61 protein-coding genes (2 of these 61 cut by a window edge) are annotated in these 54,168 nt (G+C 58.3%); 32 read left to right on the forward strand and 29 right to left on the reverse strand.

The window, feature by feature from the left end; translation table 11 throughout:
* Both AC2FPW_RS14785 and AC2FPW_RS14790 read left to right on the forward strand, forming a co-directional pair.
* Nucleotides 1-347: the 3' portion of a GNAT family N-acetyltransferase gene (locus tag AC2FPW_RS14785; protein WP_496814305.1), read on the forward strand. 193 nt of this gene lie to the left of the window's left edge; the window shows 347 of its 540 coding nt (coding positions 194-540); the start codon falls outside the window, past its left edge; the stop codon is at nt 345-347.
* Nucleotides 348-487: 140 nt separating this feature from the next.
* Nucleotides 488-652, forward strand: coding sequence for a hypothetical protein (locus tag AC2FPW_RS14790; protein WP_209596625.1), 165 nt, complete (start codon nt 488-490; stop codon nt 650-652).
* On the opposite strand, the gene AC2FPW_RS14795 is transcribed toward AC2FPW_RS14790, so the two are convergent.
* From AC2FPW_RS14795 to mazG, 3 genes are read right to left on the reverse strand one after another with little or no spacing between them, the layout of a single operon-like run.
* Complete coding sequence (locus tag AC2FPW_RS14795) at nt 649-1,098, reverse strand: GNAT family N-acetyltransferase (RefSeq protein WP_480480566.1); 450 nt, start codon at nt 1,096-1,098, stop codon at nt 649-651. The two genes, AC2FPW_RS14790 and AC2FPW_RS14795, sit on opposite strands and share 4 nt — an antisense overlap.
* On the reverse strand, nt 1,095-2,036 hold the full coding sequence (locus AC2FPW_RS14800; RefSeq protein ID WP_496814306.1) for a nucleoside hydrolase: 942 nt from the start codon (nt 2,034-2,036) through the stop codon (nt 1,095-1,097). Before AC2FPW_RS14800 ends, AC2FPW_RS14795 begins: the two co-directional genes overlap by 4 nt.
* Nucleotides 2,037-2,090: 54 nt before the next feature.
* On the reverse strand, nt 2,091-2,957 hold the full coding sequence (mazG, locus tag AC2FPW_RS14805; RefSeq protein ID WP_496814349.1) for a nucleoside triphosphate pyrophosphohydrolase: 867 nt from the start codon (nt 2,955-2,957) through the stop codon (nt 2,091-2,093).
* Nucleotides 2,958-3,023: 66 nt separating this feature from the next.
* Here mazG and AC2FPW_RS14810 point away from each other — a divergent pair, with 66 nt between their 5' ends.
* The 5 genes from AC2FPW_RS14810 to AC2FPW_RS14830 all read left to right on the forward strand — a co-directional run bounded on the left by AC2FPW_RS14810 (nt 3,024) and on the right by AC2FPW_RS14830 (nt 7,088).
* A complete protein-coding gene (locus AC2FPW_RS14810; RefSeq protein ID WP_496814307.1) occupies nt 3,024-4,187 on the forward strand; it encodes a M20 aminoacylase family protein in 1,164 nt (387 codons plus the stop codon).
* 30 nt (nt 4,188-4,217) lie between these two features.
* Nucleotides 4,218-5,192 (forward strand): agmatinase, encoded by a 975-nt coding sequence (gene speB, locus AC2FPW_RS14815; RefSeq protein ID WP_496814308.1) that lies wholly within the window; start codon nt 4,218-4,220, stop codon nt 5,190-5,192.
* A gap of 89 nt (nt 5,193-5,281) precedes the next feature.
* Complete coding sequence (speB, locus tag AC2FPW_RS14820) at nt 5,282-6,229, forward strand: agmatinase (RefSeq protein ID WP_496814309.1); 948 nt, start codon at nt 5,282-5,284, stop codon at nt 6,227-6,229.
* Nucleotides 6,230-6,294: 65 nt separating this feature from the next.
* Entirely contained in the window at nt 6,295-6,699 is a 405-nt protein-coding gene (locus AC2FPW_RS14825; protein WP_496814310.1) for a DUF1499 domain-containing protein, read from the forward strand.
* Between the two features lie 35 nt (nt 6,700-6,734).
* The gene (locus AC2FPW_RS14830) at nt 6,735-7,088 is read left to right on the forward strand and encodes a DUF6404 family protein (protein WP_480919679.1); all 354 of its coding nucleotides are present in this window, start codon (nt 6,735-6,737) and stop codon (nt 7,086-7,088) included.
* 3 nt (nt 7,089-7,091) lie between these two features.
* Here the strand turns inward: AC2FPW_RS14830 and AC2FPW_RS14835 are convergent, their stop codons facing one another.
* Nucleotides 7,092-7,382 carry a hypothetical protein gene (locus tag AC2FPW_RS14835; protein WP_496814312.1) on the reverse strand — a complete coding sequence of 97 codons (291 nt, stop codon included), beginning with the start codon at nt 7,380-7,382 and terminating at the stop codon, nt 7,092-7,094.
* A 62-nt stretch (nt 7,383-7,444) separates the two neighbouring features.
* Between AC2FPW_RS14835 and prfA the strand changes: the two genes are divergently transcribed.
* From prfA to AC2FPW_RS14850, 3 genes are all read left to right on the forward strand, one after another.
* Nucleotides 7,445-8,500 (forward strand): peptide chain release factor 1, encoded by a 1,056-nt coding sequence (prfA, locus tag AC2FPW_RS14840; protein WP_480481653.1) that lies wholly within the window; start codon nt 7,445-7,447, stop codon nt 8,498-8,500.
* Nucleotides 8,497-9,342, forward strand: coding sequence for a peptide chain release factor N(5)-glutamine methyltransferase (gene prmC / locus AC2FPW_RS14845; RefSeq protein ID WP_496814314.1), 846 nt, complete (start codon nt 8,497-8,499; stop codon nt 9,340-9,342). The genes prfA and prmC overlap by 4 nt, the downstream gene beginning before the upstream one ends.
* Before the next feature lie 239 nt (nt 9,343-9,581).
* Nucleotides 9,582-10,175 carry a DUF4167 domain-containing protein gene (locus AC2FPW_RS14850; protein ID WP_267364566.1) on the forward strand — a complete coding sequence of 198 codons (594 nt, stop codon included), beginning with the start codon at nt 9,582-9,584 and terminating at the stop codon, nt 10,173-10,175.
* A gap of 55 nt (nt 10,176-10,230) precedes the next feature.
* Here the strand turns inward: AC2FPW_RS14850 and rsmA are convergent, their stop codons facing one another.
* The 5 genes from rsmA to lptG form a co-directional block, all read right to left on the reverse strand.
* Entirely contained in the window at nt 10,231-11,073 is an 843-nt protein-coding gene (gene rsmA, locus AC2FPW_RS14855; protein WP_496814315.1) for a 16S rRNA (adenine(1518)-N(6)/adenine(1519)-N(6))-dimethyltransferase RsmA, read from the reverse strand.
* Between the two features lie 85 nt (nt 11,074-11,158).
* A complete protein-coding gene (gene pdxA, locus AC2FPW_RS14860) occupies nt 11,159-12,124 on the reverse strand; it encodes a 4-hydroxythreonine-4-phosphate dehydrogenase PdxA (protein WP_496814316.1) in 966 nt (321 codons plus the stop codon).
* On the reverse strand, nt 12,121-13,374 hold the full coding sequence (locus AC2FPW_RS14865) for a peptidylprolyl isomerase (RefSeq protein WP_496814318.1): 1,254 nt from the start codon (nt 13,372-13,374) through the stop codon (nt 12,121-12,123). Before AC2FPW_RS14865 ends, pdxA begins: the two co-directional genes overlap by 4 nt.
* Nucleotides 13,365-15,527: an LPS-assembly protein LptD gene (locus AC2FPW_RS14870; protein WP_496814319.1), complete on the reverse strand. Its 2,163-nt coding sequence runs from the start codon at nt 15,525-15,527 to the stop codon at nt 13,365-13,367. The genes AC2FPW_RS14865 and AC2FPW_RS14870 overlap by 10 nt, the downstream gene beginning before the upstream one ends.
* The gene (gene lptG, locus AC2FPW_RS14875; protein ID WP_480480588.1) at nt 15,527-16,627 is read right to left on the reverse strand and encodes an LPS export ABC transporter permease LptG; all 1,101 of its coding nucleotides are present in this window, start codon (nt 16,625-16,627) and stop codon (nt 15,527-15,529) included. The genes AC2FPW_RS14870 and lptG overlap by 1 nt, the downstream gene beginning before the upstream one ends.
* A 229-nt stretch (nt 16,628-16,856) precedes the next feature.
* Here lptG and AC2FPW_RS14880 point away from each other — a divergent pair, with 229 nt between their 5' ends.
* The 3 genes from AC2FPW_RS14880 to AC2FPW_RS14890 are packed head-to-tail and all read left to right on the forward strand — an operon-like array spanning nt 16,857 to nt 19,862.
* Entirely contained in the window at nt 16,857-18,323 is a 1,467-nt protein-coding gene (locus AC2FPW_RS14880) for a leucyl aminopeptidase (RefSeq protein WP_496814320.1), read from the forward strand.
* A 4-nt stretch (nt 18,324-18,327) separates the two neighbouring features.
* Nucleotides 18,328-18,786 carry a DNA polymerase III subunit chi gene (locus AC2FPW_RS14885; protein WP_496814321.1) on the forward strand — a complete coding sequence of 153 codons (459 nt, stop codon included), beginning with the start codon at nt 18,328-18,330 and terminating at the stop codon, nt 18,784-18,786.
* Nucleotides 18,787-18,815: 29 nt separating this feature from the next.
* Entirely contained in the window at nt 18,816-19,862 is a 1,047-nt protein-coding gene (locus AC2FPW_RS14890; RefSeq protein ID WP_496814322.1) for an aldo/keto reductase, read from the forward strand.
* A gap of 67 nt (nt 19,863-19,929) precedes the next feature.
* Here the strand turns inward: AC2FPW_RS14890 and AC2FPW_RS14895 are convergent, their stop codons facing one another.
* Entirely contained in the window at nt 19,930-20,916 is a 987-nt protein-coding gene (locus AC2FPW_RS14895; RefSeq protein WP_480584639.1) for a GlxA family transcriptional regulator, read from the reverse strand.
* 133 nt (nt 20,917-21,049) lie between these two features.
* Between AC2FPW_RS14895 and bcoG the strand changes: the two genes are divergently transcribed.
* The 3 genes from bcoG (at nt 21,050) to AC2FPW_RS14910 (ending at nt 24,270) form a co-directional block, all read left to right on the forward strand.
* Nucleotides 21,050-21,964 carry a 3-dehydrocarnitine:acetyl-CoA trimethylamine transferase BcoG gene (gene bcoG, locus AC2FPW_RS14900; protein WP_267365216.1) on the forward strand — a complete coding sequence of 305 codons (915 nt, stop codon included), beginning with the start codon at nt 21,050-21,052 and terminating at the stop codon, nt 21,962-21,964.
* A gap of 84 nt (nt 21,965-22,048) precedes the next feature.
* Nucleotides 22,049-23,515: a carnitine 3-dehydrogenase gene (locus tag AC2FPW_RS14905; RefSeq protein WP_496814350.1), complete on the forward strand. Its 1,467-nt coding sequence runs from the start codon at nt 22,049-22,051 to the stop codon at nt 23,513-23,515.
* Nucleotides 23,512-24,270, forward strand: a complete 759-nt coding sequence (locus AC2FPW_RS14910; protein WP_496814323.1) for an SDR family oxidoreductase — start codon at nt 23,512-23,514, stop codon at nt 24,268-24,270. Before AC2FPW_RS14905 ends, AC2FPW_RS14910 begins: the two co-directional genes overlap by 4 nt.
* A 1-nt stretch (nt 24,271) precedes the next feature.
* Here the strand turns inward: AC2FPW_RS14910 and AC2FPW_RS14915 are convergent, their stop codons facing one another.
* On the reverse strand, nt 24,272-24,454 hold the full coding sequence (locus AC2FPW_RS14915; RefSeq protein WP_480584630.1) for a hypothetical protein: 183 nt from the start codon (nt 24,452-24,454) through the stop codon (nt 24,272-24,274).
* Nucleotides 24,455-24,533: 79 nt separating this feature from the next.
* Nucleotides 24,534-25,403: a helix-turn-helix domain-containing protein gene (locus AC2FPW_RS14920; RefSeq protein WP_496814324.1), complete on the reverse strand. Its 870-nt coding sequence runs from the start codon at nt 25,401-25,403 to the stop codon at nt 24,534-24,536.
* Between the two features lie 105 nt (nt 25,404-25,508).
* On the opposite strand from AC2FPW_RS14920, the gene AC2FPW_RS14925 reads away from it, so the two are divergent.
* The 3 genes from AC2FPW_RS14925 to AC2FPW_RS14935 are packed head-to-tail and all read left to right on the forward strand — an operon-like array spanning nt 25,509 to nt 27,531.
* Nucleotides 25,509-25,712, forward strand: coding sequence for a DUF2061 domain-containing protein (locus AC2FPW_RS14925; protein ID WP_496814351.1), 204 nt, complete (start codon nt 25,509-25,511; stop codon nt 25,710-25,712).
* Nucleotides 25,705-26,607, forward strand: coding sequence for a fatty acid desaturase (locus tag AC2FPW_RS14930; protein ID WP_496814325.1), 903 nt, complete (start codon nt 25,705-25,707; stop codon nt 26,605-26,607). The genes AC2FPW_RS14925 and AC2FPW_RS14930 overlap by 8 nt, the downstream gene beginning before the upstream one ends.
* Before the next feature lie 21 nt (nt 26,608-26,628).
* A complete protein-coding gene (locus tag AC2FPW_RS14935) occupies nt 26,629-27,531 on the forward strand; it encodes an EamA family transporter (protein ID WP_480504901.1) in 903 nt (300 codons plus the stop codon).
* Here AC2FPW_RS14935 and AC2FPW_RS14940 read toward each other — a convergent pair.
* The 4 genes from AC2FPW_RS14940 to AC2FPW_RS14955 form a co-directional block, all read right to left on the reverse strand.
* Entirely contained in the window at nt 27,528-28,874 is a 1,347-nt protein-coding gene (locus AC2FPW_RS14940; RefSeq protein ID WP_267366133.1) for a DEAD/DEAH box helicase, read from the reverse strand. The two genes, AC2FPW_RS14935 and AC2FPW_RS14940, sit on opposite strands and share 4 nt — an antisense overlap.
* A gap of 186 nt (nt 28,875-29,060) precedes the next feature.
* Nucleotides 29,061-29,990: a glycosyltransferase family 2 protein gene (locus AC2FPW_RS14945; RefSeq protein WP_496814327.1), complete on the reverse strand. Its 930-nt coding sequence runs from the start codon at nt 29,988-29,990 to the stop codon at nt 29,061-29,063.
* Nucleotides 29,987-30,730 carry a hypothetical protein gene (locus AC2FPW_RS14950; protein WP_496814329.1) on the reverse strand — a complete coding sequence of 248 codons (744 nt, stop codon included), beginning with the start codon at nt 30,728-30,730 and terminating at the stop codon, nt 29,987-29,989. The genes AC2FPW_RS14945 and AC2FPW_RS14950 overlap by 4 nt, the downstream gene beginning before the upstream one ends.
* A 49-nt stretch (nt 30,731-30,779) precedes the next feature.
* On the reverse strand, nt 30,780-32,384 hold the full coding sequence (locus AC2FPW_RS14955) for a peptide chain release factor 3 (protein ID WP_496814331.1): 1,605 nt from the start codon (nt 32,382-32,384) through the stop codon (nt 30,780-30,782).
* Nucleotides 32,385-32,493: 109 nt separating this feature from the next.
* On the opposite strand from AC2FPW_RS14955, the gene AC2FPW_RS14960 reads away from it, so the two are divergent.
* The 8 genes from AC2FPW_RS14960 (at nt 32,494) to AC2FPW_RS14995 (ending at nt 39,933) form a co-directional block, all read left to right on the forward strand.
* Nucleotides 32,494-32,856 (forward strand): SnoaL-like domain-containing protein, encoded by a 363-nt coding sequence (locus AC2FPW_RS14960; RefSeq protein ID WP_496814332.1) that lies wholly within the window; start codon nt 32,494-32,496, stop codon nt 32,854-32,856.
* A gap of 72 nt (nt 32,857-32,928) precedes the next feature.
* Nucleotides 32,929-33,708, forward strand: a complete 780-nt coding sequence (locus AC2FPW_RS14965) for an SDR family oxidoreductase (protein WP_496814333.1) — start codon at nt 32,929-32,931, stop codon at nt 33,706-33,708.
* Between the two features lie 2 nt (nt 33,709-33,710).
* Nucleotides 33,711-34,823 carry a YhaZ family DNA alkylation repair protein gene (locus tag AC2FPW_RS14970; protein WP_496814334.1) on the forward strand — a complete coding sequence of 371 codons (1,113 nt, stop codon included), beginning with the start codon at nt 33,711-33,713 and terminating at the stop codon, nt 34,821-34,823.
* 106 nt (nt 34,824-34,929) lie between these two features.
* Nucleotides 34,930-35,979 carry a methyltransferase domain-containing protein gene (locus tag AC2FPW_RS14975; protein ID WP_496814335.1) on the forward strand — a complete coding sequence of 350 codons (1,050 nt, stop codon included), beginning with the start codon at nt 34,930-34,932 and terminating at the stop codon, nt 35,977-35,979.
* Nucleotides 35,980-36,086: 107 nt separating this feature from the next.
* Nucleotides 36,087-37,154, forward strand: a complete 1,068-nt coding sequence (locus AC2FPW_RS14980; protein ID WP_480486463.1) for an ABC transporter ATP-binding protein — start codon at nt 36,087-36,089, stop codon at nt 37,152-37,154.
* 114 nt (nt 37,155-37,268) lie between these two features.
* Nucleotides 37,269-38,051 carry a 5'/3'-nucleotidase SurE gene (surE, locus tag AC2FPW_RS14985; RefSeq protein WP_267364192.1) on the forward strand — a complete coding sequence of 261 codons (783 nt, stop codon included), beginning with the start codon at nt 37,269-37,271 and terminating at the stop codon, nt 38,049-38,051.
* Nucleotides 38,048-38,698 carry a protein-L-isoaspartate(D-aspartate) O-methyltransferase gene (locus AC2FPW_RS14990; protein ID WP_209503723.1) on the forward strand — a complete coding sequence of 217 codons (651 nt, stop codon included), beginning with the start codon at nt 38,048-38,050 and terminating at the stop codon, nt 38,696-38,698. Before surE ends, AC2FPW_RS14990 begins: the two co-directional genes overlap by 4 nt.
* A gap of 62 nt (nt 38,699-38,760) precedes the next feature.
* Nucleotides 38,761-39,933: a peptidoglycan DD-metalloendopeptidase family protein gene (locus tag AC2FPW_RS14995; RefSeq protein WP_496814336.1), complete on the forward strand. Its 1,173-nt coding sequence runs from the start codon at nt 38,761-38,763 to the stop codon at nt 39,931-39,933.
* A 62-nt stretch (nt 39,934-39,995) separates the two neighbouring features.
* Here AC2FPW_RS14995 and AC2FPW_RS15000 read toward each other — a convergent pair whose 3' ends face one another.
* Entirely contained in the window at nt 39,996-40,667 is a 672-nt protein-coding gene (locus AC2FPW_RS15000; protein ID WP_267364189.1) for a helix-turn-helix transcriptional regulator, read from the reverse strand.
* Nucleotides 40,668-40,688: 21 nt separating this feature from the next.
* Nucleotides 40,689-40,994, reverse strand: a complete 306-nt coding sequence (locus tag AC2FPW_RS15005) for a hypothetical protein (RefSeq protein WP_267364188.1) — start codon at nt 40,992-40,994, stop codon at nt 40,689-40,691.
* Nucleotides 40,995-41,216: 222 nt separating this feature from the next.
* Here AC2FPW_RS15005 and AC2FPW_RS15010 point away from each other — a divergent pair, with 222 nt between their 5' ends.
* The 4 genes from AC2FPW_RS15010 (at nt 41,217) to AC2FPW_RS15025 (ending at nt 43,732) form a co-directional block, all read left to right on the forward strand.
* On the forward strand, nt 41,217-41,432 hold the full coding sequence (locus AC2FPW_RS15010) for a twin-arginine translocase TatA/TatE family subunit (protein ID WP_209503727.1): 216 nt from the start codon (nt 41,217-41,219) through the stop codon (nt 41,430-41,432).
* Nucleotides 41,433-41,438: 6 nt separating this feature from the next.
* Nucleotides 41,439-41,897, forward strand: a complete 459-nt coding sequence (tatB, locus tag AC2FPW_RS15015) for a Sec-independent protein translocase protein TatB (protein ID WP_209503728.1) — start codon at nt 41,439-41,441, stop codon at nt 41,895-41,897.
* Nucleotides 41,894-42,772, forward strand: a complete 879-nt coding sequence (gene tatC / locus AC2FPW_RS15020) for a twin-arginine translocase subunit TatC (RefSeq protein WP_267364186.1) — start codon at nt 41,894-41,896, stop codon at nt 42,770-42,772. Before tatB ends, tatC begins: the two co-directional genes overlap by 4 nt.
* A 117-nt stretch (nt 42,773-42,889) precedes the next feature.
* On the forward strand, nt 42,890-43,732 hold the full coding sequence (locus AC2FPW_RS15025; protein ID WP_496814337.1) for an ATP-binding protein: 843 nt from the start codon (nt 42,890-42,892) through the stop codon (nt 43,730-43,732).
* 60 nt (nt 43,733-43,792) lie between these two features.
* On the opposite strand, the gene AC2FPW_RS15030 is transcribed toward AC2FPW_RS15025, so the two are convergent.
* From AC2FPW_RS15030 to alr, 10 genes are all read right to left on the reverse strand, one after another.
* Nucleotides 43,793-44,437 carry an SDR family NAD(P)-dependent oxidoreductase gene (locus tag AC2FPW_RS15030; RefSeq protein ID WP_267364183.1) on the reverse strand — a complete coding sequence of 215 codons (645 nt, stop codon included), beginning with the start codon at nt 44,435-44,437 and terminating at the stop codon, nt 43,793-43,795.
* Between the two features lie 42 nt (nt 44,438-44,479).
* Nucleotides 44,480-44,728 (reverse strand): hypothetical protein, encoded by a 249-nt coding sequence (locus AC2FPW_RS15035; RefSeq protein WP_209503732.1) that lies wholly within the window; start codon nt 44,726-44,728, stop codon nt 44,480-44,482.
* 298 nt (nt 44,729-45,026) lie between these two features.
* The gene (gene purF / locus AC2FPW_RS15040; protein WP_480480629.1) at nt 45,027-46,550 is read right to left on the reverse strand and encodes an amidophosphoribosyltransferase; all 1,524 of its coding nucleotides are present in this window, start codon (nt 46,548-46,550) and stop codon (nt 45,027-45,029) included.
* 653 nt (nt 46,551-47,203) lie between these two features.
* Complete coding sequence (locus AC2FPW_RS15045; RefSeq protein ID WP_496814338.1) at nt 47,204-47,797, reverse strand: CvpA family protein; 594 nt, start codon at nt 47,795-47,797, stop codon at nt 47,204-47,206.
* Nucleotides 47,798-47,837: 40 nt separating this feature from the next.
* On the reverse strand, nt 47,838-49,199 hold the full coding sequence (gene radA / locus AC2FPW_RS15050) for a DNA repair protein RadA (protein ID WP_496814339.1): 1,362 nt from the start codon (nt 49,197-49,199) through the stop codon (nt 47,838-47,840).
* A gap of 67 nt (nt 49,200-49,266) precedes the next feature.
* Nucleotides 49,267-49,716 (reverse strand): paraquat-inducible protein A, encoded by a 450-nt coding sequence (locus AC2FPW_RS15055; RefSeq protein WP_496814340.1) that lies wholly within the window; start codon nt 49,714-49,716, stop codon nt 49,267-49,269.
* Between the two features lie 77 nt (nt 49,717-49,793).
* Complete coding sequence (locus AC2FPW_RS15060) at nt 49,794-50,276, reverse strand: cytochrome b (RefSeq protein ID WP_267364177.1); 483 nt, start codon at nt 50,274-50,276, stop codon at nt 49,794-49,796.
* Between the two features lie 98 nt (nt 50,277-50,374).
* Nucleotides 50,375-51,121 carry an ABC transporter ATP-binding protein gene (locus tag AC2FPW_RS15065; RefSeq protein WP_480485443.1) on the reverse strand — a complete coding sequence of 249 codons (747 nt, stop codon included), beginning with the start codon at nt 51,119-51,121 and terminating at the stop codon, nt 50,375-50,377.
* Entirely contained in the window at nt 51,118-51,900 is a 783-nt protein-coding gene (locus AC2FPW_RS15070; RefSeq protein WP_209503739.1) for an MlaE family ABC transporter permease, read from the reverse strand. The genes AC2FPW_RS15065 and AC2FPW_RS15070 overlap by 4 nt, the downstream gene beginning before the upstream one ends.
* Nucleotides 51,897-52,931, reverse strand: coding sequence for an alanine racemase (gene alr / locus AC2FPW_RS15075; RefSeq protein ID WP_496814341.1), 1,035 nt, complete (start codon nt 52,929-52,931; stop codon nt 51,897-51,899). Before alr ends, AC2FPW_RS15070 begins: the two co-directional genes overlap by 4 nt.
* Nucleotides 52,932-53,171: 240 nt before the next feature.
* On the opposite strand from alr, the gene AC2FPW_RS15080 reads away from it, so the two are divergent.
* On the forward strand, nt 53,172-53,711 hold the full coding sequence (locus AC2FPW_RS15080; protein ID WP_480558013.1) for a GNAT family N-acetyltransferase: 540 nt from the start codon (nt 53,172-53,174) through the stop codon (nt 53,709-53,711).
* 155 nt (nt 53,712-53,866) lie between these two features.
* On the opposite strand, the gene AC2FPW_RS15085 is transcribed toward AC2FPW_RS15080, so the two are convergent.
* A protein-coding gene (locus AC2FPW_RS15085) for a replicative DNA helicase (RefSeq protein ID WP_267366870.1) crosses the window boundary here: on the reverse strand, nt 53,867-54,168 show its 3' end. 1,189 nt of this gene lie beyond the right edge of the window; only the last 302 of its 1,491 coding nucleotides appear in the window; its start codon lies off the right edge, out of view — the gene reads right to left on this strand; the stop codon is at nt 53,867-53,869.

Genomic DNA, 54,168 nt, shown 5'->3' on the forward strand with positions numbered 1-54,168 from the left:
TCAAACTGGCATTGCTGCATGGGAAACCGGTTGGCTGTGGCATGTTTCACACGTACGATCCTGGTGTGGCTGAAATCAAACGCGTATTTGTAACTGACGCAGCAAGAGGGACAGGCGCAGGCTGTGCCATCATGCTTTCGCTGATCGAAATGTGTCGAGACCTTGGGTTCGACTATATTCGAATGGACACCGGCAAACCCCTGGAAGCGGCGACTCGGTTATACCTGTCTTTGGGCTTTCACCTGCGCGACGCCTATTACCAAACTCCTGAAATCGCACGCGACCACCTGCTTTTTTTCGAGATGCCGCTATTTGAGAAAGACACACGCGGGCCTGAGAAAAGTTAGAGTTTTCAGGGATATATCCGTCTGTTTTGGAGGTGTTTGACAATAAAAATGTGGCTTATCTATTCTTATGTGTGAACTTGTTACTTATCACGTCCACACCGAATGCCGTAGTTTGTCTTCATTGCAGAAAGGAGACTACGATGTCTGTATCCAAATTCCTTCTGATAATCGCCACAGCGTCCATCACAGTATTGTCCGCCTGCGCGGGTCCGGGAACGTATCCGATAACCGGAGAACAGGTTTCGTCGAATGACCCGGTTCAGGACATGAATCCGGCAAATATCTTCCGCGGCGAGTCGCGCTAAAGTACCTTGCTCATCAGCATATACCTGTCACGTTGTCTGAACCCGGTGCGCAGATAGAGCTTTTGGGCAGATTCATTGTTTCGGTCGACTTCCAGATGAAGAGCCATCAGGCCTGCCCCGGCAAGAGCTTTGGGCAGGTCCAAAAGAACCTCGGTGGCAATGCCGCGGCCCCGAACGGCGGGGCGTATATAGATCTCGTCCACGAAACCGTCCATGCCGCCGAACTCGACTGACCAGCCAAAGGTCAGGATGATATATCCCAACGGCGCGCGTCCGGGCCCGATCAGATAGACACAGCCATGAGGGATGCCATCCAGCATGGGGGCGAGGGCATTGCGTGTCTTGTCGGCGTCCTGTGTCAGCCCGGCCTCGGTATGAAAGGCGGTGACCAGCGTCATAAGGCGATCCAGATCTTCGGGGCGCGCAAGGCGGAGGGCGGCGCTCATAATCTGGCCAGCCTTTCTGTCAGCAAGGTGAAAAAGCCGTCAGCGTCGATTTCCCCCATGAACAACGCATTTGGTGCGCGGTTGGTGACACCCCACCAATCCGCAACGGTCATGCCCAGGGTCAGGTCGGACCCTGTTTCAATCTCGACATTCACGTGGCGACCCGAAAACAGCTCGGGGCGGATCAGATAGGCAGTGACGCAAGGGTCGTGCAGGGGGGCGCCTGCGCTGCCGTATTTCTCTTTGTCGAAGCGTTCAAAGAAATCCGTCATCTCGGCCACGGCATGTCCAACCTTGCTGTCCAATGCGCGGAACGCGTCGTTTCGTGATTTGGTCACCAGCGCTTTGTGTGTGACATCCAATGGCATGACAACGATTGGCCTTTCGGATTTAAAAACGATATCAGCAGCTTCTGGGTCGACATAGATGTTGAATTCAGCGGTGGGGGTGATGTTACCGACTTCGAAATATGCCCCGCCCATCAAGACGATTTCCTGCACGCGGTCGATAATATCGGGGGCTTTGCGAAATGCAGTCGCGATGTTTGTCAGCGGCCCCAGTGGACACAGGGTCACCGTCCCAGATTCTTCAGAGCGCAGGGTGTCGATGATGAAGTCCACAGCGTGACCTTCAGCCAAGGGCATCTGCGGATCCGGCAGGACCGGGCCATCCAGCCCGGTTTTCCCGTGCACGTGTTCCGCGGTGACAAGTGGGCGGTTCAGCGGTTTGTCGCAGCCCGCATAAACCGGCACATCCGTACGTCCGGCCAATTCACAAACGATTCGGGCGTTCTTGGCCGTGAGGGCGAGCGGGACGTTGCCCGCGACGGCCGTAATACCCAGAACCTCGATCTCGTCCGGGCTGGCCAGCGCCAGCAGGATGGCGACGGCGTCATCCTGTCCGGGATCGGTGTCGATGATGATCTTGCGAGGGGGCATGGGCGTCTCCGGGGGTCGTGAAGGTGGGACACTCGCAAGTGTCGGATCGCTTGTCTACCCGTTTCTGGTCGCCGCCAGTGCATCCACCGGCGGGAGTTTGCCATTGGCGCGATGCTCTTCCGTTTTGACCTCGTCCCACAGCGCATCCATCTCGGCCAGATCGCTTTGCGTGGGGGTCTTGCCGCGCTCGGCCAGCCGGGCTTCGACCTTTTCAAAGCGACGGGTGAACTTGGCATTGGTGCGACGCAGGGCGGCTTCGGGTTCGATGCCAAGATGACGGCCCAGATTGACCATCACGAACAGCAGATCGCCGAACTCATCTTCCAGCGCGTCGGCATCCATTTTTTCGCGCGCCTCTTCCAGTTCGGCGGCTTCTTCGGTGATCTTGGCCAGCACATGGCCGGCGTCAGGCCAGTCGAACCCCACCCGAGCGGCTCGTTTTTGCAGCTTATGGGCCCGCAGCAGGGCGGGCAGGTTTGGGGCCACACCGTCCAGCGCACCTTTTTGTTCTTTGCCCGCCCGCTCGGCGGCTTTGATGGCTTCCCAATCTTTGGTTTGCTGGTCGGCCGACTTGTCGCGGGATTCATCGCCAAACACATGCGGATGGCGGCTAACCATCTTGTCGGACATGGTGCGCACCACGTCCTGAAAGGTGAAATGTCCTGCTTCTTCTGCCATTTGGGCGTGAAACACGGATTGAAACAGCAAATCCCCCAGCTCTCCCTTAAGCTCGTCATAGGCTTCGCGTTCGATGGCGTCGGCAACCTCATAGGCCTCTTCGATCGTATAGGGGGCGATGGTCGCGAAATCCTGTTCGATGTCCCACGGGCAGCCAGATTGCGGATCGCGCAGGCGGCGCATGATTTCCAGCAGCCGTTCGATACCTGCATCGCTGTCATGGATCAGAGGATTTTCAGCCATTGCGAACCCTTTCATTCCGGTGTCAGATGCATCCATTCCGCAGTCCCGATCAGGAGTCCACCCCAGATGCCCGTCGTCAACCGAATTGCCGATTTCTCTGCCGACATGACCAGATGGCGCCAGTATCTGCATACCATCCCCGAGTTGGAATTCGAATGCCATGAAACGGCAGCCTTTGTGGCCGAACGTCTGCGTGAGTTCGGGGTCGATGAACTGCATGAGGGGATCGCAAAGACCGGGATGGTCGCGATCATCAACGGGCAGGGTGACGGGCCGACGATTGGCCTGCGCGCCGATATGGATGCGTTGCCAATTACCGAGGAAACAGGCGTTGAATATGCCTCTCAGAACCCCGGAAAGATGCACGCCTGCGGTCATGACGGGCATACTACGATGTTGCTGGGCGCGGCACGTTATTTGGCCGAGACGCGAAATTTCAGCGGTCGCGTGGCGCTGATATTTCAACCCGCCGAGGAAGATGGCGGCGGTGCTGGTGTGATGGTCGAAGAAGGCATCATGGACAGGTTCGACATCTCGCAGGTCTACGCGCTGCACAACGCGCCGGGATTTGCCGAAGGGACATTCTATACAACGCCGGGGCCGATCATGGCGGCTGTCGATACGTTCGAAGTGCATATTCAGGGTGTCGGCGGCCACGGTGCCATGCCGCATGAAACCCGTGATCCGGTTATGGCGGCCTGTGGGATTGCGCAGGCCATTCAGACCATTGTCAGCCGCAACCATTATGCGCTGGATGATCTTGTCGTTTCGGTCACGCAAATCCACACCGGCACGGTCAACAACGTGATCCCGGATACGGCCTATATCAACGGCACCGTTCGAACGTTTGATCCGAACGTCCAGCAGATGGTGATGCGGCGCATGGCCGAGATTGTCGAGGGGCAGGCCAAATCCTATGGGGTCGAGGCGCGATTGGAATACAATGTCGATTACCCAGCCACCATCAATGATGCCGAAAAGGCGGGATTTGCGACCGAGGTGGCGCGTGAAATATCCGGAGACGATCGCGTCACCGGCAATACCGGGCGCGAGATGGGGGCCGAGGATTTCTCGTACATGCTGCAAAAGCGCCCCGGTGCTTATCTGTTCCTTGGGCAGGGCGAAGGCGCAGGGCTGCATCATCCGAAATACAACTTTAACGACGAAATCGCGCCGGTGGGCGCGTCGTTTTTCGCGCGGATCGTGGAAAAAGCGCAGCCGTTGAGCTGATAAAGGTTCGGGAAAGGGACTACAGAAGACATGGCACTGGAAGACGCAAGAAACCAGGTGGATGAGGCATTCACCAATCCGGACCTCAAGGGGTTGTCTTATGAAAATACGTTCGGCGGGGCGACGTCTTTTCTGCGGCGGCTTTACACCAAGAACCTGAAGGGTGTGGACATCGCCGTTACTGGCGTGCCGTTTGATCAGGCAGTTACGAACCGGCCCGGCACGCGCCTTGGCCCGCGGGCGATCCGTGAGGCCAGCGCGCTTCAGTCGCCCGATGCGCCTTATGGCTGGCCCTTTGATGCGCTGAGTGAACTGGCGATCGTGGATTATGGCGATATGGCTTATGATTACGCCAATATCCCGGCCTTTCCTGACACGCTGACCGACCACATCCGAACCATTCTGGCTGCCGATGTGGCGTCGGTCGCGCTGGGTGGCGATCACTATATCAGCTTTCCGATCCTCAAGGCCTATGCCGAGAAATTCGGGCCAATGTCCCTGCTGCAATTCGATGCGCATACCGACACATGGGCCGACGATGACATGTCCCGCGTGGATCACGGGACAATGTTCTACAAGGCTGTAAAGTCGGGCATTGTCGATCCGAAGCGCTCGGTCCAAGTGGGTATTCGCACGACGAACGAGGATACGCTGGGCGTGAACATCATCGATGCGCGCGAGGTTTATGAATCGGGACCTGCTGCCGTGGCGCAAAAGATCAAAGGTATTCTTGGTGACAGCCCCGTTTACCTCAGCTTCGACATCGATGGTCTTGACCCGGCCTTTGCCCCTGGTACGGGCACGCCGGTCTGGGGTGGGTTAAGCTCGATTCAGGCGCAGATCATCCTGCGCGACATTGCCGGGATCAATATCAAGGGCGGGGACGTTGTCGAAGTATCGCCGCCCTTTGATACATCCGGTGCGACAGCGATTGCTGGGGCCCATGTGGCGACGCAGATCATTTGCCTGTTGGGGTGGAACAAGCTGCTAGAAGCAGAAGGGTAAACCCGCAAGGGTTCACGTTAACCAACAGTTAGCCATGCTTAAGGTATGTGCTGGATCAAGTGACAAACAGGGACGGGACCATTACGCACATGACCGAATTCAACCAACCACTTAGCGGGAATGATCTGGCCCGGTTTTCCGGGCCGAACACATTCATGCGCCTGCCGCAGGCCTCCTCGCTTGAGGGGTTGGATGTGGCGGTGCTGGGGGTGCCGATGGATATCGGCACGTCGTGGCGGTCGGGCACGCGCTTTGGCCCCAAGCAGATCCGCGGCGAAAGCGCGATGATCCGACCCTATAATATGGCCACCAGAGCGGCCCCGTTCGACAGCTTGCAGATAGCCGATATTGGGGATCTGGCGATCAACACCTTCTCGCTTGCAGACAGCCTCAGGATCATCAAGGAAAGCTATGACGCCATTTTGGCGAAAGGCGTGATCCCTGTGGCGATGGGGGGCGATCATTCGATCACCCTGCCGATCCTGCGAGCCATCAAGGCCAAACACGGTCCCGTGGCGCTGGTGCATGTGGATGCCCATGCCGATGTGAATGACGAGATGTTCGGTGAACGCGAAACCCACGGCACCGTTTTCCGCCGCGCCTATGAAGAGGGGCTGATTGTTCCCGACAAGACGTTCCAGATCGGCATTCGGGGCTCGGGCTATGCGGCCTCGGATTTTTCTGAAGCCAAGGATTGGGGCTTCCGCCAGTTCCCCGCATGGGAGCTGTGGCAGCAGAACCTGACCCAGATCGGATCGCAGGTTCGCAAGATCATTGGGGACCACCCGGTTTACATCTCGTACGACATCGACAGCCTTGATCCCGCATACGCTCCGGGCACCGGCACGCCGGAAATCGCGGGTCTTTCGACACCGCAAGCGCTGCAACTGATCCATGCCCTGCATGGGGTAAACATAGTGGGATGCGATCTGGTCGAGGTCTCACCCCCTTATGATCCATCGGGCAACACTGCACTGACAGCAGCCAACCTGATCTATGAGATGCTGTGTATCCTGCCGGGTGTGACGTCGCGGTAAGACGCGGTGGAATGTCTTGCCGCCGGTTTTGTTCCGCTTAGGGTTCACAAAAGGGATGGAGCGGGATGAAAAAGATGGCTTTGTGGGCAGTGGTTGCGCTTGTGGTTGGGGCAGGCGCCTATGTCCGGCTGGCACCGTCAGACCCTGCGCGGTGGCACGTCGCTTTGGTTTCGCCCGAAAGCCAGAACTTGCCGGGTGGTGTGTTGCGCGTTGTTGAAACCGGCCCCGACGGGTTGCAGCGTCTTGATGAGATTGCCCAAACCACGCCGCGCACTACGGTATTGGCCGGCTCGGTCAGCGAGGGCATGATCACCTATATCACCCGCACGAAATGGATCGGCTTTCCCGACTACACCACGGCTCAGCAGGACGGAGACACCCTGCGCATTCACGGCCGCTTGCGGTTTGGTCGTAAGGATTTCGGGGTGAACAGGGCGCGAGTCGATGGGTGGTTGGCGGCACTTCAATAGATTGAAACCAAGGGGAAAGTTCCTAGATTGGACGTATGAGTGACTATGAGAAAAAGTTCCATAATGCATTGGCTGAAATTGAGCAGGCCGGTGTTAAGCAGCACATAAGAATTGAGTCTGAGCTTGAACGATTGAAAGCCCTTGGCTTTGAACCAAGACCCTTTCTGTATTGGGCATCGCCATTAACCAATGTTGCTGTGTTTGTCTTGGTGACCTTGATAGTTGCTTCGTTTCAGGCCGGGGTAACTGTCATTCTTGGTGAGAACTTTTGCCTTCCCAATATATTTGGCCCCGCAGTGTTGGCCGCCGTACCACTTACTTTGCTAACAGTCGCACTAAGACTGTTCCAACGCAGGGCATACAATTTGAGCAAGTGGGAAGACTTGTAGCGCTCAGAGAGCGTTGTCACCATCTGGTGGTGTATCCAAATTTGGCCAGTCCGAGTGTAATCCAGACGACAAACACCCTTCCTGAACCTCGCGCCACATGGGAACGTTCAGGGACATCTGGCATTGCGCGGTGAACATGCGTCCGTCGACCTGAAGGCAGATCATCTCACCCAGTTCGATGCGAGACCCGGATGTGTCGGTGCAATAGCAATCCCGCGTCTTGCCGTCAGGGCCGATGTAATCGGCGAGGGCAGGCGTGGTTGTCAGCAGCAGAGCAAGTAAAACCCGTTTCATGGCCGCAAGCTTAGCATGACGTTGCCCTTGACCAAAGCCCCCGGATGAGAGACACCGCCGGGATGATCCCCGAAGAACGTCTTGAACAGATCACCCAGCGTTTTCAGTACCTCGAAGCAGCCATGGCAGATGGCGCATCGGGTGGTGATATTGCGGCGCTGGCCAAAGAATATTCCGACCTCAAGCCTGTGGTCGATCAGATCATGGCCTGGCGACAGCTGGTGGGGGATCTGGCCGAAGCGCAGGCGATGCTGACCGACCCGGACATGAAAGAGCTTGCCGAGGAGGAGATTCCCGAATTGCAGGCCCGCATCCCCAAGGCGGAAAACGCGCTCCAACTGGCATTGTTGCCAAAGGATGCGGCAGATGCCCGTCCGGCGATGCTGGAAATTCGCCCTGGCACCGGCGGGGACGAGGCCGCTTTGTTCGCAAGTGACCTGTTGCGCATGTATCAGCGTTACGCCGAGGCGCGTGGCTGGAAATTCGAGATTATCGAAGAACAGGCCTCGGATCTGGGCGGCATCAAGGAAGTAGTAGCCCATATCAAAGGCGACAACGTCTTTGCGCGACTGAAGTACGAATCCGGCGTCCATCGGGTGCAACGCGTGCCCGAAACCGAAAGCGGCGGGCGCATTCACACCTCGGCGGCGACTGTGGCGGTTCTGCCCGAGGCCGAGGATGTAGACATCCAGATCGACGCCAATGATATCCGAATCGATACGATGCGAAGCTCGGGCGCGGGCGGACAGCACGTGAACACGACTGACTCGGCTGTGCGGATCACGCATCTTCCGACGGGATTGGTGGTGACAAGTTCCGAGAAGTCCCAGCATCGCAACCGCGAGATCGCCATGCAGGTTCTGAAGACGCGCTTGTACGATCTGGAGCGGCAGCGGATTGACAGTGAACGCTCGGCAGATCGTGCCAGTCAGGTTGGCTCGGGGGATCGCTCGGAACGCATTCGTACTTATAACTTCCCGCAGGGGCGCATGACCGACCACCGGATCAACCTGACGCTATATAAGCTGGATCAGGTGATGCAGGGTGATCTGGACGAGGTGATTGATGCGCTGACGGCGGATGATCAGGCCCGGCTGCTGGCCGAGATGGCACAATGACAGGTCTGCAAACAGCGGCACAGGCCATGGTGGCAGCGACAGCGCGTCTGCGTGCGGCCGGTGTGGACGATCCGGCACGCGACGCGCGTCTGTTGCTGGCCCACGCTGCACGGATTGAAGCCAGTCGCGTGACACTGATTGCCCCGGAAGAATTACAGCCCGAAATCGCCGAGCGTTATGACCAGTTGATCTCCTTGCGGGCCATCCGGGTTCCGGTGTCGCATCTGTTGGGTGAGCGGGAGTTCTACGGCCGCAGGTTCCGCGTCAGCCGGGATGTCCTTGATCCGCGTCCGGAAACAGAAACCCTGATCGAAGCTGCGTTGAGCGAACCATTTGATCATGTCCTCGACCTGGGGCTGGGCTCGGGGTGTATCCTGATAACCCTTCTGGCCGAACGCAGCAGTGCCACGGGCGTGGGTGTTGATCTGAGCGAAGCCGCCTGCCTGCAAGCCAGTGCCAATGCGGTTCAGCATCAGGTAGAGACGCGGATTGAGATCCTTCGATCAAACTGGTTCGAAAACATTGAAGATAAATTCGACCTGATTGTTTCCAACCCTCCGTATATCTCAGGGTCTGAGATGGAAGAACTGTCGCCCGAAGTGCGTGAGCACGAGCCGCGCATGGCCCTGACGGATGAGGGGGACGGGTTGGGCGCGTATCGTCGGATCGCGGCGGCGACCCCGGATTTTCTGTTGCCGGGCGGGCGAATTCTTGTCGAAATCGGTCCGACGCAGGCGGCAAAAGTGTCAGCCTTGTTCGATGCCGCCGGGTTGGTGGACGTCCGGGTAATCCCCGATCTTGACGTTCGCGATCGTGTCGTCGGCGCAAGAATGCCGGGATGAGCGGCGGGTTTGCGGCAAAAAACGCCGACCTGTAGAAAAAAGCTGGTGAAAATCCGAGATTCCTCTTGTCTGCGCCGTCAGGACATGCTTACTCAGGATTAGTCGGCGAGGTTGACGCTGTTGCAGCGCACCCCTGACGCCAAGCCCAAAAAGTCGACTTCCCGTCACGGCAAACGCCTTAGAGCAGTGCAAAACACGGGTTGAGCGACAGCGCATTGATAAGGCTGACGTAAAGTAAGATGAGATCTTCCAAACCCCGTTCGCGGGCCAAGAATAACCGCAATCGTCCTTCTGGCGGCAACGTCGTAAACCGGGTTTTTGACAGCTCGGGTCCCGAAGGCAAGGTCCGTGGCACGCCGCAGCAGATTATTGACAAATACAACCAGTTGGCACGTGACGCTCAGCTGTCGAATGACCGCGTGGCGGCAGAAAACTTCCAGCAACACGCGGAACACTACCTGCGGATGCTGAGCGAAGCGCAGCGCGAGATTGACGCGCGCCGTGAAGAGCAGGAGCGCCAGAACCGCGAACGCCAGGCCGAGCGCGACCGTGAACGTGCCGAACGTCAGGAACGCGAAGCGACCCGCCAGGCTGATCCGGCCGAAGCACCGCAGCCTGATGTGATGGACCTGTCTCAGCAAGTTTCAGAGCCCGATAGCGGTCTGGTGGAGACCCCGGAAAACAAAGAAACCCCGGCGGCTGAAACACCGGAAGAGGCGCCGCGCAAGGAAAAACCCGCGCGCAAGCCACGCGCCCGGAAGCCCAAAGCTGCACCCGAGGCAAAAGAGGATGCTCCTGCCGACACGGGGGACGCACCGGAGGCGGCAGAATAAAGCCGATGTCCAAAGAACCAAGCCCCGAGGTTTAACTCGGGGCTTTTTCGTTTGATCAGGTTTTCTTAACTTCGCGCGCCAAAGCGCAGAACGCTTCCAGCGGGACTTGCTCGGCACGGTCCGTGGGCTTGATACCTGCGGCCAGAAGGCGGTCTTCGATATCCGGGGCAATGCCTTTGAGTGAGGCGCGCAGCATCTTGCGGCGTTGGTTGAAGGCGGCAGCCACGACGCGCGACAGGGTGGCGGCATCGGCGGGATAGCGTGGCTCGGGCAGGGCGGTCAGGTGGACCACGGCGCTTGAAACCTTGGGCGGCGGAGTGAAGGCCCCGGGGGGAAGCGACATGGCGATACGTGCCTCGGCCCGCCATTGGGCAAGGATTGCAAGGCGTCCATAGGCTTTGCTGCCGGGTTGGGCAACAATACGCTCGGCCACTTCGCGTTGGAACATCAGCGTCAGGCTCTGCCAGAATGGGGGCCATTCGGGCGGTGTCAGCCAACGCACCAGCAGCTCGGTGCCGACATTGTAGGGCAGGTTGGCGGCGACGCGGATTGGCGGTGTCAGATATTCAAGCGGGTTGATGTCCAGGGCGTCGCCGTTGATCACCTCAATCCTACCCGGATACGCGGCGGCGATGTCGTTCAGGGCGGCAATGCACCGTGTATCTTTTTCGACGGCCACGACCTTGCGCGCGCCTTCGGACAGCAGGCCTCGCGTCAACCCACCGGGACCGGGGCCGATTTCAAGCACATCGCATTCTGACAAATCGCCGGCCTGTCGGGCGATCTTGGCAGTCAGGTTCAAATCCAACAGAAAATTCTGCCCCAGCGATTTGCGCGCCGAAAGCTGGTGGGTTGCGATGACCTCGCGCAGAGGGGGAAGCGTGTCTATAGCGCTCATGATCGGAATACCTTGGCGCCTGTGAAAGGGGCTGTGCCCGAGATTTTTGTGCCTCCGGCGGGGATATTTTCAGCCAGGTGAAGGATCAAGAGCTTTTTACCATGCGTTGGGCAAGTTTCAGGGCTTCGATCAGGCTGGAGGGGTTGGCGATGCCTTTCCCCGCGATGTCCAGTGCTGTTCCGTGGTCGGGTGAGGTACGGATGAACGGCAGGCCAAGGGTGACATTCACGCCCCGGTCGAAATCCAGCGTCTTGATCGGGATCAGGGCCTGATCGTGATACATGGCGATGGCGGCGTCATAGCGGGCGCGGGCGGCTGCGTGAAACAGCGTATCCGCAGGGTGGGGGCCGGTAATTGTCGCGTCCTCGGGGTTCAGATCGGCCAGCATCGGAGCAATCCAGTCGAGCTCCTCTGTGCCCATCTTGCCGCCTTCACCTGCATGCGGGTTCAGGCCTGCAATTGCGATGCGGGGATGCGCGATACCGAACTGATCACGCAAACCGCGTGCAGTGATTTCAATCGTTTCGCGCAGAAGATCAGGGGTAAGTGCCGCGGGAACCTGTGACAATGGAATGTGAATCGTCGCGGGAACGACGCGCAACTGCTCGCTGGCCAGCATCATGACTACCCGGCGGGTTCCGGAAAGGGCTGCCAGAAACTCGGTATGGCCAGGAAAGGTGAACCCTGCGCCGTCAATCAGAGCTTTCTTGTTGATCGGTGCGGTGCAAAGCGCTGCGGCCTCACCGGTCTGTACCAGTTCGGTACCGGTTTCGATGGCATCAACCACCGATGGCGCGTTGGCCGGATTCGGCTGGCCGATTACGTTCGCGGCGGGAAAATCCATCTGAAGAACGGGCAGGGCCCGGCGACAGGCTTCAGCAACCTGACTTGGGTGTTCGATTTTAGCAACGGGTGTGCCTGCTGGCAGGTGGCTGGCGTCCCCGATATAGAAGAACGGGCAGGCATCGCGCAGTTCAGCCCACGCCTTGGCCGCGATTTCCGGACCGATACCGGCCGGTTCGCCGCAGCTGAGCGCGACGGGCCGCATCATTCCTGAGTAATGACAGCGTCAGCCCGCAGCTGTTCCACCAGACTGGCCGCAAAGGCTTGAAGACGTTGCTGCGCCAGCGCGTTGGCGACATCGCCCCGAGAGGTGTCTTCGCCCAGATCCCGCGTGCGGTTGCACAGCATCAGAAACACAAGCGTCTGACCATTGTTGCGGGTCAGATTCGCCGACGCTTCGTTCCGGTCCAGCTTGGCCAGTTCCACGGCAATATCACCGGGCACCTCGGAAGGTGCGGCTTCGACCCGGTCCAGAACTTCGGCGGGCTGATCCTTGGCAATGCCATAGAGATCATCACAAGTGTCGATTTCTTCTTTCAACTTCGCGGCCCGCGAAAGGGTTTCGGCGCTGCGCCCGCCAGGCAGGTAATAGGCGGCATAATCCAACTTTGAAATACGCGGAGCGCCGGTTGCGACTTCGCGCAAGCCCCGCATCTGAAACAAGGCGACCGCGTTCGGCAGGGTGATCGGATCGGTGATCTCACCGGTCTGAAGCCCCAGGATGACAGGTTGAAGCGCCGGGGGCAGGTTCGAGATGTTCAGCCACTCCAGACGTCCACCCTGACCCCGTGTTGCGGCTGCGGAATACTGAGCGGCGGCAGCAGAAAACGCGTCCTGCCCTTCAAGGCGCGAGATTTCTTCGGCCAACAACTCGGTCTGGGCAACCGTTTGCGGGTTTACCGGGATAATGATTTCGGACAGCAGGACCTGCAATCCGCCACCGCCCGTCTGGCCCAGCGCGCGATCAATCTCATCCTCGGTCGGGCGCGCCTGCGACAGATAGCGCGAGCTGATATAGTCGCGCCATGCCAGTTGATCCGCGACATAGTCTCGGACCGTTTCAGGGTCGACGCCCGCGTCGCCGAGAAGTTTCAGGAATTGTTCGGACGACAATTGTCCGCGCGAGGCGAATTCGTCGATGCCCAGCTGAACGGCCTCGGGCGTCGCTTGCACGCCGGCGCTGCGCATGACCTGCCTGCGCAGTTTTTCATCAATCAGGGCATCCCTGACGTCAGCTTCGTTACCACCGGGCAAACCCAGAACATTCAGGAATTGCAGGCGCTGTTCAAGCTCGTACCAAGTGACAATATCCTGATTGACGCGGATCGCGGGTGAGAACAGGCTTTGCGCGCTACCCTGAAGCGGCGCGATTGCAAAAACTGCGGCAACCAGTGCCGGTGTGACCGGTTTAAGCCAACCGGAACGGAGAAACCTGGAGAAACCTGATATCAACTGCATGTTCTCTTGTATGTCTTGCCACCGCCTTCAAGGGCGTACCCTGTCAGAGAAAGGGTAAAGCCGAATTCTGTCGAAGGCTCAATAGTGGATGTTGAAGTAAAGCGCCGACTTACGGACATGTTAACCCGAACGCATTCGTTCTGATAGGTCACACCCAGACCCAGCCGGATCGGCTCCGACTCAGCCAGATCGTAGCGCGCCAGAGCATTGGTCAGCCAGTTCTGATCGACCTGGTAGCGTCCGAAAAGCAGAATTTCCGAGATTTCTTCGGTGATGTTTTCCGCCGGGTCCGGTTCCTGCCAGATATAGCTGCCGGAAAGGCCGGCATTTTCGGATGCCCATGCGCCGCGCAGTTCGGCTTTGACAAAGCTGAAGTCCCCGTCGATCAGACCGCGCCCGGCAAGTGACCAGCCATTGGCCGTGCTGATCTGCCCGGCCACCAGCAAATCCGACGATGTGCCCTGCAACCCCGATGTCAGCGTGAAGTTTGGATCGGCGTCGGCCCGAAACACTTGGCCCACAGTCGCCTGGGCCTGCCAGCCACCCGCGCCGTACCGGGCCCAGTTCAGGCCAATAACGCCTGTGGCGCTGTTCTCGCGCTGATCTTCAGCAGGGAACCGCGAGAGGGACAGAAGGTTACCCTGATCGAATTCCTGAAAAGTGCTTTCATCATTCGGAACATCGGTGTCCGATACATGTGTCCATCCAAACTGTGCGATCGGTTCGAGAAACTGAACAGCCCCCGATTCCTCGCGCCGGGTCATTGGATAACGGAGTGTCAAAGCCGCGCGCGGCGTAGATCGGGTCACGTTGTCGGGATAATTGCTGTCGTGGCGAATGTTGAAAGTGTCAACCGACGCCCCCAGCGTGGTATCGACCCGCAGCCCCGATGAGAAAGTCCAGCTGCGCAGCCATTCGGCATCGAAGGTGGCCCGTGCCATGTCGCGACCAACAACATCTGTGTCGCTGGTACGTTCGTGCGCATGACCGATGAAAGCCAGCCGAACCTCGCCCCCCAGCGTGCTGGGAAAATAGCGTTTTTCATAGTTGAGGTCGAAGACGCGGGACGGGATTTCGTCCTGATTTTCGCTGTCCCGTAGTGTTTTGTAGTAGATCAGGCCGGTTTTGAACGCACTATCGCGCTTGATCCGCTCCAGTGCGATTTCGCTGCGCAAGCGGTCCAGATCCGGCAAGCCGTAATCGGCCAGATAGGCATCGTCGGATGTAGTTTCCAGATTGAAGGTCAGACGGAAATCGTTCTTCAGGTTGAACCAGCCGGTGGCAAACAGGTAGCCGCGATCCTGATCGGGTTGCACATCGTCCCGTGTATAAGCGCCTTCCACCTGAATGCGTCCGTTCACAAAGGCCTGACGATAGCGGTATCCCAGAGTTGTCGTCTTGGCTGAGACGTAAGGCGTAAGTGTCAGGTCCTTGTGATCGCCAAGTTTGAAGAAATACGGAACCTGAACGCCAGTGCCCAATTGCGAGGTGCTGCGGATAGAAGGAACCAGAAAGCCGGTTGCCCTCTCTAGCGTTGGGTCGGGCAAGCGCAGATAGGGAAAGTAGAATACCGGATAATCCAGGACCCGAAGCTGCGCGCCTTCGAAATATAGTTGCCGTTCCAGTTGATCATGCGTGACTTTGCGCGCCCTGATCTGCCACAGAGGCGGCCTGCCGTCGGTGCAGACATGACAGGATGTGGCTGAAACCTTGCTGAATTGTGTATAACGTCCTGCGGCCCGTTTCGCCTGAACCGAGGCGATCTGTACCTGCTGTTCAAACACCATGCGTGCACCGATCAGCAGTCCATTCTGAATTCCGCTGTCCAGTTGCCCTGAATCCGCCAGCAGCGTAGTTTGACCACCCTGATCGATACGAATGGGGCCTTCCAATATCAGCTCGCCAGTCTCGCGGTCATACGTGATACGATGGGCGGACAACTTGGTGTCGCCCTGAAAGGCTTCGACATTGCCTTCAGCCACAAGTTTGCGCTCAGGCGTGATGAATACCTTGTCGGCCACCAGCAAGGCGGGCTCTTGCTGCGCTTGTGTGCCCTGTGGTTGTGGCCGGCCTTGGGATGTCTGTGCTGCAGTTCCCGCCGGGACGGACAAAGCCAGTGCACTGGTAAGCAATACAGGAACGATATGCCGCATCAGCCGTCCTCCGCATGCAGTAGCAGACCAAGAGACAGCAGAATTGCGGCAAAGGGCGGTGCCCAGGCAGCGATATAGATGGGCAATTGTCCGTTTTCCCCGAGGATTTGCGCGAAATTGCGCACGAAATAGATGGCAAACCCAAGCAGGACGGCTGTCAGAACGGCGATCCCAGTACCGCCGAACCGAACGTGGCGCATGGTAAACGCGGCCCCGATCAGAACCATCGAGATCAGAAAGAAAGGCCGGGCCAGCTGTACCTGCAGCCAGACCTCATATTGTTTGGTCGAAAACCCCGCCTCGCGAAGGTCGCTGATCAACTGGGGCAGGTCATAAACTGAAACCGAATCCTGTTGCCCAAACGTATCCATGATCCGCTGTCGGGTCAGCGAGGTCGGCAGCTCCAGACGCTCGTGCACAACTGAATTGGATTCAGGGTTCTGCCCATCCTGCAAGGCCCAGGTTTTTGCCTGATACAGAACCCAGTTCCCGTCTTCCAACTCTGCCCGATCCGCAACAATTTGCTGGGTTGGTTTGCCATCCCGCCCAAAGGTGATGACGGTAACACCGTCCAGCCGCAGCTTGTCTTGGTTCGATGTTGCCCGGGCGTGGATAACGGCCTGCCCATTCTCGGCAGACTGGCGCAGCCACAGGCCCTCGCTGCTGATCGAAAGGGCCGAGCTGCCGTTGTTTCGGTATGAATCCGACAAGCGGCGGAACTCTTCAGATGTGGCCGCTGCGATGGGATTCAACAGTGCAACGGCCAGAGCGCCGATGATCAGCGACAACAGGACAGGGGCGACCAAAGCGCGGATGCCCGAGCGGCCAGTTGCACGGGTCACCACAAGTTCGGAGGTACGTGCCAGCCCAACGAACAGCGCGATGGTGGACAGGATGACCAGCAAAGGCAGCATTTCGCTGATGGCGGCTGGTGTATTCAGCAGTGTGAGGTGCAGCAGCTGGGCAAAAGACAGGTCGAAATCGTCAAAGCGGCGAATCTGTTCGATCAGATCGATGAGAATCATCAAGGTCAGGAAAATACCTCCGATGACCATGAAGCTTTGCAGAAACCGGCGGGCAAAATAACGGTCCAGGATCATAGGCGCGACCCCGCTGCGCCTGTAGTGCGGGGCGTCGGGCCGATATCGCGCCTGCGCAATGCTGTGCGCGACGGCGTATGCCTGCCCTCTCGTACCACGTCTTTCTCCCCCGAGCCTGCCGGTCATTTTTTCGGGACCTTAATGCAATTGAAAGGCGGGGAAAACTGCTATCTGGTCAATGCGTGCCCCGCGGGCTAGGTCTTGGGGAACAGAATTCGAGGAGTGTACAATGAGCAGTCTGATACCGATCCGTTTTCAGGAATTTGACCTGGAGGCTATGGCGCAGGCCAAAGGGCGCGTCGCCATCATCATTCCGGACGACGGTAAGATGAGCCCGGCAGCCCGCAGAGCCAACCGTCTGACGAAGGGCGGGTTGGCGCGGCTTGTTGAAAGCGACAGTTTCAGCAAATCCAAAACAGGGGACGTCATCTCGATGGCATGGCCCACAGGAATGGCGGCTGAGGCGCTGGATGTTCTGGTTCTGCCACGTCGCCCCGAGGCCGGCGAAGCCCGAAAGGCAGGTGCAGCCCTTGCCAAACTGGCGGGCGGAAAGGACATGCTAGTGATGGTTGGCAATCACGCGCGGGCCGAGGATCTGGCACTGGGGATTGTTCTGCGCAGCTATGAATTCGACGCGCATAAAACAAAGGAAAGCCAGAAGGCTGGTACAGTGACAATCAGCCACTCAAAGCCTGCTGAGGCCGAGGCAGAATTCGCACCTCTCTATGCAATTGCTGACGGAGTTCGGATGACGCGCGATCTGACCAATGAACCAGCAAATGTTTTGACCACCACCGAATTCGCGGACCGCCTGGTTGAGATGCAGGAGCTGGGTCTTGAGGTCGAAGTGCTGGACGAAGACAAGCTGGCCGAGCTGGGAATGCGCACGTTGCTAAGCGTCGGGCAGGGCTCGGACAGCCCTTCGAAAGTCGTGGTGATGCAGTGGAATGGCGGGGCCAAGGACGACGCGCCTCTGGCTTTGGTTGGAAAAGGCGTGGTGTTCGACACGGGTGGTATCTCGCTCAAACCAGCTGTCGGCATGGAAGAGATGACCATGGACATGGGCGGCGCCGGCGTTGTTGCGGGCACCATGCGCGCGCTGGCCAAGCGCAAGGCAAAAGCCAATGTCGTGGGGCTGGTTGGTCTGGTCGAGAATATGCCATCAGGTAACGCTACCCGTCCGGGTGATGTGGTCAGATCAATGAAGGGCGACACGGTCGAGATCATCAACACCGACGCCGAGGGCCGCCTGGTTCTGTGTGACGTGATGTGGTACGCGCAGGAACGGTTCAAGCCGGTCGGAATGATCGACTTGGCAACTTTGACCGGTGCGATCATCATCGGTTTGGGCCATGAAAACGCTGGTGTTTTTTCGAACAATGACACGTTCTGTGATGCTTTCCTGAAATCAGCCAAGGCCGAGGATGAAGGCGCTTGGCGGATGCCATTGGGCAACGCCTATGACAAGTTGCTGAAATCGCGCATTGCCGACATGAAGAACGTGGGCGGTCGCCCCGCCGGTTCAGTCACCGCCGCGCAGTTCCTGCAGCGGTTCGTAAAAGAGGAAACGCCGTGGATTCATCTGGATATCGCGGGCGTCGCCTCGGTGGCTGAAGAGACCTCTTATGCGCCCAAAGGCGCCACCGGCTGGGGCGTGCGCGCGCTGAGCCGGTTTGTGCAGGACAATTTCGAGTAAGCATATGGGCGCTGTCTATTTCTACCACCTGACCCGCCAGCCGCTGGAGCATACCTTGCCCGCGCTGCTGGACAAGGCGCGGCAAGCCGGGTGGCGGATAGCCGTGCGGGGTACTGACCCTGCGCGGATGGACTGGCTGGATGAAAAACTGTGGCTGGGCCCCGAGGACGGGTTCCTGCCGCATGGTCGCGCAGGCGGTCCGCATGACGCGGACCAGCCGATCCTGCTGACCACCAGCGCCGTGGCGGGAAATGGTGCGACCTGTATCATGGCTGTGGATGGCGCGCCGGTTGAAGCGGAAGAAGTCGCCGCGCTGGAACGGGTTTGTATCCTGTTCGATGGCAATGACGACATGGCGGTACACCACGCGCGCGGGCAGTGGAAAGCGCTGACGGATGCCGGATGCTCCGCACAATACTGGTCGGAGGAGTCCGGGCGGTGGGAAAAAAAGGCTGAAGCCTGACCGGCCTGCAATTTTCAGGAGATACGACAATGCAGAAAAAGCCTTTGGGCCGTACCGGAATTATGGTGAGCGATCTGTGCCTTGGTACGATGACATTTGGCTCCCAAACGTCTGAAACGGATGCGCCCCGGCAGATGGATATGGCGTTGGACGCGGGGATCAACTTTGTCGACGCGGCCGAAATGTATCCGGTGAACCCTGTCGCGAAAGAAACGATCGGGCGCACCGAAGAGATTTTGGGAAACTGGAATGCCGCCAATCCTACCCGCCGGGGCGATTATGTTCTGGCGACCAAGCATTCCGGCGCGGGGCTGTCCTTTGTCCGCGATGGTGCGCCGATCACTGCCCGCACAATACCCGAAGCGATTGAGGGGTCTTTGCGACGTTTGCAGACCGGGTACATTGACCTCTATCAGTTTCACTGGCCCAATCGGGGCAGCTATATGTTTCGGCAGAACTGGGATTATGCGCCGTCTGGCGAAAACACAGATGAAGTGCTGAGCAACATGCAAGAATGCCTTGAGGCATTGCAGGCTCAGGTAGACAAGGGCAATATCCGTGCCTTTGGCCTGTCGAATGAAAGCGCTTGGGGAACCGCGCAATGGCTGCGGCTGGCCGACCAGATGGGGGCGCCGCGCGTGGCATCGGTGCAGAACGAGTATTCATTGCTGTGCCGCCATTTTGACACCGACCTGGGTGAGTTGAGTGTGCATGAAGATGTTGGGCTGATGGCGTTTTCCCCGTTGGCGGCAGGCTTTCTGACCGGAAAGTACCAAAATGACTGCGTTCCCGACGGATCGCGTATGTCCTTTGTGCCTGAGATGGGAGGCCGGAAATCCGGTCGTGTTTTCGAGGCGGTTGCAGCTTATCTGGACATCGCCGCACGGCATGGTCTGGATCCGGTGCATATGGCGTTGGCGTGGTGCCGGACGCGCCCGTTCATGATGTCGGCAATCTTCGGGGCCACGACCGTTGCACAGCTGGATCATATTCTGGCGGGCGTGGATCTTGAATTATCCAAGGATGTGTTGGCCGAGATCAGCAGGGCACATCGGGCGCACCCGATGCCGTTTTAGGGGCTCTGCCCCCGTCGCCTTTGGCGACGCCCCCGGGATACTTTTGGCCAGATGAAGAAGGATCCGGTCAGTGATGGGTGGGATGCGCGCGTTCGTGTCTCAGGTCGCGGGCCGATTGACCGTGGGCGGTGCGGAAAGCGCGGGCAAAGCTGGATTGCGAGGCAAAGCCGGTGGCGAGCGCCACATCCATCAGTGGCATGTCGGTGTCGGTGACCAGACGGCGGGCCTCGGCCAGGCGCAGTTGCAGATAGTGGTCCTGCGGCGTCGTGTTCAGGCGCAGTCGGAACTGTTGTTGCAGCGTCCGTGGGCTGGTGCCCAGGCGGTCTGCGATAAAGGCCAGCGGCAGGGGATCATCCAGTGACGCCTGCATCATCGAGTTGGCCTTGGCGGTCAGTGCTGTGTGGCGATGGGGTGCGCCTGTGCGGCTTTGCGGTTTTCCAGGGTCGGGAGCACCATCGTAAAGGAACAGGCCCGCAACGCGCGCGGCGAAACTTGCGCCATGACGGGCGGCGATGATGTGCAGCATCATCTCGACAGCAGGAATTGCGCCACCCGAAGTCAGTCGATTGCCCGAAACGGTGAAGCGGTCGGTGCGCACATCAACTTCGGGAAACCGCGTGGCGAAATTTTCTAGGTCTTCCCAGTGGGTTGTTGCCAGATGGCCATCCAGTAGCCCGGCCTCGGCCAGGAGCCACGGGCCGCCATCAATGCCTGCCATCGTTGCGCCTGTGCCCGCGATGCGCCGCAGACCAGCCAGCAGGCTTGGGGTGGCGTGGCGGGCCAGTTGGAACCCGGCGACCACGATCATCAGGTCGCAGGATTGCAACCGGGCCAGTGGAATACCGGGCACTTGCAACGCACTGGTCAGAATCGCGGGTTCTGGCGTCGCGGTTACATAGTCCCAATCAAAGGCCGGGCGGTCCGCCAGACGGTTCGCGGCCCGCATCGGGTCCACCGCAGAGGCAAAGCTGAGCGTGTTGCATTCGTCCAGCACAAGCACCGCGGTTTTCAGGGCGCGGTGTTCCGGTTGCAGTATGTTTTTTGCGGATTTCATCAAGTTTGATTCGCATATTGCCAAGTGGTTTCCCCAAAGCTGCGCCAGAGTCGGGTCAGAACGCAAATCGGAATCCGGGGAAAAGCCTGGGGAAAACTCAAGGCAAAACCGGGTATAACTTGGGGAAAACACCATGCCTCTGGAAATGAACCGCGAAGTCTTTATTACCTGTGCCGTAACCGGCTCGGGCGGGACGCAGGACCGCAGCCCGCATGTGCCGCGGTCACCACAGCAGATCGCCGACAGCGCAATCGCTGCCGCCAAGGCCGGTGCGGCAGTGGTACACTGCCACGTGCGTGACCCCGAGACCGGTGCGCCAAGCCGCCGGTTGGATCTGTATCGCGAGGTGACGGACCGCATCCGCGACGCTGATGTGGACGTCGTATTGAATCTGACGGCCGGCATGGGCGGCGACATCGTGTTCGGCGGTGTTGAAAACCCGTTTCCGGTGGCCGCGGGCACGGACATGGTTGGAGCATCCGAACGTGTGGCGCATATTGCCGAATGTTTGCCCGAGATATGCACCTTGGACTGCGGCACAATGAACTTTGCCGAGGCCGATTATGTTATGACGAATACGCCCGGTGCATTGCGCGCCATGGGCAAAATGATGACTGATCTGGGTGTCAAGCCCGAGATCGAAGCCTTTGACACTGGCCACCTGTGGTTTGCAAAGCAACTGGTGAAAGAAGGGATTCTGGCACCTAACGCTTTGGTCCAGCTGTGCATGGGGGTACCGTGGGGGGCGCCGGATGATCTGAATACCTTTATGGCGATGGTAAACAACGTGCCGGATGACTGGACCTTCAGCGCGTTTTCACTGGGACGGAACGAGATGCCGTTTGTCGCGGCTTCGGTTCTCGCGGGCGGCAATGTGCGCGTGGGGCTTGAGGACAACCTCTGGCTGGATAAGGGCGTAATGGCCGAGAACTGGCAGCTGGTGGAACGTGCGGGATCCATCATCGAGAATATGGGCGCGCGCGTGATCGGCCCTGACGAAGTCCGTGCGAAGCTGGGGCTGACCAAGCAGGCACCTGTTGCAAAATAATGGACACGCGGGTTTTGGGGGCCAGCCCCCAAGCCCCCGGAGTATTTCTAAAAAGATGAAACATACGCAGCCAGTAGGTGGGGAATCATGAAAACGGCAGCAATTATTGGGGGCGGAGTCATCGGCGGTGGATGGGCCGCGCGGTTCCTGCTCAATGGCTGGGATGTGCGGGTGTTTGACCCTGACCCCGAGGCGGAACGCAAGATTGGCGAGGTGCTGGACAACGCAAGACGGTCCTTGCCGGGGCTGAGTGACGTTCCGTTGCCAGCCGAGGGCTCGCTGAGCTTTCACAGCGATATGGCCGAAGCGGTTAAAGGTGCGCGTTGGATACAGGAGAGCGTGCCGGAACGTCTGGATTTGAAACTGAAGGTTTATAAAGGCTTGCAGGAGGCTTGCGATCCGAGCGCGGTCATCGGATCCTCGACCAGTGGGTTCAAGCCGTCCGAACTTCAGGACGGAGCGCTGCGCCCCGAGCAGATCGTGGTGACGCACCCCTTCAACCCGGTTTACCTGTTGCCTTTGATCGAGCTTGTACCAACGGACAAGAACCCGCCCGAGATGATCGAACAGGCGCAGGACCTGTTGAAATCGCTTGGGTTTTTCCCGCTGCACGTCAAGAAAGAGATCGATGCGCATATCGCCGACCGGTTCCTGGAAGCTGTCTGGCGCGAGGCGCTTTGGCTGGTCAAGGATGGGATCGCGACAACCGAAGAAATTGACGAGGCCATCCGTATGGGCTTCGGCATCCGCTGGGCGCAGATGGGTCTGTTCGAAACCTACCGCGTGGCCGGGGGCGAGGCGGGGATGCGCCATTTCATGGCGCAGTTCGGGCCTGCTTTGAAATGGCCGTGGACCAAGTTGATGGATGTTCCTGAGTTCACTGACGAACTGGTCGATTTGATCGCCAATCAATCTGACGCACAATCCGGGATGCATTCGATCCGAGAATTAGAGCGTATTCGCGATAACAACCTTGTTGGTATGATGCGGGCCCTCAAGGCGCAGAATTACGGCGCGGGGGCGGTGCTGAACCAACATGATGCACGGTTGAAACCCGGAGCGCTGCCGACGCTGGATCAAGCGGATCTGAGCCAGCCCATACTGACCCTGTCGCGGGCCGTTCCGCTGGACTGGACGGATTACAACGGCCACATGAACGAAGCGAAATATCTGGAAGCCTTTGCCTCCGCCACCGATCGGTTCATGGAAATCATCGGATGCGATGCGGATTACATTGCCTCAGGCGGCAGCTATTTCACAGCGGAGAACCACATTCGCTATTTGGATGAAGCTCATGCCGGTGCAAAAATCGACGTGCGCACGCAGATGCTGTTGGGGCAGGGCAAGAAGCTGCATGTGTTCCACAGCATGTATGAGGACGACAAGCTGCTGGCCACGGGTGAAAGTTTTCTGCTGCATGTCAGCCTGGAAACCCGCCGCCCCAGCGCGCCATCTGCTGAAATCGAAGCGGCTATGGCGCGGGTTGCAGAGGCTCAGGCCGGATTGCCTTATCCCGAGGGCGCAGGCGCAGCGATCAGGAAGTCTTCATGACGCGCCGGGTTCTGGTGACGGCTGGCGCGTCAGGCGTCGGCCGGGCCATGGCCGAGGCGTTTGACGCGGTTGGCTATGACGTCCGGGTTACTGATATCGATCAGGCGGCGTTGGATACTTTGCCCGAACATTGGACCAGGCACCGAGCCGATGTAGCGGACGAGGCTGACATGCGCACGGTATTTGACGCCGTCCGTTCGACGGGCGGGTTGGATGTGCTCTGCGCCAATGCCGGTATTGCCGGCCCGACAAATGTCATTGAGAATATTGATCTGGACGCGTGGCGTTCTTGTGTCGCGGTCAATCTGGACGGTGCTTTTCTGGCGGCAAAATATGCAGCGCCGCTGATGAAATCGGCGCGGGCGGGCAGTATCATTCTGACCTCGTCGACAGCCGGGCAGTATGGCTACCCGTTTCGCGCACCCTATGCGTCGGCAAAATGGGCTGTCATCGGGTTGATGAAGACGCTGGCCATGGAGTTGGGGCCCTATGGCATCCGCGCCAATGCCATTTGTCCGGGCGCAGTTGAAGGCCCTCGGATGGAAGGTGTCCTGACCCGCGAGGCCGCAGCCAAGGGCATGACCCGTGACGAGGTCTATCAGGGCTATGCCTCGGGCACCTCAATGGGGCGCTTTGTTGAAGCGCAGGATATCGCCAATATGGCAGTATTCCTTGCCTCAGATGCGGCGGGTCTGGTTTCAGGTCAGGTGATCGCGGTGGATGGTCACACGGTCAACCCGGACCCGAAACTGTAACTCAGCCCTGATTTGGGCCACGGATCTGGCGGATGGTCTGACGGACTGCCTGCCAGTCCTGGGCTTCTTGTCGGTTTCCGGCAGCTTCGCATTCGCGCATTTTTTGCGCGGCTTCGGCCTCGGCTTGATCTCCATGTGCCGCAAAAAGTGCACGTGCGTATTGAGCGGTTTGAATTGCGTCCATTCCTATGCTCCTCCGTCTGTGTTCGGAATGCCTTATGGTTCGCGCCAAAGTAGAATAGCACAGGTTGGATGGTGCTGCATCACCAGTCGCGGGAAACCGCCGTTCTGAGGCGACGCAGGTGGTTTGGAAAGTCCCGGGCGGCCACGTCGGCCTCGCGTACAAGTGTGTCGAAATGGCGTGAGAAAGTCTCGATCCGATCCCGGTCGCGGAAGGCCATATAGTGACTTCCTGCGTAAAATACACAAAGCAGCGGGCCGAAAATCGTCACGGGTGCGGAATAAAGCCGTTTTGCGTCAAACAGATAGATCCGCATCCGCGGATAGAGCTGTTCGCACAGCGCCAACAGGTGATCGATCTGTTCCAGCCGAACCTCGGGGCTGAGACCCTGATAATACCCGGTCGCGTATGCAAAGCTTTCGATTTCGAATAACGGCATAGCGATCTCATAGTCCGACTGGGCGCTGCGCATCCATGCCAGACGATCCGCCGACGCGCCGATAGCTTGATCAGCGGTCCGACCCAGATGCGGGGCGTATTCCCATTCCAGTATCGCACGCGTCTTCAGCATGTCCGGCAGGGTGGCCGGGACATAGCGGATCTTGTACCCGGCGGCCTCCTGATGCCACTCGAAGATACGTTCATCGACAAGGGCGCGTGGGGCCTCGGTAAAGGTCAGCGAGCTAGCCAGAAGCTCAGCCGCGCTTTCCGGCCTGTCAGATAGGCTCAGCAACCAGTCGGCCGAAACGCCGAGCGCCGCTGCACATCCGCCAACAACATGTGCGTTGGGCAACCGCGCGCCATGATCTGTCAGCAATTGGGAAACGGTCGAGCGGTCAACGCCAATATTGCGCGCAAGGGCACTTTGGCTGACATGGCGCTCTTCCATCGCGCGGGCGAGGCGGAGACGAAATTGCGCGGCACGGTCGCGCTTGTCGATATTTTCCTGCATGCCGTGATATTTATCATATTTGATTAGTTTTGTTAATCATATTCAGAATTTTCAATGCCGGGGTCCGGATGTAACGCTTTGAGTAAGAAAAAAACGGGGTTCGGAATGGAAACGCGGCGAAGATCAGTCGTGAAAGCGATCGTTTGGAATGCGATGGGGTTGGCGATCATGACAATGGTGGGCCTGTTGGCAACAGGCTCGGCCACTGTAGGAGGGGCGCTGGCGCTGGTGAACACGGCCATCGGCCTGACGATGTACGTGATTTACGAAAGAATTTGGGCGAAAATTTCGTGGGGCCGAAATGGCTGACCCCACGACACCCAAATCGCCCGAATGGGGCACGTTTTTCCTTATACTCTTGTGTTATGCTGCGTGGCTTGCCGGTCTGTTCTGGCTGGCAAACACATCCTTGTGGTTGGCTATCCCTGCTCTGGGTGTTGTTGCGGCTTTGCATTCGTCACTGACGCATGAGGCCCTGCACGGGCACCCATTTCGTGCCAAATGGCTGAACGAGGCGTTGATGGCACTGCCGTTGACATTGGCAATTCCGTATAACCGCTTTCGGGACCTGCATCTGGCGCATCATCAGGATGCCACTCTGACGGACCCTTATGACGACCCGGAATCGAATTATCTGGATCCGCATATCTGGTCGGGATTGCCGCGGCTGGCGCAGATGATCCTGAGCCTGAACAACACGCTGTTGGGGCGGATGGTACTGGGGCCTGTCCTTGGTCAGGTTCTGTTTATGCGTGACGAATGGCGTGGGTTGATGCGCGGGGACAGGGCGGTCCTGCTGGCATGGGCTGTGCACCTTCCCGGCGCGGCGGTGGTTCTGTGGGTAGTTGCGCAATCGGCCATGCCGGTTTGGGCCTATCTGGTCGCGGCCTATATGGGGCTGTCGCTTTTGAAGATCCGCACGTTTCTGGAGCATCGTGCACATGAAAAATCCCGCGCCCGCACGGTGATTGTCGAAGATCACGGACCTCTGGCGTTTTTGTTTTTAAACAATAACTTACACGTCGTTCATCACATGAATCCGGCGGCTCCGTGGTATCGCTTGCCTGCATTGTACCGCGACGGAAAGGACAGGTACTTGGCTTGCAACGAAGCCTATGTTTACCGGTCCTATGCACAGATATTCCGGCAGTATTTCGTTCGCGCAAAAGACCCTGTGCCACATCCTCTCTGGCCAAAGCCTTGAATTGACGACACAACGGGTGGCATGAGTCTCTGGATCCCCGTCACCATCGCCGCCGCCAGTTTTCAGACTGTGCGTTTCATGCTGCAAAAATCTCTGGCCAGCGTGAAACTATCCGCTGCAGGTGCAACTTTTGCGCGGTTTGCCTATTCCATGCCGTTGGCGGTTATCGGGCTATATGTTGCGTTGCAGATAACTGGGGCGAGCATGCCTCGGCTTGGCAGTTTGTTCTGGCTTTACGCGGTCATCGGAGGGACAGCGCAAATCCTTGCAACGATCTGCGTGGTGGCGTTGTTCAAACAACGCAATTTTGCCGTTGGAATTACCTTCAAGAAAACCGAGGTGATCCAGACCGCGATTGTTGGCTTTTTGGTCCTGGGGGACAGTGTGTCGCGGGGCGCATTGTTCGCGATCCTGTTGGGGTTGATGGCTGTTCTTTTGTTGTCAAAAACACCCGGAGGGGACGGACCCTGGTGGCGCCATCTGACCAATCGGGCTTCGCAATTGGGGCTTGGATCAGGTGTTTTGTTTGCGTTTTCCGCCGTCAGCTATCGTGGGGCTTCACTGCAACTGGGCGATATCGATGCGTGGTTCCGAGCGCTGGTAACACTGGCCGCAGTGGTGACATTCCAGTTCGCCAGCATGGGGATATGGCTGCTGTGGCGGGACCGGGCCGAACTGCGCGCAGTCTGGCAAACGCGAAAGACCGGGGTATTTGTCGGCCTGACCAGCCTCGGTGGCTCGTTTTGCTGGTTCTGGGCCTTCACCTTGCAGAATGCGGCTTATGTAAAAGCGCTGGGGCAGGTTGAGCTGATCTTTAGCCTGATGGCGTCGATCCTGTTCTTCCGCGAGACGATCACCCGGCGCGAAATCGCCGGGATGATGTTGCTTGGGTTTTCGATTTTGGCGCTTGTTCTGGCAATCTAGCTGGCGCGACGTTCGTCAAAGCTGAGCGCGATGAAGCTGGGCAGGTGATCTCCCATGCCCACGACGGCCGGGCCGGTGTCTTCCTTGCGCCCACGACTGCGCCCCTTCGGTTCGCGAACCTTTTTGCCTTCTTTCGGACTCTCGGGGGCTTTGGCCTTTTTCTCAGGCTTTGGCTGTTCGGGTCTGGGGTCGTCCTGAACCGGGTTGTCTATGCGCGGGATGTCTTTTTGGATCAACTTTTCGATCGCAACCAGTGCTTTTTCGTCGCGTCCCGAACAGATTGTGATGGCTTTACCTTCACGGCCGGCGCGGCCGGTGCGGCCAATGCGGTGCACATAATCCTCGGGGTGGCCGGGGACGTCGAAATTGAACACATGGCTGACGGCTGGCACATCCAGGCCACGCGCAGCCACGTCTGAGGCGACCAGCAGGCGCAATGATCCCTCACGGAAACCGTCCAGTGTTTTCATCCGCTGCGACTGATCCAGATCGCCATGGATGGCGGCCGCGTTGTAGCCATGTTTTTTGAGGGATTTTGTGCAGATATCCACGTCAGTCTTGCGGTTGCAGAAGATGATCGCATTTGTGCATTTGTCGCCTTCAGCATCGATCAGCGCACGCAGAACCTTGCGTTTGTTGCTGGCCTCGCGGTCCCGACGGCCGCCTTTGAACATGACCACGCCCTGTTCGATGGTCTCGGATGCGGTCGCCTGACGGGCAACTTCGACCCGGGCAGGGGCCGACAGGAACGTGTCGGTTATCCGCTCGATCTCGGATGCCATGGTGGCTGAGAAGAACAGGGTCTGACGGGTGAAAGGTGTTAGTGAGAAGATGCGTTCGATATCGGGGATGAACCCCATGTCGAGCATACGGTCCGCTTCATCCACCACCATGATCTGCACGCCGGTCAGCAACAGCTTGCCGCGCTCGAAGTGATCCAGCAGACGGCCCGGCGTGGCGATCAGAACGTCGACGCCACGGTCAATCAGGGCTTCTTGCTCTTTGAAGCTGACACCACCGATCAACAGCGCTTTGGTCAGTTTCAGGTGTTTGGTATAGGTGTCGAAATTCTCGGCCACCTGAGCGGCCAGTTCCCGCGTCGGGCACAAAACCAACGAACGTGGCATACGGGCACGCGCCCGGCCACGGGCCAGCAGTGTGATCATCGGCAGCGTAAAGCTGGCGGTTTTACCCGTGCCTGTCTGGGCTATGCCCAAAACATCGCGACCTTCCAATGCGGGCGGAATCGCACCTGCCTGGATCGGCGTTGGGGTTTCGTATCCGGCTTCCTCAATGGCTTTGAGGACCTTCGGGTTCAGGTTCAGTTCGTTAAACTTTGTCATGTAAGTCCGGTTGAATGCGGACACTTGACCTGGCCCGCGCGTATAAGATGTGCCGGGCCCGGATGGCCATGCGCGTAATGCGACAATTCGGCTTGGACGCGGACATAACAAAAACGTTGGTCGGGGTCAAATGAAGACCGCTGCACCCGGGTTTCATCGAGACAGGTTCGAGTTTTGCGCAACAATTCAGCAACTTCCGGGAAAGTGTTTCGCCAATTTTCTGTCCAGATTCAACACGCGGTGGCGGATTAGCCCATTCTGCTCCAGCCGGGCGCGGACATCTGGGTCAGCGCCGCTCATCTCGTTGAAGAACGCGCGCAGCCCGTCCTCGCCGTGTTCGCTTTCAATCCAGCTGAGCAATTCATTCTTGTTCAGCCCCCCCATCTCGCGCGGGGCATTCGGGGCCATGCCAGCCTGATACGAGCCGCGATCCAAGCGGAACGGATAATGTGTGATCCAGTGGTCCCAGTCCGGCGCGTGGCGGTGGCATAGATCGACCTGCGCAAGCTCATATTTGCACGGCAGCAATTTCCCGTTCTGAAACAGGTTGTGGATACGAAAACTCAGACGTTTCAATCCCGTGCGCGCAAACAACTTGCCCTGTACATGGCTGAGGAACCCGCCAAGCACGACGGCCCCGTAGTTGGGATAAAGCATCTCAATCAGCTGTGTTCGGGCCGGGCTTTGTGGAACATGCGCCTTGTACAGGTCTTCGCCGCCTGCCAACGCCTCGATTGGGCGGACCCGGGCGGCGTGAACCTTGTCCCCGATATCGCGCAACACATCCGAGATTGGGGTCGGCGACCACAGAAACTCGTCAACATCGATATGGGCCAGCCAATCCAGGTGCGTGTCGCGATAGGCGTATGTCGCGTTGACCGATTGGCGAACCTGGTGCTTGTCCGGTCGTGTGCGTTTTAGCTTTTGCCAATAGGCGTCATCACAAACCTGTACGCAAACACTGGGATGTGCCTTCAGCGCCTCGAATGTGCGCTGGTTCGGTTCATCCAGATAGATGTAGATGGTCTCGGCGCCCAGATCGAGGTGATGGGCCACGAACCGAAGGACATCCTCGGTCGGGCCCCTGACCATCGACACGACACCCCATGTGGTCATGTGCGCTGCGCGCGCGCTTTGCGCATGAGTTTCAGGCGGCGAAAGACACCGCCGGGATCTCTGTTGAGCTCGGTCATCAAGTGATCGACCAGCGGCGCGATGGTGGTGTCGCTTAGGGCCTTGGTCCAGACCGGAGCAATCAGATTGACGTCCAGCCCGCCACTTCCAAGGGAAAACCCTTTCATCTGATAGGGCAGCGGGACGCGTTTCAATTTTTGATACGGAAATGGTGTTTCCGGGATCAGCCCGGAAAAGCGCCTCTCGAACTCATAAAGCTTCATCATGCCGAACAACATGCGCAGCGCATGACCAACCTCGCGCTGGGTTGCAGTTTGACCGTGGTCCGCAAAGGTTTGAACCGACGAGACCAGCCACCGCAGATCAAGCGCGGACAGAAGGTGGTCCGACTGTTCGTCCCAAAGGCGGCAAAACAGAAGCGGGGCGTGGCGCGGGAAGGACCGCTTTCGCAGGTTCGAGATCAACTGGGCATTCAGGAAGGCAAGTTCCGAATTTCCGACAAATTCCCGCGCAATCAGAGCACGCTTGCGATCCCAGCTTGTATTGGGCTTCGGTGGGGGCACAGTTGCACTTTCGGGCAATGTGCGATCGGCCAGTTCAATGAGGTTGACGTCAAGGTCAGGCAACGAGGTGGTGCCGAACTGAAACGGGCTGCGCCGGTTTTCATACCTGTCCAGCATGTCGGGCAGACCGCCGGGGAAAGTCAGTTCATCCTTGCTCATGCGCGCAGAATTGCACAGGCAGACTCGGCTGTGCAATCAGTCAGTTGGATCACACCATCATCTCTTTGGTGGCGGTCAGGTTCAGGGCGGGATAGTCCCGAACCACCCGGTCGATGTCCCATTGCAGCCGGGTCAGATAGACAATATCGCCGTCATGGTCGTGCGCGATGTGTTGCTTGTTTGCATTCACAAACTTTTCGACCTCGGCCTTGTCACCGCTGACCCAGCGGGCCGAGGTGAACTGAGACGCCTCAAAACGCACGGGCAGGCCGTATTCCATCTCGATCCGGCTGGCGAGCACTTCGAATTGCAACGCGCCGACGACACCCACGATAAAGCCTGACCCGATCGAAGGTTTGAACACCTTGGCCGCGCCTTCCTCGGCGAACTGCATCAGGGCTTTCTCCAGATGCTTGGCCTTCATCGGATCACCCGCACGAACGCCTTGCAGCAGTTCCGGCGCGAAAGAGGGGATGCCGGTGACGCGCAGCGCCTCACCCTCGGTCAGCGTGTCACCAATGCGCAACTGGCCGTGGTTGGGAATGCCGATGATGTCACCGGCCCAGGCCTCTTCTGCCAGTTCCCGGTCAGATGCCAGAAACAGCACCGGGTTTGAAATCGCCATCGGTTTCTTTGACCGCACATGGGTCAGTTTCATGCCGCGCTTGAAATGGCCTGATGCCATGCGGACAAACGCCACCCTGTCACGGTGCTTGGGGTCCATATTGGCCTGCACCTTGAAAACAAAGCCCGCGACCTTCTTTTCATCCGGCGAAATCTGGCGGGGTTCGGCTGATTGCACCTGCGGCTGCGGGCCGTAAGCGCCGATGCCTTCCATCAGTTCCTTAACGCCGAACGAATTGATGGCCGAGCCGAACCAAATCGGGGTCATGTGCCCTTCAAGCACCGCCTGCGGGTTCAGCGCGGGCAGCAACTCGCGCACCATCTCAACCTCTTCCAGCAGCTTTTCCAGCAGGTGCGCAGGAATATGTTCCGACAGTTTCGGGTCATCAAGCCCGTTAATCTCGATGCTCTCTGCCACCTTGTTGCGGTCGGCGCGGTCCATCAGCTCCAGCCGGTCGCGCAGCATGTCGTAGCAGCCGATGAAATCACGACCTACACCAATTGGCCAAGCGGCGGGGGTGACGTCGATGGCCAGCATCTCTTGAATTTCGTCGATGATCTCGAACGTATCGCGGCTTTCGCGGTCCATCTTGTTACAGAAGGTCAGGATCGGCAGATCGCGCAGGCGGCAGACCTCGAACAGCTTTTGCGTCTGGCTTTCGACACCCTTCGCGCCGTCGATCACCATCACGGCCGCATCCACGGCCGTCAGCGTGCGGTAGGTATCTTCCGAGAAATCGCTGTGGCCGGGCGTGTCAACAAGGTTGAACCGGAAATTGCCATAGTCGAACGACATGGCCGATGCGGAAACCGAGATTCCGCGATCCTTCTCCATCTGCATGAAGTCCGAGCGTGTCCGCCGGGCTTCGCCCTTGGCGCGCACCTGACCAGCCATCTGAATGGCGCCCCCATAAAGCAGGAACTTTTCAGTCAGCGTCGTCTTGCCCGCATCCGGGTGCGAGATGATGGCGAATGTCCGGCGACGGGCAATCTCGGGCGGCAGGGCAGGTTGGTTCGAGGTATCAAGCATGACCGCGCGTATAGGCGGGGAATCCTGCCGAAGCAAGACAAAGGGGGTGGTTCGAATCACAGGCTTATGGTTATAAGAACATATAGTGAACAAATTGTGGAGAAGACCAATGGATTTGAAAGTGATTGCCAATGAATTGGTGGCAGGCTGCCGTGAGGACCGCGCCAAGGAAAATCTTGAGAAATTGTATGCGTCGGACGCAGTTTCTGTTGAAGCGGTCGATTACTCAGGTATGGGGCGCGAAATACAGGGGCGTGACGCGATCCGTGGCAAACATGAATGGTGGGAAGGAGCCCACGAGGTTTCTGGCGCTTCGGTCAGCGACCCGTTTGTGCACGGCGAGGACCGCTTTGCGGTGATTTTCGAAGTGCAGGGTAAGGTGAAGGAAACCGGCGAAGCCTTTGATATGCGTGAAGTGGGTGTCTATCACGTCGCAGATGGCAAGATCGTGCGCGAAGAGTTCTTCTACTGATCCCAAGCCGTTTCTGGTCTTCCCTGTCTGGCCGATGCTAGACATGCGGCAATGACTGACAGGGAGGATCCGATGGACCTTGGAATAAAAGGAAAGCGCGCACTGGTCTGTGCCAGCAGCAAAGGGCTGGGTTTGGGCTGTGCCGAGGCTTTGGCTGAGGCCGGCGTAAATCTTGTGATGAATGCGCGTGGTTCGGACGTTTTGGAGAGCGAGGCGGCACGCCTCAGGTCAGAGCATGGCGTCGAGGTACAAACAGTCGCGTGTGACGTGACGACTGCGGAAGGGCAGGCGCGGGTGATCGAAGCAGCGCAGGGCGTTGATATTCTTGTGACAAATGCCGGTGGACCGCCGCCGGGTTTATGGTCGGACTGGGAGCGTGATGATTTCATCAAGGCGCTGGATGCCAATATGTTGACCCCCATTGCGTTCATGAAAGCGCTGCTTCCCGGAATGAAGGACAAAGGTTGGGGGCGGGTGGTGAACGTCACCTCACAATCCGTGCGCGCGCCAATTGCGGTGCTGGGGCTTTCAAATGCAGCCCGCACGGGTTTGACCGGATATGTCGCGGGAACTTCACGCCAGGTTGCACCGCATGGCGTGACCATCAACAACCTGCTGCCCGGCATTCACGCAACGGATCGCGCGGATGCGCTGGACAGCGGCGTGGCTTCCCAGCAAGGCATCTCGATCGAAGACGCCCGCGCAAACCGTTCGGCGACCATTCCCGCGCGACGCTATGGAACGCGGCAGGAATTCGGGGCTGCCTGCGCGTTCCTGTGCTCTCAACATGCGGGGTTCATCGTTGGTCAGAACATTCTGCTGGATGGCGGCGCAACCAATTTGACGATGTGACCATGGCGCAAGGGTTTTCGTTGAAAGATCAGATGTTCAACGCTGAGAAAGTGAATTATCTCAGCGGTTTGTTTTCCTATTCTCATGTAGAATTTGATGCTCTGGCATTCCGATCTGCGGTCATGTCGCGATTGCTGGAGTTAGAGCTGAAGGATCGGATCATCTGGATCGCCACTTGCCTGCAACAGGCGGTGCCCGGTTATTTGCCTGCTGTTGCCCCGACGATCCTGCGCGCCTTGCCCGCACCTTTGGATCCGACGAAAACGGATGACGATTTTGGCGATTTCATCTTTGCGCCGGTCGGTGAGTGGGTAGCGACCATAGGTCTTGAGCATGTTGATCTGGCTTTAGACGTGATGGAGGAACTGACACAGAGGTTTTCCATGGAATGGGCAATCCGACCGTTCCTGAACCATGACCCGGACCGGGTGTTGCGGCGGATGCAGGACTGGTGCTCTCATGACAGTTACCATGTGCGCAGGCTGGTCAGCGAAGGTACGCGCCCCCGATTGCCATGGGGGCAGGCGGTCGCATTGGGTTTGCAGGACCCGCTGCCGTTGCTGGACAAGTTGCACATGGATTCGACGCGGTATGTCACCCGGTCCGTATCCAATCACCTGAATGACATCACCAAGAAAGACCCGGATCTGGTATTGGATCGCCTGACGGCGTGGCGCAGCCAGGGTCATCAGAATCAGGACGAGCTGGACTGGATGACGTCACACACCCTGCGCGGGCTTGTGAAAGCGGGGCATCCTGAAGCGATGAAGATGTTAGGTTATGACCCGGAGGCGGAAATTGAGGTCGCGGTCAACCTGACTTCCGAAGCTCGGATTGGGGACGCTCTGGCCTTTTCGGTCACTTTGAAAGGGGTTGGAGAGCTGCCAGTTCTGGTTGACTATGTTATTCATTTTCAAAGACCTGGCGGGAAAATCTCAGCCAAGGTGCACAAGTTGAAGCAGACGGCTTTGAAGAACGGGAAACTGACGTTGGAAAAACGCCACAAGTTGAAGGGCGACGCCACAACATTCAAGTTGGTCCCCGGCGCACACCGGCTTGAGGTTCAGGTGAATGGCAAAATTCGCGCGGGCGTGGACTTTGACCTGCTTGGGTAAAGCCGCGCGGGACTGCTCACGCTTTCGTCAAAAACGCCTTCCCCGGATTGCGAACCCCCGGCGGCTGCATTAGCTCGGACATGACCATTTGCGAGGGAAAAGCGCGATGAAACATGAATCGGTGCAGAACTATTATGGTGAAGTCCTGCAAAGCAGTGCTGACTTGCAGACCAATGCATGCTGCACGCCTGACGACATGCCCGGTCATGTCAAAAAGATCCTTTCAAAGATTCATGACGACGTACTGACACGCTACTATGGTTGCGGTCTGATTGCCCCACTTGATCTGGAAGGCATGTCGGTCCTTGATCTGGGGTGTGGGGCCGGGCGGGATGTATATGCCTTGTCCGCCATGGTCGGCGAGACGGGCCGGGTGGTGGGTGTCGACATGACGCCCGAACAACTGGACGTCGCCCGCGCGCATCAGGAATATCACGCCGAAGCATTTGGGTATGCTTGCAGCAACGTGGAATTCCATCACGGCTATATCGAAAAACTGGATGAGCTTGATCTGGAACCCGGATCGTTCGATATCATCGTCTCGAACTGTGTGATCAACCTGGCCACGGATAAGAATGCGGTTCTGCGCGGCGCGCATCGGTTGTTGAAAGAGGGCGGCGAGATGTATTTCTCGGATGTCTATGCTGACCGCCGTATTCCGCAGGCGATGGCCGAAGACGAAGTTCTTTATGGCGAGTGCCTGTCCGGCGCGCTTTATTGGAATGATTTCCTGTCAATGGCTCGAACGGCCGGTTTCGGCGACCCGCGCCGCGTGACGCACCGTCCGCTGACGATCGAAAATCCGGTATTGGAAGAGCGTGTTGCGCCGTTGAAGTTCCTGTCCGCGACATACCGACTGTTCAAACTGCCCGTATTGGAACCGGCTTGCGAAGATTATGGGCAAGCCGTGATCTATAAGGGAACCGTGCCGAACGCACCGCATGAATTTGTTCTGGATGACCATCACGTTATCGAAGCCGGCAAGGTGTTTCCGGTCTGCGGCAACACCTGGATGATGCTGAAAGACACCCGATTTGCCCGTCACTTTGACTTTATCGGTGATTTTTCGACCCATTATGGCATTTTTGAAGGCTGTGGTGGCGAAAGCCCTTTTGAAGCCGTGGGTGCATCTGTCGCTTCTGGCGGGTGTTGCTGATCCCTTGCACCTGAGGGGCGAGGTTGCTATCCCCGCTCAAGCCCGATGGATTTGATCGGGAAAGGCAACGGGGTCCATCGGTGACAGGTAACGCAATTCCACCGCGTCTGGAAATTCGCAACATTATCCGTCGGTTTGAGGGGCGGGTTGTTGTGGATGATGTTTCGCTGACCGTTCAGGCAGGCAAGGTGACCTGTCTGCTGGGGCCGTCGGGCTGCGGGAAATCCACCACGTTGCGCATGATCGCCGGGGTCGAGATGCAGGACTCGGGTGAGATTTATGTTGATGGCAAGCTGATCTGCGACACCGTGTTCCGGGTGCCTCCGGAACGGCGCGAGATCGGACTGATGTTTCAGGACTTTGCACTGTTCCCACATCTGAGCGTGGCCAAAAACGTGGCCTTCGGCCTTAAGGGCAACAAGGACGAAAAACGCGCCCGGGTCGAGGAGTTGTTGCAGAAGGTCGACCTGATGCGGTTCATCGATGGTTTTCCGCATCAACTATCAGGTGGCGAGCAACAACGCGTGGCGTTGGCGCGTGCCCTGGCACCGCGCCCGCGCATCATGCTGATGGACGAGCCGTTTTCGGGCCTCGACAACCGTTTGCGTGATGGTATCCGTGACGAAACGCTGGCCATTCTCAAGGAAGAAGATGCCGCCGTATTGCTGGTCACGCACGAGCCGGAAGAAGCGATGCGCATGGCCGACGAGATCGCCCTGATGCGGCGTGGCAAGATCGTGCAACAGGGCGCGCCCTATAATGTCTATACGCGTCCCGCAGACAAGGCAGCGGTGGCGTTTTTCAGTGATGTCAACGTTTTGCGAGCGCAAGTGAATGGCGCATTGGCGGACACGCCCTTTGGTCAGTTCCTGGCGCCGGGCATTCCGAATGGTACGGATGTCGAGATCGTTTTTCGCCCTCAGCACATCAAGCTGGACTTTGACCGCAACGGCAAGGGGCCATTGCCGACACCAACAGATGGTGTGGCAGCCCGTGGTGTCGTTGAACGTGCGCGATTTCTGGGCAATGAAAGCCTGGTGGAGTTCCGCATGGACTATGATGGTTCGATCCTGAGGGCGACGGTTCCGAACGTGTTTGTCCCCAATCCGGGCCGGGTGATGTGGCTGACCATCCGCCGCGACAGATGTTTCGTTTTTCCCGAGACTAGGCGCTGATCCTTCGATTTCCGCCCAAGTGGTGCGCGAAATCCTCAGATTGCGGGGCCACGTCGCTTGCCGCAACGCAGGCCCGGGTCTATCAAGAGCCAAACGCGGGGGTAAATCGGGCACATGCGAATTCTTCTGACCAATGACGACGGGATCAATGCGCCGGGCTTGATCACGCTTGAGGCGATTGCAGCTGAGCTGGCCGGACCGGATGGAGAAGTCTGGGTGGTCGCGCCCGCGTTTGAACAGTCCGGGGTCGGGCACTGCATCAGCTATACCCACCCGATGATGGTCGCCAAGCTGGGAGAGCGGCGCTTTGCAGCCGAAGGATCGCCTGCCGATTGTGTATTGGCAGGGCTTCACGATGTCATGTTGGATACCCCTCCCGATCTGGTTCTGTCCGGCGTGAACAGGGGTAATAACTCGGCCGAAAACACGTTGTATTCCGGTACGATCGGCGGCGCGATGGAAGCGGCATTGCAGGGCGTCCCAGCGATTGCCCTGTCGCAATATTTCGGCCCTCGCAACCTGGGCCTAGACGACCCGTTTGAGGCAGCCGCCCGGTATGGTGCAGATCTGGTGCGCCGGATTCTGGACGCAACTCCGGCAGAACAGGGTGATTACCGGCTGTTCTACAATGTGAATTTCCCACCGGTTCCGGCAGACGATGTTCTGGGCACGCGGATTGCGGCGCAGGGGTTTCGGCGCGATACGCGTTTTTCGGTCGAACCGCACAGTTCACCTTCGGGGCGGCGGTTCCTGTGGATCAAGGGCGGCTATCAGCACAATCCGACCGCACCCGGAACGGATGCGGCTGTTAATCTGGAAGGCTATATCTCGGTCACGCCGATGCGCGCTGACCTGACTGCGCATGACATGCTGGAGGCATTGAAGGCGGTCGAATGAGCGGACTGGACCCTGAAACTGTAATGCAATTCCTGTTTGCCCTGCGCAAACGGGGGGTCACGGATGCGCGCGTGCTGGCTGCGATGGAGCAGGTGGACCGCGGTCGCTTTGTCACCGGCCTGTTCGCAGGGCGCGCTTACGAGGACATGCCGCTGCCGATTTCCTGCGGTCAGACGATCAGTCAACCCTCGGTCGTTGGTCTGATGACGCAGGCCCTGAACGTGAGGCCCCGGGACACGGTGCTCGAGATTGGGACAGGTTCGGGTTATCAGGCAGCTATCCTGTCCAAACTGGCCCGCCGGGTCTACACAGTGGAACGCCACAGGCGGTTGGTGAGCGAAACAAGCAAGCTGTTTGCCGACCTGGGCCTGACGAATATCACTTCGATGTTGTCGGATGGGTCATTTGGCCTGCCGGAACAAGCCCCTTTTGACCGGATCATTGTCACAGCCGCGGCTGAGGATCCTCCGGGCCCGCTCTTGGCGCAGCTGAAAATCGGGGGTATTATGGTTTTACCCGTGGGCCAGTCGGACGCGGTGCAGCAGTTGATCAAAGTGACGCGCACCGAAGATGGTCTGGACTATGACGAATTAACGTCTGTCCGTTTCGTGCCCCTTCTGGAGGGGCTTGGAAAGGACGAGGCGTAATAGGCTTAAAGAATTGGTCGCCGGAACTCCGGGTAACAGGGGCAGGCGTTGAGGACAGAATTATGAGAGCAGTATCCAAATCAGCAATGCGCCGCTGTGCGACCGGGGTGGCCGCTCTGGCCATTCTGGCCGGGTGCGAGGGGCCTCTGGATTATGACCTTCGCGGGCAGATCGGTGGCTTTTCGACCACCAATGCAGCGCAATCCGCGACGGCATCCCGCCCGGCACCAGACAGCAGGGGTGTCATTACCTATCCGAACTACCAGGTGGTCGTGGCGCGCCGCGGCGATACGGTGCGGGACGTGGCCGCGCGGGTTGGCCTGCCCGAGGGCGAGCTTTCGCGTTTCAACGGCCTTCAGACAACGGACACGCTGAGAGAGGGTGAGGTTCTTGCACTGCCACGCACTGTTGGTGCTGGCAGCGGTGTGGACATCGCGTCGGTTGCCGGGTCTGCAATTGATCAGGTGCCGTCGTCGGGTTCGGTTCAGACCACAACACTGGAACCCGCGAAACCGGCACCAACACCCGCGCCGGTGTCAGCTGGGCCGGAGCCGGTCAGGCACAAGGTCAAGCGGGGTGAGACGGCCTATACAATCTCGCGCCTCTACCAGGTGCCGGTTGAATCTCTGGCGGAATGGAACGGGCTGGGATCTGATTTTACCGTGCGTGAAGGTCAGTACTTGTTGATTCCGGTCAAGAACCAGCCCGCGCCCCGGCAAAATGCGGCTAGTGCCGCGCCCGTTCCCGCCACGGAGGTGACGGAACCGGGACAGGGATCACCGACGCCGACGCCACCCAGCGCTACGCAGCCCTTGCCGGATGAAAAAGTTGCGCCTTTGGCCGAGGCCCCCGACGTGACTGCCGAAGCCCCAACCAATACACGCACTTCCGCGCTGTCCCTGCCGGTTGGCGGCACTATCATTCGCGGCTATGACAAGGGCAAGAATGAGGGCATCGACATCGCTGCCGCGCCGGGTACGTCGGTCACAGCAGCCGAGGCTGGTACTGTCGCGGCGATCACAGCGGACGCGGATCAGGTGCCGATCATTGTGGTCAAGCACAACAACGATCTTCTGACTGTCTATGCAAATGTCGACAAGATCACCGTCAAGAAAGGCGATAAGGTACGCCGTGGTCAGAAGCTGGCTCAACTGCGGGGCGGCGACAATGCTTATGTGCATTTCGAAGTCCGCAAAGGGTTCGAGTCCGTAGACCCGGAACCTTATCTGAAGTGAGACTAGATGGCCCGTACCGGGCCATGCTTTCGGCGAGAGTATTTCTGAAAAGATGAAGCCTGTCAGACGTACGGGTCATAGTCGCTCAGGCGCTTTCCAGGTTCGTCGGCGAAGATCTCCGGAAGGGGTGAAACAGCTTCGATCAGGTCGATTCGAAAAACACGAAATCCGTTGCGCAGCTCGCACCAGGCGGTAAGGGTCCAGACCCTCCCCCAGTATTCCATATGGAGCGGGCGGATGGTGCGTTCGGTCAAAACGCCGTCGATGCGGCGATAAGACAGGTGAAGTTTCTGACGTGATTTGATGGCTGCGCGGATCGGTGCCATATGGGCAAGGCCCCTTGCGGCATCGGCAAACGGGTAGACCGCGAATTTCCAGCTGTCCGCCTCGGCCACGACCTGCGTTGGCAAAACAGCGTCGATCTTGTCGGCAAGCGATTGTGCGGCAGCCTTCAGGTCAGTATCTGCGGCCTCGGCCACGATGGCCATGCCAAGATTCAGCGCCTCAAGCTCGGCTGTGGTCAGGTTCAACGGGGGCAGGGTGATCTGCTCGCGCACCATGTAGCCGACACCGCGCTCTCCCTCGACCGGAACGCCCGAAGCAACAAGCGTATCCATGTCGCGATAGATGGTGCGGACCGACACTTCAAGCCGGTCTGCAATGTCCTGCGCGCGGTGCAGTTTGCCATCGCGCAGGATCTGGATGATATCGAACAGGCGGTCAGTGCGGCGCATGACACGCCGTTCTGACTGCGTTTAGGCAGTCATGTTCCATAGGACTTTCTCGTGACGCATCTGGATACTATCGGGATTGATGACCGCCATCATGCCTGCCGCACATTCCTGTTGCGGAAACTGCGCAGCGGCGTCCTCTGCCGCTTTCAAATCGGTCCAGACAACATAATCGGTCCAGCGACCATCTTCGCCCTGGCTAAGCTGCCGATGGGCGAAGCCCGGCGCGCTGCGCACAAAGGCCTCAGAGGCCTGACTGAGTTTCACGAACTCTTCCGGTGTGGTGCCATTGGCCAGGGTGAAGGTGACGATTTCAGCAACGTGGGTCATTTAAATCTCCATTGACCTTGTTTCGATGCCAAATCCCTAACGGATAGCAACTGACATAAACCTGTCAGTTGAGAATTGCGACCCCTTAGATTCCTCGCGTTTTCCACAATTTTTGCCCGCAACCCGTTGCAGATGCCTTTTGAGACCAGCGATCGAGGCGTAAAGACTGAGTCAGTTGATGTTCCCGGCGCGCAAACGTGCCGACGAAAAAGGAGAGAAGACATGCTCAACAATATTGGCCTTCCTGGCCTGCTGCTGATCGCCGTTGTGGTTCTGGTTCTGTTCGGACGCGGCAAGATCAGTTCGCTGATGGGCGAAGTTGGCAAAGGCATCACCGCGTTCAAGAAGGGCGTCAAGGACGGTTCGGAAGAGCTGGAAAAGGACGCTTCTGAGCTGGCCAAGGACGTCACACCTGAAACCGAGAAAGACAAGGCGTAAGCGCGGATGTTTGATCTGGGCTGGACCGAGCTTCTGGTCATCGGCATCGTTGCCCTGATCGTTGTGGGGCCAAAGGACCTGCCGGTGCTGTTCCGCAATGTCGGACGTTTTGTCGGCAAGGCACGCGGAATGGCGCGCGAGTTCAGCAGCGCCATGAACGAGGCCGCCGATCAGGCCGGGGTGAATGAGATCAAGAAAGGTCTCAACGCTGCCGTGAACCCTGTGGGATCGGCCATGGACGGTGTCAAGCAAGCCGCGCAGGAGATGGCGAAAAGCATCGATCCTACAAAGTTCGACCCTGAAAGCGAAACGGGTAAACTGGCGGCCGAGCGGGCCGAGCAGGCCAAAAAGGTTCAGGCGTCAGCCGCCCGTGCCACCGCCGAGCGCAAGGCCAAGGAAGCAGCCGATGCACTGGCCAAGGCAGAAGAGGCCGAAGCCGCGCTGAACACTGAAAGCAAGACATGAGCAAAACCGACGAGATTGACGATTCTTCGGCCCCGTTGATCGAACATCTGGCCGAACTGCGCACACGGCTGATCCATAGCGTTGTGGCGTTTCTGGTCGGTATGATCATCTGTTTTTCAGTGGCGACGCCGATCTTCAATTTCCTGACCAATCCCCTGTGTGACGTTCTGGCTGAGCGCGGGCAGGATTGTGGCCTGATCTTCATCTCGCCACAGGAAGGGTTCTTTGTTGCGATCAAGGTTTCCCTATTGGGTGGGTTCATTCTGGCATTTCCCTATATCGGGATGCAGATGTGGCGCTTTGTGGCACCGGGCCTCTACAAGTCCGAGAAAAACGCGTTCCTGCCTTTCATGCTGGCTTCGCCCTTTATGTTTCTCCTGGGCGCAAGCTTTGCCTTCTACGTCGTCACGCCTCTGGCCTATGACTTTTTTCTCGGGTTCCAGCAATTCGGGGCTGAGGGTGAAGCCGTGGCCGACGGGGTCAACGCGGCACCGCTGAGTGTGGTGTTCCAGGGCTCAGCCCAGGAATATCTGAACCTGACGATCAAGTTCATCGTGGCCTTTGGGTTATGTTTCCAACTGCCGGTTCTCCTGACTCTCATGGGGAAGGCAGGACTGGTCAGTGCCGAGGGGCTGGGCGCTGTTCGGAAATATGCGGTGGTCGGCATTCTGGTTCTGGCCGCAGTCGTCACACCACCGGATGTCATCACACAAATCATTCTGTTTGTGGTGGTCTACGGCCTGTACGAGATTTCGATCTTCCTGGTCGCGCGAGTAGAAAAGAAACGCGAGGACCAGTTGCGCGCTGACGGTTATTACGATGATGAAGCGGAAGCGGATGATGACCTGATGCAGGAATTCGAAGACGACAAGTAAATCTGCCGACGAAAACAAAAGGGCGGGCCATCCATGGGTGCGCCTTTTTCTTTTGAAACTCTTGTTGTGCCAATTGGAACGTGCTTTGAACCCCTCAAGACAAAACCGGAGGCCCATATGGACGACCAAGCCCTGAACCGTATCGCCGAGGCGTTGGAACGCATGGCACCGGCTCCTTTGGCGGCGCCTGATTTTGCCGTTGCTCCGGCATTTGTGTGGCATGTCGAACCGGATCGACTGGAACCTGTTACACATGTCAACCGGGTCGATCTGGATCTCCTGGTCGGCATCAATCGCTCTCGCGACACGTTGATGGACAATACGCGCCGGTTTGCAGCAGGGTATAAGGCAAATAACGCGCTGCTCTGGGGGGCACGGGGGATGGGCAAGTCGAGCCTTGTAAAGGCCGTGCACGGCTCTCTGAGCGCTGATTATGCCGACCTTAAACTGGTCGAATTGCAGCGCGAGGATATGGGAACGGTGGCGCGGTTGCTGAACCATCTGCGCGCAGCGCCCTACAGGTTCATACTGTTTTGCGATGATCTGTCGTTCAGCCACGATGACCAGCACTACAAATCTCTCAAGGCTGTTCTGGATGGTGGCATTGAAGGCAGGCCAGAGAATGTGGTCTTCTATGCCACTTCAAACCGTCGCCATCTGATGCCGCGGGATATGATCGAAAACGAACGCTCCAGCGCCATCAATCCTTCCGAGGCGGTCGAAGAAAAAGTCTCGCTGTCGGATCGCTTCGGCCTGTGGCTTGGGTTCCATCCCTGTGATCAGGACGAGTATCTTGCGATGATCGACCGCTATTGCGCCGCCTATGGCGTTTCTGTTGATTCAGAGATCTTGCGCGCCGAGGCAATTGAGTGGCAAGCCACGCGCGGGTCTCGCTCTGGCCGGGTCGCCTGGCAATTCTTCGTCGATCTGGCCGGGCGCAACGGCGTGCATATCGCCTGATCCCGGCTTCACCTGGCTGCAAATATCCCCGCCAGAGGCATGGCCCGTCAGGGCCATTTCCTAAAGCAGTGCCAGAATCCGTGCAGCTTCATCCTTGGTGCTGTTCAACACGCTCCGGTCTTCCCCGGGATGAAACCGCGCACGGACGGCCGTGGGCATCGGCGCGGGTTCGACAACCGAAACCCGCGGACCGGTGCGTTCGGTTTCGACGGCCCAGCTGCGGGCCAGAGCCATCTGCGCGGCCTTGGTGGCACCGTAAATGCCATAAAACTTCTCGCCAGCCTTAGGATCGTCAAAAAACACCGCATGGCCACTCTCGCCCAGAAGGGGTGAGACATAGGGGATCAGAACCGAGGTCGCGTTTGCATTTGTGTTGATCGCCTTGGCCCATTCCTTGGGGTCAACAAAATGCACTGGCGTCAGTGCTGATGTGTGGATGGCTGTGTGCATCCACAGGTCAACCTTGCCCCAACGGTCATGGATGCCACGACACAGGGTCGCCATGGCGTTTGGATCGGTGATGTCCATGGGGGCCAGAGTGGCTGACCCGCCCTTCGCCTTGATACGATCGTCCAGCTCTTCCAGCCCGCCGGTGGTCCGGGCGACGGCGACGATATGGTATTCAGGTGCCAGCGCTTCGGCCAGCGCAGCGCCCAACCCGCGAGAGGCCCCGGTGATAAGGGCGATTTTTGTCTGATCGGTCATGGCTGCGGTTTGAACCCCTGCGCGAGGGGCGTCAAGTCGCGATTAGCTTCCGGGAATGGCGATCCGCTTGGTCTGGCCGCTTTGTCGCAGCATGATGCCCTGTTCGTCGATTGCTATCACCGTACCCGAGGCGACACGGCTTCCGGGTTCAACCTCTTTCACGCGGCCCGATGACAGGCGTACCAAGGCGTGCAGTTCGGTTTTGGGCCCGAACACCCCCAGAACAGAAACAGAGTTCTTGTTTAACGCGCCCTGCTGTGTGGCCGCGCTTTTGACATTGGTGTTTGACATGGTCCGTGGCCCGGCATGAGTTCCGAACCCCTTATTTCGAGTGAGTGGTTGCCGCCCGATACCAAAACGATCAGGTAAGCAAAAGACCCTCACAGACTCCACGCTTCACGACGTAGCGACCCATTTGTTAGTCCCTGTGATCGTGCAAGAATCGCCGCCGGGTTGTGGCAGATTTCCACTCATCGGTGGAACAGTATAGATGCGAGCCACCCTGAATAGGGTTGTCCTATCTGCATGCCGAACGGTTTGATTCGCGGTCTGAACAGAAGCTGGACGTGCACTCGGTGGGCGGAGTCATTCAGCCTGAGGCGAGTTTAGCCGCATTCCACGACCCGCCCGGAACTTGCATATCCGCGCGTTTCTGGCTGACACGGCTGCTGTTTTCCAGACTGTCCAGGTAATCCGCGCTAACGCTGCCTGTAATGTAATTGCCATCAAAGCAGGAACAATCAAATCCCTGGATGTCCGGGTTGCCTTCCTGGGCCGCCCAGATCAGGTCCTCCAGATGCTGATAGAACAGTGCATCGGCGCCCAGCTCTTCACGGATCTCTTCGATCTCTTTGCCATTTGCGATCAGCTCGGCCTTGGTCGGCATGTCTATGCCATAGACATTGGGGTATTTGACCGGCGGCGAGGCGCTGGCCACATAAACCTTCTTGGCCCCGGCATCGCGGCACATCTGAACGATCTTTTTGATGGTGTTGCCGCGCACGATGGAATCGTCGATCAACAGAACGCTGTGGCCTTCGAATTCCAGCGGAACGGCGTTCAGCTTGCGGCGGACGGATTTCTGTCGCTCGGCCTGGCCCGGCATGATGAAGGTACGCCCGACATAGCGGTTCTTCACCAACCCCTCGCGATAGGGGATGCCGGTGATTTTTGCCGCTTCCAGTGCCACGGGGCGGGCGCTGTCGGGTACGGGAATGATCCGGTCGATTTCCAGGCCGGAGTCCTGAATTTGTTTCGCCAGCGTCTGTCCCATACGCATCTGGGTTTTATAAACCGAGACACCGTCCAGCAGTGAATCCGGGCGCGCCAGATACACATACTCGAAGATACAGGGCGTCAGCTTGCCTTCGACCGCCTGAAACTCGTGCATGTTGCCTTTCAGGTCGATCAGGATGGCCTCGCCCGGGCGCAGATCGCGCAGCTTTTCAAAACTGTTGATACCAAAGGCTACGTCTTCCGAAGCAAAGGCATAATCGTCCCCCTGACCGTCGACATTGCGTTTTGCGACCGAAAGGGGCCGAATGCCAAATGGGTCGCGGAACGCCAGCATGCCAACACCTGCCACCAGACAGATGACTGAATAGGCGCCCTGAACCCGCTCCATCGTCATCTTCACACCGGCAAAGATGTTTCGGATCGGGTCCGAGTTGCCGTTCACCTTGATGGCGTCAGCCACTTTGTCGGCCAGCACGTTCAGCAGGATTTCCGAATCCGATGTGGTGCGCAGGTGGCGGCTGTATTTCCCGGTCACTTTCTCGCGCTGTTCCGCTGTGTTGGTGATGTTGCCGTTGTGAACAAGATAGATACCGTAGGGTGCGTTCACGAAGAAAGGTTGCGCTTCGGCCGCGCTGAGTGATCCGGCCGTGGGATAACGAACATGCCCCATGCCGACATGGCCCAAAAGGGTTTCAGCATCCTGGGCGTTGAACACGTCCTTGACCAGACCATTGGCTTTCTTTTCCCGGAAGAATTCGCCGTTGTAGGTCACGATCCCCGAGGCATCCTGACCCCGGTGCTGCAACATCAGCAGCCCGTCATAGATCTCAGCAAAGACATCATGTGTCCGGCTTGCGATTCCTAAAATCCCACACATTCAAGGGGCTCCAACTTCTATGACGATTTCATTCGAGGATTGGCCGCAGTTCGGCACCGGACTTTCTGCATCTTCAAAGCGGAACTGTTCGCAACACAGGAACAAGACGCCGTTAGGGCGACCATCACTGCGATCAGTGCGCATTCATACAGAAAGGACAAGATCGGTGGCTCCGATTCCGTGGCGGGTTGGCCCCCACATAATGCCTATTGGCGTGGCTGTCATCAAAGGATCACAATAGCCAAATGCCGCAGGCCAAGTTTACGCATGTCGACGTAGAAAAACGAAGATGGTGACATGCGCAAACATATGTGCTGTCATGCATTTGATTGCATACATTAACTGCTAAAACTCAGCACCTCGGGGGGCCCTGAATGTGGCAGCATAAACCTCCTCACAAGAACCAGGAACGGATCAGGCAGCGGTGCCATCGGTGCCGAGGATTGGGGCGCGCGTCGTGCCAGATCTGTAACGGAGCGGGTGAGATCGCCAAAAGCAGAGATGTCTTTGGAAAACCGATTTTCAGTCGATGCGACGGGTGCTTTGGCTTGAAAACAATCCGCTGCACCGTGTGCGGTGGTGAGGGGTTTGTCTGATCTGCAACAAAAAAGCCCGGCAGGGCCGGGCTTTCATGAATTGGTGATCTGCCTCTATCAGCTGTTGGAAGGTGCAGTTGTTGCCGGTTCAGCGTTTCCTGCCGTGCAACTGGCGACCAGCTGCTCATACTGAGTCGTAACCCACCCCAGAGCCGCCTCGGGGTTTTGTTCCTCAATCTGGCCGCTGAACTGTTCAAACACCTTGGCCGACCGGCTTTCATCAACAATTGTGTAAGACTGGCCGGTCATCACGGTGTCGTAAACGAAGAATGCGATCGCAACCAGAAGAATGCCACGAGCGATGCCGAAGAACAGCCCCAGAGCCTGATCCAGACCGCCAAGGGCCGAGCGCTGGACCAGCGATGAAAACAGCGGCGTGAAGATGCTGACCACGATCAGCGCCACGGCGAAGACTGCTGCAAAGCCGGTGATCACCGACAGTTCACAGCTGTCGCGCAGGAAATCTCCGACGACCGGGATTTCCTTGACCAGAGGTACAGCCTGCGGGGCAAAGATGAACGCCAGAACGGCCGCGGCAACCCAACCCGCGATGGCCAGAACTTCGCGCATGAACCCACGCGAGTAGGCCAGCAAGCCTGACAGCACGATGATCAGGGCAACCACCCCGTCGATTATAGTAAAACCTTCCATGGCCCTCGCCTGTTCTTTTTCTGCCCCTCAAGGCGCGACTTTAACCTGCTCCGAAGGTTTCGCCAACAAACCCCACCAAATCTGAGGGTCGGGTGAGTGTCAGACCTGCCACAGTACCGGTTTTGCCACCTGCCGGAGCTATTGCCGCTGTGAAACCAAGTTTTTGTGCTTCTTTCAACCTGTTTTCTGTCTGCGGAGCCGGTCTAAGTGCCCCGGATAGCGAGATTTCCCCGAAAACGACGGTGTCTGAGGGCAGGGCCGTGTCTTCGCGTGCGCTCAGCAATGCAGCAGCAACGGCCAGATCGGCGGCGGGTTCACTGACTTTCAATCCACCGGCCACGTTCAGATAGACGTCGAGACCCGCAAAAGGAATGCCGCAACGCGCTTCAAGAACGGCAAGGATCATCGCCAGCCGCCCGCTGTCCCATCCCACCACTGTCCGGCGCGGCTGTGAATGGGGGGACGGGGCGACAAGGGCCTGCAATTCGACCAGAACGGGCCGTGTGCCCTCAATCCCGGCAAAGACCGCAGAGCCAGGGCTGGGCGTACCACGTTCCGACAGGAACAAGGCCGAGGGGTTGGTGACCTGCGCCAGCCCTTTGCCTGTCATCTCGAACACGCCAATTTCGTCGGCGGGACCAAAGCGGTTCTTGACCGCCCGCAGAATACGAAACTGATGGCCGCGCTCGCCCTCGAAATACAGCACCGTATCGACCATGTGTTCGACAACACGTGGGCCTGCGATCTGGCCTTCCTTGGTGACGTGTCCGACCATGATGATCGACACGCCGTGCCGTTTCGCAAAGGCGGTCAATTCATGAGCGGCCGCCCGGACTTGCGACACGGACCCCGGCGCGCTGTCGACATTGTCGGCCCACATTGTCTGGATCGAGTCGATGATCGCCAGACCGGGTTTTTCGGCTTCAAGCGTGGTGAGAATGTCGCGCAGGTTGGTTTCGGCTGCAAGTTGCACCGGCGCGTTCTCCAGCCCAAGGCGGCGCGCCCGCATGCGAACCTGAGCACTGGCTTCTTCGCCCGAGATATAGATCGTCTTGACGCCGGCACGGGCAAATCGGGCAGCAGCTTGCAGCAACAGGGTGGATTTACCGATACCGGGGTCGCCGCCCACCAACAGGGCAGATGCGGGAACAAGCCCGCCGCCAAGCACCCGGTCCAGCTCTTCCACTCCGCAGAGTGTGCGGGGTGGCGGGGTTTCCTCGGTCGACAGATCCGTTAGCGTCATCGACCGCCCGCGTTTCGAGCCCAGCGATTTCTTGGCTGGGCCTGCCGACAGAGGTACGTCCTGGATGATCGAGTTCCACTCGCCGCACCCGTCGCAGCGGCCCGACCAGCGGGAATGGGATGCGCCGCAGGCGGAGCAGGAGAAGGTTGGTTTTGCCATGACGTCTTGGTGCCCGAGGACGGGCGGTTCTTCAAGCCCTTGCTGGGCTTTCCTCGTCGTCAGCGCCCTATGTCCGGGCGTTGGTTCTGCAGTGGCGTTCGGTGAGAATGCCCAAAGCGATGGAGGCAAGGATGCAGGCGGTGAACAGGTAAAGACCCCATGCGGTTTCAACAGTGGCGTAAGAAATGCCTTTGGCCAGGGTGATGTAAAGCGCGATCAGGAAGATATCCCCCATCGCCAGCTTGCCTAGGATGTTCAGCGCAGGCTGCACACGGGCATCTAGCAGGTTCCACTGTATCAGGGCGGTGCCAATGGTTTTGATGTAGGGCGCGAAAAGGGCGAAAATGGTGACGATCAGCGCGAGGAAGACGTCGGATTTCCACAAGGATTGCAGGCCGGTGATGACGCTGATTTCGCTGAGGCCGAAGATCGGCAGGAACCCCGCGCGCATCAGCGGGGCGAACCATGCGATGGGATAGAAAACCAAAAGTGACAGTGTTGCGAAACGCAATATCATGGTGGCCAACGCTATTAAGTGTGACCGCCTGACATTACGGTGTTGGATCGTGGGTTCAAGGATGCTTGTTCAAAAGCTTATCCTGCGCGCTTCATACGAGCCATCAGGTTGGTTTTAAGAATGAACTGATGGAACAAGGCAGCCAGAAAATGCAAGACAATCAGAACAAGCATTAGCGTTTTCAGGATCTCATGCACTTCGGCGGACGCTGCTATCCCACCAAACCAGGCCAGGGCACCTGAGGCGGGCACCAGCACCATCAACGCATAGAGTGAGAAGTGCGTGATATGTGCGGCGAGCTTCATCGCGGCTGTTTCTTTTTCCGGTAGCGGCGGCGCGCCGCGGGTCAGACGTAGTGCAATCCGCCAAATCGCGAGCGCAAGGACAAGCAATCCTCCGAATACATGAAGAGCAACTGGTGCTTGAAAAGAGACAGGCAATCCGCGTTCGAATTGATCCCAGGCTTCAGACATCGGCTCGTGAAAGAGAAATTGAATTGCGATCAGAACGAAAATGACCCAGTGAAGGGCGATTTGCGCGCGAGAATACGAAGTAGGCATGGGGAAGCTCCGACAATCTTTAACGTTGCGCTGGTTTAACGCAAAACTGTCAGATTTCCGTCGATGATTTTAGATTTATTTGTCCGGCATCACTGCTATCACCGCACCGCCTCAATCGGCCCCTCAGCGCTCCCGCTGATGAACTGCTCCACATAAGGATCACCAGACGCATCCATCTGGCTGACAGGGCCGGTCCACTGGATCACACCTCCGTGCAGCATGGCCACGTTGTCGGCAATCGCGCGGACCGAGCTCATGTCGTGGGTGATGGTCATCGCGGTGGCGCCCATCTCGGTCACGATTTCGCGGATCAGGTCGTTGATGACGCCGGACATGATCGGGTCGAGGCCGGTGGTGGGTTCGTCAAAAAAGATAATCTCAGGCTCGGCGGCGATGGCGCGGGCAAGGCCCACGCGTTTTTGCATGCCACCTGACAGTTCTGCCGGAAAACGGTCCGCCACGTCGGATTTCAGGCCCACGCGGCGCAGTTTTTCGATGGCGATCTCGCGCGCTTCCTCGGTTGGACGTTTCAGGGATCCACGCAGCAGGCGAAAGGCGACGTTCTGCCAGACGGTCAGCGAGTCGAACAGAGCACCGCCCTGAAACAACATTCCAAACCTGGCCAGAAACGCATCCCTGTCACCGGATTGTGCATCTTTGCCGTCCACGTAGATCACGCCACTGTCAGGGTGGATCAAACCCAGAATGCACTTCAATGCCACCGACTTGCCGGTGCCCGAGCCGCCAATGATCACCATTGAGGTGCCTTTGGGAATCTCAAGGTTCATGCCTTGCAACACACGGTTGTCGCCAAAGGCTTTATGTACGTTCTCCATCCGGATCATAGCGAGAAGAACACCCCTGTGAGAACAAAGTTTGCGGCGAGGATCAACACGGCTGCGGCCTCGACCGACCCTTTGGTTGCGCGACCGACACCCTGTGCGCCGCGGCCCGAATTCATGCCGTAATAGCAACCCATGATAGCCGCGATCACGCCAAAGGCCGCGCCCTTGACCAGGGACGATACAATGTCGCGCATCTCAAGGAAATCGACCGTGTTTTTCAGATACGCCGCCGGGTTGAAGCCCAGATTCTGCGTAGCGACAGTGTACCCGCCCGCAATCCCGATAACGTCACCTACGGCGACCAGTGCAGGCACGGTGATCAGCGCGGCCAGAACACGTGGAGCAGTAAGGTATTTCATCGGATGGGTCGACAGCGTGACCAGAGCGTCGATTTGTTCGGTCACTTTCATCGTGGCGATCTCGGCCGCGATGGACGAGGTCACACGCGCGGCGATCATCAGGCCGACCAGAACCGGGCCAAGTTCGCGCACCATGCCGATGGCGACGATCTGGGGCACCACCGCCTCGGCGTTAAACCGTGCACCGCCCGCATAGATTTGTAAGGCCAGCGCGCCGCCGGTGAAAATGGCGGTCAGGCCGACGACGGGCAGGGACAGCCAGCCGATATTCAGCAGGGCCATCCCGAATTCACGCGGATAGAAGGGTGGGCGCAGGATATGCGACACTGCATCAAGCGCGAACAGGGCCACCCGGCCAAAGGCCGCAAGCAGGCCCAGCACGGTGCGGCCCAGCCCCCCCAGCGCGCTGATTGGATTCATTCCACGTAGCCCCGCGAATAGCGACTGCCCATGGATGTCAGGATTTCATAGCCAATTGTACCAGCGGCCTCGGCCAGATCATCAACGGTTTGGTGACCGTTGAGAATGCGCAGACGCTCCGGGTCTTTCGGCAGATCTGTGACGTCCACGGTGATCAGGTCCATCGAGATACGCCCAACAACCGGGCAGGGTTGGTCGCCCGCAAATGTGTCGATGCCGCCGCCAATGGCGCGATGCAGGCCGTCTGCATAGCCGGCAGCAACGGTGGCGATCCGGGACGGCCGACGCGCCACCCAGGTGTTTCCATAACCCACGGTCTCGCCCACGGCCAACTTGCGCACCTGAATGACAGGAAGGTCGACGGTTACAACGGGTTTTGCACCGGCAAAGGGCATGCCGCCGTAAAGGCCGATGCCCGGTCGGCAGAAATCAAAATGAAACTCAGGCCCCAAAAGCATCCCGCCCGTCGCCGCCAGAGAACGCGGCGCAGCGACCCCATCAGTCATCTCGCGGAAGGTTTTCAGTTGTTGCTGGTTCATCGGGTGGTCCAGCTCGTCCGAGCAGGCCAGATGAGACATGATGAGCGCCGGGTTCAAGGCTTCGGCTTTGGAACGCAACTCAGCCCAGTCGGCAGGTTCAAGACCAAGCCTGTTCATGCCACTGTCCAGTTGGATACCAAACGGGTGGTCGGGCAGGGCTTCTGTGTGGCGTTGAAACTGTTCCGGCGAGTTGATCAGCGGTATCAGGTCGTTGCCGCGCAGCAGGTCGGCATCGCCTTCCATATGTCCCGAAAAAACGAAAATCACCGGGCCGGGGCCAACTGCCTCGCGAACGGTTGCGCCTTCTTCTGCGGCGGCCACGAAAAACTTGCGAACACCTTCTTCTGCCAACGTGTCGCTGACAGGTCCTGCGCCCAGCCCATAGGCATCTGCCTTGACCACGGCGCCGGTTTCGACCCCGGTTTTCGCGTCGAGTGCCCGCCAGTTTCTGGCGAGGGCCTGAAGATTGATCGTCAAACGTGCAGTACTCATGGGACTGTTCATGACATTGCGCCGTCCAAGGTCAAGAGGGAAAGGGCTTTTTCCGCGACAGATTGCGCCCACCAAGCGACAGATACGGCGGAAAACACCCAAAAAAGCAGACATTTTGGCGACGTGCTGCTGTGTTAAGCCGTTTTCGGGATTGTCTTCACATAGGTGTTAAAGTGATGTTGAGAACAAGATCGTCCCATCGCTGCAATAAACGGTGCTGCGGCATATCCCGAGGAAATCATGGATTTTTATACCGATCAAACGCCAGATCCGTCCGAAACAGCCCGGTTTTTCGCAGAAGTATTTTCGGCGTCGGAAGGCCCGGACGAGGGGGCGATTATCGAAGCTTTCGTGCAAGAGATGATCGATACCACCCCACCACAGGACCTGATGGTGTGCACCGCGCGACGCGATCAGGTGCTGCTTGGCTGCGCCATCTTTTCCCGAATGCTGTTTCCACAGGATGCGCGCCGGGTATTTATCCTGTCGCCTATGGCTGTCCGAACAGACAGGCAAAAAGCCGGGGTTGGACAGGCTTTGATTGCCTATGGTCTGGATTGCCTGCGGGCATCAGGCGTGAACGTGGCACTCACCTATGGTGATCCCGCTTACTATCGAAAAACAGGTTTTGAGCAGATTTCTGAGGCCACTGCACAACCGCCGCTAAAGCTGAGCCATCCGCATGGCTGGCTGGGGCAGTCGCTGGATGGTCAGGCGCTTGCGCCACTTAGCGGCCCGTCGCACTGCGTGTCTGCGTTGAACAATCCGACGCTTTGGTGAGTGCGGGGTTCAATCTGTCAGAATACAGGCGGGCGGACCTCATTCTTGGTTCGCGCACCAGATCCTGAATCGCGCGACAGGTTCACAGAACCTTTTTGCTTTGCCAACAATCAAAGGAAAGTCGGGAAAACCCAAGTAAGGCTGTCCTTTCGCGATTAATAACCTTCGATCTCGCCACCCTGCTGCCACGGCTTGACCAGATTGCCAAACCGGGTGAATTGCGCCTCGAATGACAGCTCGACCGTGCCGATAGGACCGTGGCGCTGTTTGCCAACGATAATCTCGGCCTTGCCGTGCAGGCGTTCCATGGCCTGCTTCCATTCTTCCATCTTCTCAAGCTCGTGATCGCCGGGTTTTTCACGTTCTTTGTAGTATTCTTCGCGGAACACGAACATCACGACATCGGCGTCCTGTTCGATCGAGCCTGATTCACGCAGGTCAGACAGCTGCGGACGTT

It is taken from the genome of Ruegeria sp. SATB027 (genome assembly GCF_059613825.1).

Excerpts from the sequence above, each read along its gene's own strand:
- AC2FPW_RS14935 (WP_480504901.1), top strand. The coding sequence starts at position 26,629 with ATGAGTCTCTGGATCCCCGTCACCATCGCCGCCGCCAGTTTTCAGACT.
- AC2FPW_RS14795 (WP_480480566.1), bottom strand. The coding sequence starts at position 1,098 with ATGAGCGCCGCCCTCCGCCTTGCGCGCCCCGAAGATCTGGATCGCCTT.
- AC2FPW_RS14965 (WP_496814333.1), top strand. The coding sequence starts at position 32,929 with ATGGACCTTGGAATAAAAGGAAAGCGCGCACTGGTCTGTGCCAGCAGC.
- surE (WP_267364192.1), top strand. The coding sequence starts at position 37,269 with ATGCGAATTCTTCTGACCAATGACGACGGGATCAATGCGCCGGGCTTG.
- prmC (WP_496814314.1), top strand. The coding sequence starts at position 8,497 with ATGACAGGTCTGCAAACAGCGGCACAGGCCATGGTGGCAGCGACAGCG.
- AC2FPW_RS14825 (WP_496814310.1), top strand. The coding sequence starts at position 6,295 with ATGAAAAAGATGGCTTTGTGGGCAGTGGTTGCGCTTGTGGTTGGGGCA.
- AC2FPW_RS15060 (WP_267364177.1), bottom strand. The coding sequence starts at position 50,276 with ATGCCTACTTCGTATTCTCGCGCGCAAATCGCCCTTCACTGGGTCATT.
- AC2FPW_RS15070 (WP_209503739.1), bottom strand. The coding sequence starts at position 51,900 with ATGAATCCAATCAGCGCGCTGGGGGGGCTGGGCCGCACCGTGCTGGGC.
- pdxA (WP_496814316.1), bottom strand. The coding sequence starts at position 12,124 with ATGATGCGGCCCGTCGCGCTCAGCTGCGGCGAACCGGCCGGTATCGGT.
- AC2FPW_RS14920 (WP_496814324.1), bottom strand. The coding sequence starts at position 25,403 with ATGCAGGAAAATATCGACAAGCGCGACCGTGCCGCGCAATTTCGTCTC.
- AC2FPW_RS14945 (WP_496814327.1), bottom strand. The coding sequence starts at position 29,990 with ATGACCACATGGGGTGTCGTGTCGATGGTCAGGGGCCCGACCGAGGAT.
- mazG (WP_496814349.1), bottom strand. The coding sequence starts at position 2,957 with ATGGCTGAAAATCCTCTGATCCATGACAGCGATGCAGGTATCGAACGG.
- AC2FPW_RS14850 (WP_267364566.1), top strand. The coding sequence starts at position 9,582 with ATGAGATCTTCCAAACCCCGTTCGCGGGCCAAGAATAACCGCAATCGT.
- AC2FPW_RS14995 (WP_496814336.1), top strand. The coding sequence starts at position 38,761 with ATGAGAGCAGTATCCAAATCAGCAATGCGCCGCTGTGCGACCGGGGTG.
- AC2FPW_RS14940 (WP_267366133.1), bottom strand. The coding sequence starts at position 28,874 with ATGACAAAGTTTAACGAACTGAACCTGAACCCGAAGGTCCTCAAAGCC.
- AC2FPW_RS14955 (WP_496814331.1), bottom strand. The coding sequence starts at position 32,384 with ATGCTTGATACCTCGAACCAACCTGCCCTGCCGCCCGAGATTGCCCGT.
- prfA (WP_480481653.1), top strand. The coding sequence starts at position 7,445 with ATGATCCCCGAAGAACGTCTTGAACAGATCACCCAGCGTTTTCAGTAC.
- AC2FPW_RS14990 (WP_209503723.1), top strand. The coding sequence starts at position 38,048 with ATGAGCGGACTGGACCCTGAAACTGTAATGCAATTCCTGTTTGCCCTG.
- AC2FPW_RS14930 (WP_496814325.1), top strand. The coding sequence starts at position 25,705 with ATGGCTGACCCCACGACACCCAAATCGCCCGAATGGGGCACGTTTTTC.
- tatB (WP_209503728.1), top strand. The coding sequence starts at position 41,439 with ATGTTTGATCTGGGCTGGACCGAGCTTCTGGTCATCGGCATCGTTGCC.
- AC2FPW_RS14865 (WP_496814318.1), bottom strand. The coding sequence starts at position 13,374 with ATGCAGTTGATATCAGGTTTCTCCAGGTTTCTCCGTTCCGGTTGGCTT.
- AC2FPW_RS14960 (WP_496814332.1), top strand. The coding sequence starts at position 32,494 with ATGGATTTGAAAGTGATTGCCAATGAATTGGTGGCAGGCTGCCGTGAG.
- AC2FPW_RS14975 (WP_496814335.1), top strand. The coding sequence starts at position 34,930 with ATGAAACATGAATCGGTGCAGAACTATTATGGTGAAGTCCTGCAAAGC.
- AC2FPW_RS14870 (WP_496814319.1), bottom strand. The coding sequence starts at position 15,527 with ATGCGGCATATCGTTCCTGTATTGCTTACCAGTGCACTGGCTTTGTCC.
- AC2FPW_RS15000 (WP_267364189.1), bottom strand. The coding sequence starts at position 40,667 with ATGCGCCGCACTGACCGCCTGTTCGATATCATCCAGATCCTGCGCGAT.
- AC2FPW_RS14885 (WP_496814321.1), top strand. The coding sequence starts at position 18,328 with ATGGGCGCTGTCTATTTCTACCACCTGACCCGCCAGCCGCTGGAGCAT.
- tatC (WP_267364186.1), top strand. The coding sequence starts at position 41,894 with ATGAGCAAAACCGACGAGATTGACGATTCTTCGGCCCCGTTGATCGAA.
- AC2FPW_RS14895 (WP_480584639.1), bottom strand. The coding sequence starts at position 20,916 with ATGAAATCCGCAAAAAACATACTGCAACCGGAACACCGCGCCCTGAAA.
- bcoG (WP_267365216.1), top strand. The coding sequence starts at position 21,050 with ATGCCTCTGGAAATGAACCGCGAAGTCTTTATTACCTGTGCCGTAACC.
- rsmA (WP_496814315.1), bottom strand. The coding sequence starts at position 11,073 with ATGAGCGCTATAGACACGCTTCCCCCTCTGCGCGAGGTCATCGCAACC.
- AC2FPW_RS14800 (WP_496814306.1), bottom strand. The coding sequence starts at position 2,036 with ATGCCCCCTCGCAAGATCATCATCGACACCGATCCCGGACAGGATGAC.
- AC2FPW_RS14830 (WP_480919679.1), top strand. The coding sequence starts at position 6,735 with ATGAGTGACTATGAGAAAAAGTTCCATAATGCATTGGCTGAAATTGAG.
- AC2FPW_RS15080 (WP_480558013.1), top strand. The coding sequence starts at position 53,172 with ATGGATTTTTATACCGATCAAACGCCAGATCCGTCCGAAACAGCCCGG.
- lptG (WP_480480588.1), bottom strand. The coding sequence starts at position 16,627 with ATGATCCTGGACCGTTATTTTGCCCGCCGGTTTCTGCAAAGCTTCATG.
- purF (WP_480480629.1), bottom strand. The coding sequence starts at position 46,550 with ATGTGTGGGATTTTAGGAATCGCAAGCCGGACACATGATGTCTTTGCT.
- AC2FPW_RS14925 (WP_496814351.1), top strand. The coding sequence starts at position 25,509 with ATGGAAACGCGGCGAAGATCAGTCGTGAAAGCGATCGTTTGGAATGCG.
- AC2FPW_RS15035 (WP_209503732.1), bottom strand. The coding sequence starts at position 44,728 with ATGTCAAACACCAATGTCAAAAGCGCGGCCACACAGCAGGGCGCGTTA.
- AC2FPW_RS14950 (WP_496814329.1), bottom strand. The coding sequence starts at position 30,730 with ATGAGCAAGGATGAACTGACTTTCCCCGGCGGTCTGCCCGACATGCTG.
- AC2FPW_RS14910 (WP_496814323.1), top strand. The coding sequence starts at position 23,512 with ATGACGCGCCGGGTTCTGGTGACGGCTGGCGCGTCAGGCGTCGGCCGG.
- AC2FPW_RS15055 (WP_496814340.1), bottom strand. The coding sequence starts at position 49,716 with ATGATATTGCGTTTCGCAACACTGTCACTTTTGGTTTTCTATCCCATC.
- AC2FPW_RS14880 (WP_496814320.1), top strand. The coding sequence starts at position 16,857 with ATGAGCAGTCTGATACCGATCCGTTTTCAGGAATTTGACCTGGAGGCT.
- alr (WP_496814341.1), bottom strand. The coding sequence starts at position 52,931 with ATGAGTACTGCACGTTTGACGATCAATCTTCAGGCCCTCGCCAGAAAC.
- speB (WP_496814308.1), top strand. The coding sequence starts at position 4,218 with ATGGCACTGGAAGACGCAAGAAACCAGGTGGATGAGGCATTCACCAAT.
- AC2FPW_RS14915 (WP_480584630.1), bottom strand. The coding sequence starts at position 24,454 with ATGGACGCAATTCAAACCGCTCAATACGCACGTGCACTTTTTGCGGCA.
- AC2FPW_RS14790 (WP_209596625.1), top strand. The coding sequence starts at position 488 with ATGTCTGTATCCAAATTCCTTCTGATAATCGCCACAGCGTCCATCACA.
- AC2FPW_RS15005 (WP_267364188.1), bottom strand. The coding sequence starts at position 40,994 with ATGACCCACGTTGCTGAAATCGTCACCTTCACCCTGGCCAATGGCACC.
- speB (WP_496814309.1), top strand. The coding sequence starts at position 5,282 with ATGACCGAATTCAACCAACCACTTAGCGGGAATGATCTGGCCCGGTTT.
- AC2FPW_RS15030 (WP_267364183.1), bottom strand. The coding sequence starts at position 44,437 with ATGACCGATCAGACAAAAATCGCCCTTATCACCGGGGCCTCTCGCGGG.
- AC2FPW_RS14970 (WP_496814334.1), top strand. The coding sequence starts at position 33,711 with ATGGCGCAAGGGTTTTCGTTGAAAGATCAGATGTTCAACGCTGAGAAA.
- AC2FPW_RS14890 (WP_496814322.1), top strand. The coding sequence starts at position 18,816 with ATGCAGAAAAAGCCTTTGGGCCGTACCGGAATTATGGTGAGCGATCTG.
- AC2FPW_RS15065 (WP_480485443.1), bottom strand. The coding sequence starts at position 51,121 with ATGATCCGGATGGAGAACGTACATAAAGCCTTTGGCGACAACCGTGTG.
- AC2FPW_RS15025 (WP_496814337.1), top strand. The coding sequence starts at position 42,890 with ATGGACGACCAAGCCCTGAACCGTATCGCCGAGGCGTTGGAACGCATG.
- AC2FPW_RS14835 (WP_496814312.1), bottom strand. The coding sequence starts at position 7,382 with ATGAAACGGGTTTTACTTGCTCTGCTGCTGACAACCACGCCTGCCCTC.
- AC2FPW_RS15045 (WP_496814338.1), bottom strand. The coding sequence starts at position 47,797 with ATGGAAGGTTTTACTATAATCGACGGGGTGGTTGCCCTGATCATCGTG.
- radA (WP_496814339.1), bottom strand. The coding sequence starts at position 49,199 with ATGGCAAAACCAACCTTCTCCTGCTCCGCCTGCGGCGCATCCCATTCC.
- AC2FPW_RS14810 (WP_496814307.1), top strand. The coding sequence starts at position 3,024 with ATGCCCGTCGTCAACCGAATTGCCGATTTCTCTGCCGACATGACCAGA.
- AC2FPW_RS15010 (WP_209503727.1), top strand. The coding sequence starts at position 41,217 with ATGCTCAACAATATTGGCCTTCCTGGCCTGCTGCTGATCGCCGTTGTG.